This is a genomic window from Caballeronia cordobensis, assembly GCF_001544575.2.
In the GTDB taxonomy this organism is placed as follows: domain Bacteria; phylum Pseudomonadota; class Gammaproteobacteria; order Burkholderiales; family Burkholderiaceae; genus Caballeronia; species Caballeronia cordobensis.
The window spans coordinates 1-57,443 of the sequence record NZ_FCNY02000029.1 but is presented as its reverse complement, the minus strand read 5'-3'; the positions used below and the strand labels follow the sequence as shown (position 1 = coordinate 57,443).

The 57,443-nt window shown below is 63.9% G+C and carries 51 protein-coding genes; 33 read left to right on the top strand and 18 right to left on the bottom strand.

Annotation, left to right across the window (positions count from 1 at the left end):
* Positions 1-53 precede the first annotated feature (53 nt).
* Genes ileS through dut form a run of 5 tightly spaced genes read left to right on the top strand, consistent with a single transcriptional unit; the run spans position 54 to position 6,124 of the window.
* Complete coding sequence (gene ileS / locus AWB70_RS34555; protein ID WP_053567549.1) at positions 54-2,885, top strand: isoleucine--tRNA ligase; 2,832 nt, start codon at positions 54-56, stop codon at positions 2,883-2,885.
* Complete coding sequence (gene lspA, locus AWB70_RS34550; protein ID WP_053567548.1) at positions 2,885-3,400, top strand: signal peptidase II; 516 nt, start codon at positions 2,885-2,887, stop codon at positions 3,398-3,400. Before ileS ends, lspA begins: the two co-directional genes overlap by 1 nt.
* Positions 3,400-4,668, top strand: a complete 1,269-nt coding sequence (gene coaBC, locus AWB70_RS34545) for a bifunctional phosphopantothenoylcysteine decarboxylase/phosphopantothenate--cysteine ligase CoaBC (protein WP_053567547.1) — start codon at positions 3,400-3,402, stop codon at positions 4,666-4,668. Before lspA ends, coaBC begins: the two co-directional genes overlap by 1 nt.
* Complete coding sequence (locus AWB70_RS34540) at positions 4,665-5,666, top strand: LLM class flavin-dependent oxidoreductase (protein ID WP_053567546.1); 1,002 nt, start codon at positions 4,665-4,667, stop codon at positions 5,664-5,666. The genes coaBC and AWB70_RS34540 overlap by 4 nt, the downstream gene beginning before the upstream one ends.
* An 11-nt stretch (positions 5,667-5,677) precedes the next feature.
* A complete protein-coding gene (dut, locus tag AWB70_RS34535) occupies positions 5,678-6,124 on the top strand; it encodes a dUTP diphosphatase (protein ID WP_053567545.1) in 447 nt (148 codons plus the stop codon).
* An 87-nt stretch (positions 6,125-6,211) separates the two neighbouring features.
* Here dut and clpA read toward each other — a convergent pair whose 3' ends face one another.
* Positions 6,212-8,515, bottom strand: coding sequence for an ATP-dependent Clp protease ATP-binding subunit ClpA (clpA, locus tag AWB70_RS34530; protein WP_014190612.1), 2,304 nt, complete (start codon positions 8,513-8,515; stop codon positions 6,212-6,214).
* Positions 8,512-8,826, bottom strand: a complete 315-nt coding sequence (clpS, locus tag AWB70_RS34525) for an ATP-dependent Clp protease adapter ClpS (RefSeq protein ID WP_014190611.1) — start codon at positions 8,824-8,826, stop codon at positions 8,512-8,514. Before clpS ends, clpA begins: the two co-directional genes overlap by 4 nt.
* A 524-nt stretch (positions 8,827-9,350) precedes the next feature.
* Here clpS and AWB70_RS34520 point away from each other — a divergent pair.
* Entirely contained in the window at positions 9,351-9,557 is a 207-nt protein-coding gene (locus AWB70_RS34520) for a cold-shock protein (protein ID WP_041730164.1), read from the top strand.
* Positions 9,558-9,726: 169 nt separating this feature from the next.
* Here the strand turns inward: AWB70_RS34520 and icd are convergent, their stop codons facing one another.
* The gene (gene icd, locus AWB70_RS34515; protein ID WP_014190609.1) at positions 9,727-10,983 is read right to left on the bottom strand and encodes an NADP-dependent isocitrate dehydrogenase; all 1,257 of its coding nucleotides are present in this window, start codon (positions 10,981-10,983) and stop codon (positions 9,727-9,729) included.
* Positions 10,984-11,010: 27 nt separating this feature from the next.
* On the opposite strand from icd, the gene AWB70_RS39595 reads away from it, so the two are divergent.
* The 11 genes from AWB70_RS39595 to AWB70_RS34465 all read left to right on the top strand — a co-directional run bounded on the left by AWB70_RS39595 (position 11,011) and on the right by AWB70_RS34465 (position 22,120).
* Positions 11,011-11,145 carry a hypothetical protein gene (locus AWB70_RS39595; protein WP_255724144.1) on the top strand — a complete coding sequence of 45 codons (135 nt, stop codon included), beginning with the start codon at positions 11,011-11,013 and terminating at the stop codon, positions 11,143-11,145.
* Between the two features lie 34 nt (positions 11,146-11,179).
* Complete coding sequence (locus tag AWB70_RS34510; RefSeq protein ID WP_053567617.1) at positions 11,180-11,758, top strand: pseudouridine synthase; 579 nt, start codon at positions 11,180-11,182, stop codon at positions 11,756-11,758.
* Between the two features lie 379 nt (positions 11,759-12,137).
* Positions 12,138-12,344, top strand: a complete 207-nt coding sequence (locus AWB70_RS34505) for a hypothetical protein (RefSeq protein WP_075644200.1) — start codon at positions 12,138-12,140, stop codon at positions 12,342-12,344.
* A gap of 150 nt (positions 12,345-12,494) precedes the next feature.
* On the top strand, positions 12,495-13,007 hold the full coding sequence (locus AWB70_RS34500; RefSeq protein WP_014190607.1) for a DUF192 domain-containing protein: 513 nt from the start codon (positions 12,495-12,497) through the stop codon (positions 13,005-13,007).
* Positions 13,008-13,211: 204 nt separating this feature from the next.
* A complete protein-coding gene (fusA, locus tag AWB70_RS34495) occupies positions 13,212-15,317 on the top strand; it encodes an elongation factor G (protein ID WP_053567544.1) in 2,106 nt (701 codons plus the stop codon).
* An 87-nt stretch (positions 15,318-15,404) separates the two neighbouring features.
* Positions 15,405-15,887 carry a cupin domain-containing protein gene (locus tag AWB70_RS34490; RefSeq protein ID WP_014190605.1) on the top strand — a complete coding sequence of 161 codons (483 nt, stop codon included), beginning with the start codon at positions 15,405-15,407 and terminating at the stop codon, positions 15,885-15,887.
* 129 nt (positions 15,888-16,016) lie between these two features.
* Entirely contained in the window at positions 16,017-17,678 is a 1,662-nt protein-coding gene (locus tag AWB70_RS34485) for an ABC transporter substrate-binding protein (protein ID WP_053567543.1), read from the top strand.
* On the top strand, positions 17,679-18,686 hold the full coding sequence (locus tag AWB70_RS34480) for an ABC transporter permease (protein ID WP_053567542.1): 1,008 nt from the start codon (positions 17,679-17,681) through the stop codon (positions 18,684-18,686).
* Positions 18,683-19,540: an ABC transporter permease gene (locus AWB70_RS34475; protein WP_053567541.1), complete on the top strand. Its 858-nt coding sequence runs from the start codon at positions 18,683-18,685 to the stop codon at positions 19,538-19,540. The genes AWB70_RS34480 and AWB70_RS34475 overlap by 4 nt, the downstream gene beginning before the upstream one ends.
* Positions 19,537-21,606, top strand: coding sequence for an ABC transporter ATP-binding protein (locus AWB70_RS34470; protein ID WP_053567540.1), 2,070 nt, complete (start codon positions 19,537-19,539; stop codon positions 21,604-21,606). Before AWB70_RS34475 ends, AWB70_RS34470 begins: the two co-directional genes overlap by 4 nt.
* 94 nt (positions 21,607-21,700) lie before the next feature.
* A complete protein-coding gene (locus AWB70_RS34465) occupies positions 21,701-22,120 on the top strand; it encodes a hypothetical protein (protein ID WP_014190600.1) in 420 nt (139 codons plus the stop codon).
* A 12-nt stretch (positions 22,121-22,132) separates the two neighbouring features.
* On the opposite strand, the gene AWB70_RS34460 is transcribed toward AWB70_RS34465, so the two are convergent.
* Positions 22,133-22,981, bottom strand: a complete 849-nt coding sequence (locus AWB70_RS34460; protein ID WP_053567539.1) for an aldo/keto reductase — start codon at positions 22,979-22,981, stop codon at positions 22,133-22,135.
* Positions 22,982-22,992: 11 nt separating this feature from the next.
* On the opposite strand from AWB70_RS34460, the gene AWB70_RS38575 reads away from it, so the two are divergent.
* Complete coding sequence (locus AWB70_RS38575) at positions 22,993-23,415, top strand: hypothetical protein (protein WP_143281738.1); 423 nt, start codon at positions 22,993-22,995, stop codon at positions 23,413-23,415.
* A 200-nt stretch (positions 23,416-23,615) separates the two neighbouring features.
* Positions 23,616-24,671 (top strand): LysR family transcriptional regulator, encoded by a 1,056-nt coding sequence (locus tag AWB70_RS34455; RefSeq protein WP_235024413.1) that lies wholly within the window; start codon positions 23,616-23,618, stop codon positions 24,669-24,671.
* A gap of 109 nt (positions 24,672-24,780) precedes the next feature.
* On the opposite strand, the gene AWB70_RS34450 is transcribed toward AWB70_RS34455, so the two are convergent.
* Positions 24,781-25,287: a plasmid fertility inhibition factor family protein gene (locus tag AWB70_RS34450; protein WP_014190597.1), complete on the bottom strand. Its 507-nt coding sequence runs from the start codon at positions 25,285-25,287 to the stop codon at positions 24,781-24,783.
* A 212-nt stretch (positions 25,288-25,499) separates the two neighbouring features.
* Between AWB70_RS34450 and AWB70_RS34445 the strand changes: the two genes are divergently transcribed.
* From AWB70_RS34445 to pdeM, 4 genes are all read left to right on the top strand, one after another.
* Complete coding sequence (locus AWB70_RS34445) at positions 25,500-26,573, top strand: ligase-associated DNA damage response exonuclease (protein WP_374730270.1); 1,074 nt, start codon at positions 25,500-25,502, stop codon at positions 26,571-26,573.
* Entirely contained in the window at positions 26,570-28,225 is a 1,656-nt protein-coding gene (locus tag AWB70_RS34440; protein ID WP_053567536.1) for an ATP-dependent DNA ligase, read from the top strand. The genes AWB70_RS34445 and AWB70_RS34440 overlap by 4 nt, the downstream gene beginning before the upstream one ends.
* A complete protein-coding gene (locus tag AWB70_RS34435) occupies positions 28,222-30,825 on the top strand; it encodes a ligase-associated DNA damage response DEXH box helicase (protein ID WP_053567535.1) in 2,604 nt (867 codons plus the stop codon). The genes AWB70_RS34440 and AWB70_RS34435 overlap by 4 nt, the downstream gene beginning before the upstream one ends.
* A 291-nt stretch (positions 30,826-31,116) precedes the next feature.
* The gene (gene pdeM, locus AWB70_RS34430) at positions 31,117-31,812 is read left to right on the top strand and encodes a ligase-associated DNA damage response endonuclease PdeM (RefSeq protein ID WP_053567534.1); all 696 of its coding nucleotides are present in this window, start codon (positions 31,117-31,119) and stop codon (positions 31,810-31,812) included.
* Here the strand turns inward: pdeM and AWB70_RS34425 are convergent.
* Positions 31,775-32,218: a hypothetical protein gene (locus AWB70_RS34425; protein ID WP_198066050.1), complete on the bottom strand. Its 444-nt coding sequence runs from the start codon at positions 32,216-32,218 to the stop codon at positions 31,775-31,777. The two genes, pdeM and AWB70_RS34425, sit on opposite strands and share 38 nt — an antisense overlap.
* Positions 32,219-32,493: 275 nt before the next feature.
* Between AWB70_RS34425 and AWB70_RS34420 the strand changes: the two genes are divergently transcribed.
* On the top strand, positions 32,494-33,666 hold the full coding sequence (locus AWB70_RS34420; protein ID WP_053567615.1) for an MFS transporter: 1,173 nt from the start codon (positions 32,494-32,496) through the stop codon (positions 33,664-33,666).
* A gap of 22 nt (positions 33,667-33,688) precedes the next feature.
* Positions 33,689-34,834 carry an MFS transporter gene (locus AWB70_RS34415; RefSeq protein ID WP_053567533.1) on the top strand — a complete coding sequence of 382 codons (1,146 nt, stop codon included), beginning with the start codon at positions 33,689-33,691 and terminating at the stop codon, positions 34,832-34,834.
* Positions 34,835-34,837: 3 nt separating this feature from the next.
* On the opposite strand, the gene fahA is transcribed toward AWB70_RS34415, so the two are convergent.
* Together fahA and hmgA are read right to left on the bottom strand one after the other, a co-directional pair.
* Complete coding sequence (gene fahA, locus AWB70_RS34410) at positions 34,838-36,124, bottom strand: fumarylacetoacetase (protein WP_053567532.1); 1,287 nt, start codon at positions 36,122-36,124, stop codon at positions 34,838-34,840.
* Positions 36,121-37,446 (bottom strand): homogentisate 1,2-dioxygenase, encoded by a 1,326-nt coding sequence (hmgA, locus tag AWB70_RS34405; RefSeq protein WP_053567614.1) that lies wholly within the window; start codon positions 37,444-37,446, stop codon positions 36,121-36,123. Before hmgA ends, fahA begins: the two co-directional genes overlap by 4 nt.
* 255 nt (positions 37,447-37,701) lie before the next feature.
* Here hmgA and AWB70_RS34400 point away from each other — a divergent pair, with 255 nt between their 5' ends.
* Positions 37,702-38,526 carry an EAL domain-containing protein gene (locus AWB70_RS34400; RefSeq protein WP_041730162.1) on the top strand — a complete coding sequence of 275 codons (825 nt, stop codon included), beginning with the start codon at positions 37,702-37,704 and terminating at the stop codon, positions 38,524-38,526.
* Positions 38,527-38,951: 425 nt separating this feature from the next.
* Here the strand turns inward: AWB70_RS34400 and AWB70_RS34390 are convergent, their stop codons facing one another.
* The 3 genes from AWB70_RS34390 to AWB70_RS34380 all read right to left on the bottom strand — a co-directional run bounded on the left by AWB70_RS34390 (position 38,952) and on the right by AWB70_RS34380 (position 41,846).
* A complete protein-coding gene (locus AWB70_RS34390; protein WP_053567531.1) occupies positions 38,952-39,179 on the bottom strand; it encodes a hypothetical protein in 228 nt (75 codons plus the stop codon).
* Positions 39,180-39,187: 8 nt separating this feature from the next.
* On the bottom strand, positions 39,188-40,195 hold the full coding sequence (locus AWB70_RS34385; RefSeq protein WP_053567530.1) for a hypothetical protein: 1,008 nt from the start codon (positions 40,193-40,195) through the stop codon (positions 39,188-39,190).
* A 109-nt stretch (positions 40,196-40,304) separates the two neighbouring features.
* Positions 40,305-41,846, bottom strand: a complete 1,542-nt coding sequence (locus AWB70_RS34380) for an FGGY-family carbohydrate kinase (RefSeq protein ID WP_053567529.1) — start codon at positions 41,844-41,846, stop codon at positions 40,305-40,307.
* Positions 41,847-42,211: 365 nt separating this feature from the next.
* Between AWB70_RS34380 and dalD the strand changes: the two genes are divergently transcribed.
* The 3 genes from dalD (at position 42,212) to AWB70_RS34355 (ending at position 46,922) form a co-directional block, all read left to right on the top strand.
* A complete protein-coding gene (gene dalD / locus AWB70_RS34370) occupies positions 42,212-43,591 on the top strand; it encodes a D-arabinitol 4-dehydrogenase (protein ID WP_053567527.1) in 1,380 nt (459 codons plus the stop codon).
* 181 nt (positions 43,592-43,772) lie between these two features.
* On the top strand, positions 43,773-45,254 hold the full coding sequence (gene xylB, locus AWB70_RS34365; protein WP_053567526.1) for a xylulokinase: 1,482 nt from the start codon (positions 43,773-43,775) through the stop codon (positions 45,252-45,254).
* A gap of 720 nt (positions 45,255-45,974) precedes the next feature.
* The gene (locus tag AWB70_RS34355; RefSeq protein ID WP_014190583.1) at positions 45,975-46,922 is read left to right on the top strand and encodes a sugar-binding transcriptional regulator; all 948 of its coding nucleotides are present in this window, start codon (positions 45,975-45,977) and stop codon (positions 46,920-46,922) included.
* A 6-nt stretch (positions 46,923-46,928) separates the two neighbouring features.
* Here AWB70_RS34355 and AWB70_RS34350 read toward each other — a convergent pair whose 3' ends face one another.
* From AWB70_RS34350 to AWB70_RS34320, 7 genes are all read right to left on the bottom strand, one after another.
* The gene (locus AWB70_RS34350) at positions 46,929-47,780 is read right to left on the bottom strand and encodes an MOSC domain-containing protein (protein ID WP_053567525.1); all 852 of its coding nucleotides are present in this window, start codon (positions 47,778-47,780) and stop codon (positions 46,929-46,931) included.
* Between the two features lie 90 nt (positions 47,781-47,870).
* A complete protein-coding gene (locus tag AWB70_RS34345; RefSeq protein ID WP_053567524.1) occupies positions 47,871-49,007 on the bottom strand; it encodes an ABC transporter ATP-binding protein in 1,137 nt (378 codons plus the stop codon).
* The gene (locus AWB70_RS34340) at positions 49,000-49,728 is read right to left on the bottom strand and encodes an HAD family hydrolase (RefSeq protein WP_014190580.1); all 729 of its coding nucleotides are present in this window, start codon (positions 49,726-49,728) and stop codon (positions 49,000-49,002) included. Before AWB70_RS34340 ends, AWB70_RS34345 begins: the two co-directional genes overlap by 8 nt.
* 10 nt (positions 49,729-49,738) lie before the next feature.
* Positions 49,739-50,590, bottom strand: a complete 852-nt coding sequence (locus AWB70_RS34335; RefSeq protein WP_014190579.1) for a carbohydrate ABC transporter permease — start codon at positions 50,588-50,590, stop codon at positions 49,739-49,741.
* The gene (locus AWB70_RS34330) at positions 50,587-51,525 is read right to left on the bottom strand and encodes a carbohydrate ABC transporter permease (protein WP_014190578.1); all 939 of its coding nucleotides are present in this window, start codon (positions 51,523-51,525) and stop codon (positions 50,587-50,589) included. Before AWB70_RS34330 ends, AWB70_RS34335 begins: the two co-directional genes overlap by 4 nt.
* A gap of 63 nt (positions 51,526-51,588) precedes the next feature.
* Positions 51,589-52,944, bottom strand: a complete 1,356-nt coding sequence (locus AWB70_RS34325) for an ABC transporter substrate-binding protein (RefSeq protein ID WP_053567523.1) — start codon at positions 52,942-52,944, stop codon at positions 51,589-51,591.
* Between the two features lie 229 nt (positions 52,945-53,173).
* The gene (locus tag AWB70_RS34320; protein ID WP_053567522.1) at positions 53,174-53,947 is read right to left on the bottom strand and encodes an L-iditol 2-dehydrogenase; all 774 of its coding nucleotides are present in this window, start codon (positions 53,945-53,947) and stop codon (positions 53,174-53,176) included.
* A 339-nt stretch (positions 53,948-54,286) separates the two neighbouring features.
* Between AWB70_RS34320 and AWB70_RS34315 the strand changes: the two genes are divergently transcribed.
* The 4 genes from AWB70_RS34315 to AWB70_RS34300 are packed head-to-tail and all read left to right on the top strand — an operon-like array spanning position 54,287 to position 57,343.
* Entirely contained in the window at positions 54,287-54,745 is a 459-nt protein-coding gene (locus tag AWB70_RS34315) for a Fur family transcriptional regulator (protein WP_014190575.1), read from the top strand.
* Positions 54,746-54,779: 34 nt separating this feature from the next.
* Entirely contained in the window at positions 54,780-55,661 is an 882-nt protein-coding gene (locus tag AWB70_RS34310; RefSeq protein ID WP_053567521.1) for a metal ABC transporter solute-binding protein, read from the top strand.
* Entirely contained in the window at positions 55,658-56,545 is an 888-nt protein-coding gene (locus AWB70_RS34305; protein ID WP_053567520.1) for a metal ABC transporter ATP-binding protein, read from the top strand. Before AWB70_RS34310 ends, AWB70_RS34305 begins: the two co-directional genes overlap by 4 nt.
* 9 nt (positions 56,546-56,554) lie before the next feature.
* Positions 56,555-57,343, top strand: coding sequence for a metal ABC transporter permease (locus AWB70_RS34300; protein WP_014190572.1), 789 nt, complete (start codon positions 56,555-56,557; stop codon positions 57,341-57,343).
* The last annotated feature ends 100 nt before the right edge of the window (positions 57,344-57,443 follow it).

Below are 57,443 nucleotides of genomic sequence, written 5' to 3'. Positions count from 1 at the left end.
ACGAATCATCGCGCGCGCCTGAGCGCCGTCTCACCGAATTCACTGAGTCACCCATGAGCGACAAGAAAGAGAAAGCCTCCTCGAAGTACCCCGTCAACCTGCTCGACACGCCCTTCCCGATGCGCGGCGATTTGCCCAAGCGCGAGCCGGCCTGGGTCAAGGAATGGCAGGACAACAAGATCTACGAGAAGATCCGCGCGGCATCGAAGGGCCGCAAGAAGTTCATCCTGCACGACGGCCCGCCGTACGCGAACGGTGACATCCACCTCGGCCACGCGGTGAACAAGATCCTGAAGGACATGATCGTCAAGGCGCGCAATCTCGCGGGCTTCGACGCCGTGTATGTGCCGGGCTGGGACTGCCACGGCATGCCGATCGAGATCCAGATCGAAAAGCAGTTCGGCAAGACGCTGCCGGCTATCGAAGTGATGCAAAAGGCGCGTGCCTACGCGGGCGAGCAGATCGAAAAGCAGAAGGTCGGCTTCCGGCGTCTGGGCGTGCTCGGCGAGTGGGACAATCCGTACAAGACGATGAACTTCGCCAACGAAGCGGGCGAAATCCGCGCGCTCGGCAAGATCATGGAAAAGGGCTTCGTGTTCCGCGGCCTGAAGCCGGTGAACTGGTGCTTCGACTGCGGCTCGGCGCTCGCCGAAGCGGAAGTCGAGTACAAGGACAAGACCGATCCGACCATCGACGTGATGTTCGCCTTCGCGGAGCCGGAAAAGACCGCGCAGGCGTTCGGCCTGAATGCGCTGCCGAAGCAGGAAGGCGGCATCGTTATCTGGACGACGACGCCCTGGACCATTCCCGCGAACCAGGCGTTGAACGTGCATCCTGAGATCGTCTACGCGCTCGTCGACACGCCGCGCGGCGTCTTGATCCTCGCGCAGGAACGCGTCGAGGAATGCCTGAAGAACTACGGACTCACGGGCGACGTCGTCGCGACCGCGCCGGGCGAGAAGCTCGCGAACCTGCGCTTTCATCATCCGCTCGCGGCGGCGCATCCGGGCTACAAGCGCACCGCGCCCGTCTACCTCGGCGACTACGTGACGACCGAAAGCGGCACGGGTGTCGTGCATTCGTCGCCGGCATATGGCGTGGAAGACTTCGTGTCGTGCAAGGCGCACGGCATGGCGGATTCGGACATCATCAATCCGGTGATGGGCGATGGCCGCTACATCGAATCGCTGCCGCTCTTCGGCGGGCTGTCGATCTGGAAGGCGAATCCGCAGATCGTCGAGGCGCTCGAAGGCGCGGGCTCGCTGCTCAAGAGCGAAAAGTACACGCACAGCTATATGCACTGCTGGCGTCACAAGAGCCCGATCATCTATCGCGCGACCTCGCAATGGTTCGCGGGCATGGACGTGAAGCCCAGGGACGGCGGCCGCACGCTGCGCGACATCGCGCTCGAAGGCGTCGAGAATACGGCGTTCTATCCGTCGTGGGGCAAGCAGCGTCTTTACAGCATGATCGCCAATCGCCCGGACTGGACGCTCTCGCGTCAGCGTCAATGGGGCGTGCCGATGGCCTTCTTCGTGCACAAGGAAACCGGCGAGCTGCATCCGCGCACGCTGGAATTGCTGGAGGAAGTGGCGAAGCGCGTCGAGGAAGGCGGCATCGAGACGTGGCAATCGCTCGATCCGCGCGAATTGATCGGCGACGACGCCAACATGTACGAAAAGAACCGCGACACGCTCGACGTGTGGTTCGACTCGGGCACGACGCACTGGCACGTGCTGCGCGGTTCGCACAAGGATTCGCTGCAGTTTCCGGCCGATCTGTATCTCGAAGGCTCGGACCAGCATCGCGGCTGGTTCCATTCGTCGCTGTTGACGGCTTCGATGCTCGATGGCCGCCCGCCCTACGACGCGCTGCTCACGCACGGCTTCACCGTCGATGGCGAAGGCCGCAAGATGTCGAAGTCGCTCGGCAACGGTATCGATCCGCATGAGGTGTCGAACCGGCTCGGCGCGGAAATCATCCGCTTGTGGATCGCCTCGACGGATTATTCCGGCGAGCTCGCGATCTCCGAAGAGATTCTCAAGCGCGTGACGGAAACGTATCGCCGTATTCGCAACACGCTGCGCTTCCTGCTCGCGAATCTGTCCGACTTCGATTTCGACAAGAACGCCGTGCCGGTCGCGGACTGGCTCGAGATCGACCGTTATGCGGTGGCGCTCACGCGCAATCTGCAGGACGACGCGCTCGCCCATTACGAAAAGTACGAGTTCCATCCGGTCGTCGCGAAGATCGCGACGTTCTGCTCGGAAGACCTCGGCGGCTTCTATCTCGACGTGCTGAAGGATCGCCTTTACACGACGCAGGCCGATTCACGCGAGCGCCGCAGCGCGCAGACCGCGCTGTTCCACATCGCGCACGGTTTGCTGCGTCTGGTCGCGCCGTATCTGTCGTTCACTGCGGAAGAAGCGTACAAGGTGCTCAAGCCCGGTCAGGAGACGATCTTCACGGAAGTCTTCGCGGCCTATCCGGACATCGCGAACGGCGGCGACCTGCTCGACAAGTGGACGCTCATCCGCAGCGCGCGCGGCGACGTCACCAAGGCGCTCGAAGAGGCGCGCACGGCGAACCAGATCGGCTCGTCGCTGCAGGCCGAAGTCGTCGTGCGTGCGAGCGGCGCGCGCTATGACGCGCTGGCGAGCCTCGGCGACGCGCTGCGCTTCGTGCTCATCACGTCCTCGGCGCGAATCGAGCGCGTGGCGGGCGAAGCGGAAGAAGGCGTGGATGTCGCCGCGTCGAGCTACATGAAGTGCGAACGCTGCTGGCACTATTGCGCGGACGTCGGCTCGCACGCCGATCATCCGGGCCTGTGCGGCCGCTGCTTCTCCAACCTCTTCGGCGCCGGCGAAACGCGAGGCGCAGCATAATGGCTCGAACGATGGCGAAACAAACTTCCAGCAGAACAAGCGGTGTGTCACTCGCGCCGTGGCTTGGCGTCGCGCTGATCGTGATTCTGTTCGACCAGTTGACCAAGATCGCGGTGCAGCGCGTGTTCGCCTACGGCGATCCGCATGCGCTTACGTCGTTCTTCAACCTGCTGCTCGTCTACAACCGCGGCGCGGCGTTCAGCTTCCTCGCGATGGCGGGCGGCTGGCAGCGCTGGGCGTTCACGGCGCTGGGCGTCGTCGCGGCGGCCGTCATCTGCTATCTGCTGAAGAAGCATGCGGCGCAGCGGCTCTTCTGCCTCGCGCTCTCGCTCATCATGGGCGGCGCGATCGGCAATGTGATCGACCGGATCGCCTACGGCCACGTGATCGACTTTCTGGACTTTCACGTGAACGCATGGCACTGGCCCGCGTTCAACCTCGCCGACAGCGCAATCACCATCGGCGCGGTGCTGCTCGTGTTCGACGAACTGCGGCGCGTGCCCGGTTCGAAGTGATGTTCCCTGGCGCGGCTCCCACTTCGGAGCCGCGCTTTTTTTGCGACGGAGGCAAGTTGGAACTCGCGGGTAAACATCTCGTTTTGGGGCTGACCGGCGGCATCGCGTGCTACAAGATCGCCGAGCTGACGCGCCTTCTGACCAAGGCCGGCGCGACCGTGCAGATCGTGATGACCGAGGCGGCGACGCAGTTCATCACGCCCGTCACCATGCAGGCGCTTTCGGGCCGTCCCGTGTACACGTCGCAATGGGATGCGCGCATGCCGAACAACATGCCGCATATCGATTTGTCGCGCGAGGCGGATGCGATCGTCATCGCGCCCGCGTCCACGGACTTCATGGCGAAGCTCGCGCACGGCATGTGCGACGACCTGCTCTCGACCTTGTGCATCGCGCGCGATTGCCCGCTGCTCGTCGTGCCGGCGATGAACCGGCAGATGTGGCAAAACCCGGCGACGCAGCGCAATGTCGCGCAGCTTCGCGCGGACGGCGTGGAAGTGCTCGGGCCGGATTCGGGATCGCAGGCGTGCGGCGAGATCGGCGATGGCCGCATGATCGAGCCCGAAGCCGCTTTCGAAGCGATCTGCGCGTTCTTCCAGCCGAAGCTGCTGCGGGGCCGTCGCGTGCTCATCACCGCGGGTCCGACCTTCGAGCCGCTCGATCCGGTGCGCGGCATCACCAATCGCTCGTCGGGCAAGATGGGCTTTGCGCTCGCACGCGCGGCGGCGCAGGCCGGCGCGGACGTGCACCTCGTCGCCGGTCCCGTTTCGTTGCCGACGCCGTGGGGCGTGCTGCGGCAGGACGTGCAGACCGCGCAGCAGATGCACGACGCCGTCATGGCGGCCACGCCCGACGCGGATATCTTCATCGCCGTGGCGGCGGTCGCGGACTGGCGCGTCGATCACGTGAGCGAGCAGAAGATCAAGAAGACGCCGGGCGCGACGCAGCCGACCTTCAACTTCATCGAGAATCCGGACATTCTCGCGACGGTGGCGAAGCTGCCGAATCCGCCGTATTGCGTCGGCTTCGCGGCCGAAAGCGGCGATCTCGACATGCACGGCGAAGAGAAGCGCAAGCGCAAGAACGTGCCGCTTCTCATCGGCAATATCGGACAACTGACCTTCGGTCGCGACGACAACGAAGTCGTGCTGTTCGAAGCCTCCGGTTCCACGCCGCTGCCGCGCGCCGACAAGCAGACACTCGCGCGCACGCTGATCGCGGAGATCGCGAAACGCGCGCCGCGCACTGGCGGTTCATTGCTCTCATGACCCGACTTTCGGTACTCGACCAGACGCCCGTCATCCACGGCCATAGCGTGGCCGACGCCATCGCCGCGACGCTCGATCTCGCGCAACTCGCCGACGATCTCGGCTACACGCGCTACTGGTGCGCGGAGCATCACGGCCTGCACGGCGTTTCGAATCCGTGTCCCGAAGTGATGCTCGCGCGTATCGGCAGTCTGACGAAGCGCATTCGCATCGGTGCGGGCGGCGTGATGCTGCCGTATTACTCGCCGTTCAAGGTCGCCGAGCAGTTTCTGATGCTCGAAGCGCTGTTCCCGAATCGCGTCGATCTGGGCGTGGGGCGCGCGCCCGGCGGCGACATGCGCACCGCGCAGGCGGTCGCCGCGGGTTCGTACAATCGTGGCGACGTTTTTCCGCAGCAGGTCGCGGAACTCATCGCGCTATTCAGCGGCAAGGTGCCCGACGATTCCCTCGCCAAAGGCGTGCTGCTGCAACCGCAGATCGACACGCGTCCCGAACTGTGGATGCTCGGCTCCAGCGACTTCGGCGGACTGCTCGCGGCGCAACTCGGCATACGCTTCGCATTCGCGCATTTCATCAACGCGCAGTATGGGCATCGCGTGGCGGAGGCGTATCGTGAGCGCTTTGTCGCCGGTCACGAAGCGAAGCCGTATCTGGCGGCAGCCGTTTTCGTCATCTGCGCCGATACCGACGAAGAAGCCGAAGCGCTCGAAAAGGCCGTCGATCTGCGTCGCGTGCAAATGGCGTACGGCCTCAATGAACCGATTCCATCGATCGCACAAGGCGCCGCGCAGCAGTACGGCGAACGTGAGCGCGCGGTGATCGCGCATGAGAAGGCGCGCAGCATCATCGGCACGCCTGAGCGTGTGACCGAGCAAATGCACATCCTGCAACAACGCTTCAACGCCGACGAACTGATCGTGATCACGGTCGCCGGCAGCTACGCCGCGCGCACGCGGTCCTATGAACTTCTGGCCGAAGCCTTCGCACTCGGCCGCTGAATCCCGAACACATGAAACTCGACGTCAAGATTCTCGACGCGCGCATGCGCGATTTCCTGCCCGCCTACGCCACGCCCGGCAGCGCGGGCCTCGACCTGCGCGCGTGCCTCGATGCGCCGCTCGTCATCGAGCCGCATCAGACGGTGCTCGTGCCGACGGGCCTCGCCATTCACCTCGCCGACCCCGGCTATGCCGCGCTGATCCTCCCGCGCTCGGGCCTCGGTCACAAGCATGGCATCGTGCTCGGCAATCTCGTCGGGCTGATCGATTCGGATTATCAAGGTCAACTGATGGTTTCGACGTGGAACCGCGGCGACACCGCATTCACGCTCAATCCGATGGAACGCCTCGCGCAGATGGTCATCGTGCCGGTCGTGCAGGCTCAGTTCAATATCGTCGATGACTTCGATGTGAGCGAGCGCGGCGCAGGCGGCTTCGGCAGCACCGGCAAGCACTGAGTCTCTCGCTGCATAGGCGAAAAAAAACGGCGCGGTCGAAACCGCGCCGTTTTCACTTCCAAGACCCCTTCGATTAATCCCCTTCTATCAATCCACTTCGATCGCTTCCGGATTCGGATTGCGCGGCGGCGCCGAGTTCTCGTCGAACGTCAACAGCACCTTGTCGTCCGCATCGACATCCACGGTCACGCGGCCACCGTTGACCAGCTTGCCGAACAGCAGCTCGTCGGCCAGCGCACGACGGATCGTGTCCTGGATCAGGCGCTGCATCGGCCGCGCGCCCATCAGCGGATCGAAACCGTGCTTCGCGAGGTGCTTGCGCAGCGCGTCGGTCATCACTGCATCGACCTTCTTCTCGTGCAGCTGATCTTCCAGTTGCATCAGGAACTTGTCGACCACGCGCAGGATGATTTCCTCGTCCAGCGAACGGAAGCTGATGATCGCATCCAGACGGTTGCGGAACTCCGGCGTGAACATGCGCTTGATGTCGGACATCTCGTCACCGGTTTCGCGGCGCGACGTGAAACCGATCACCGACTTGCCCATCGCCTCGGCGCCCGCGTTCGTCGTCATGATGATGATGACGTTGCGGAAATCCGCCTTGCGCCCGTTGTTGTCCGTCAGCGTGCCGTGGTCCATCACCTGCAGGAGCACGTTGTAGATGTCCGGATGCGCCTTTTCGATTTCATCGAGCAACAGCACGCAATGCGGCTTCTTCGTGACGGCTTCGGTCAGCAAACCGCCCTGATCGAACCCGACATAACCCGGCGGCGCGCCGATCAGACGGCTCACCGCGTGGCGCTCCATGTATTCCGACATGTCGAAGCGCAGCAGTTCGATACCCAGCGTGAACGCGAGCTGCTTCGCGACTTCGGTCTTGCCGACGCCGGTAGGCCCGGAGAACAGGAACGCACCGATCGGCTTGTCCAGCTTGCCGAGGCCCGCGCGCGCCATCTTGATCGATGCCGACAGCGCGTCGATGGCCGGGTCCTGCCCGAACACGACAGCCTTCAGGTCGCGATCGAGCGTCTGCAGCTTGCTGCGGTCGTCCTGCGACACGCTCTGCGCCGGCACGCGCGCGATCTTCGAAATGATCTCTTCGATCTCGCTCTTGCCGATGGTCTTCTTCTGCTTCGACTTCGGCAGGATGCGTTGCGCCGCGCCCGCTTCGTCGATCACGTCGATCGCCTTGTCCGGCAAATGACGATCCGTGATGAAGCGCGCCGACAGTTCCGCCGCCGCCGACAGCGCACCCGACGAGTACTTCACGCCGTGGTGCTCTTCGAAGCGCGTCTTGAGACCGCGCAGAATGGCGACGGTCTGCTCGACGGTCGGCTCCGTGACATCGACCTTCTGGAAGCGCCGCGAGAGCGCCGCGTCCTTCTCGAAGATGCCGCGATATTCCGTGAACGTGGTCGCGCCGATGCACTTCAACTGCCCCGACGACAACGCCGGCTTCAGCAGGTTCGATGCATCCAGCGTGCCGCCCGAAGCAGCGCCCGCGCCGATCAGCGTGTGAATCTCGTCGATGAACAGAATGGCGTGCGGACGCTCCTTCAGTTCCTTCAACACCGTCTTCAGACGCTGTTCGAAATCGCCTCGATACTTCGTGCCCGCGAGCAGCGCACCCATGTCGAGCGAATACACCTGCGCGTCGGCGAGGATGTCCGGCACTTCGCCGCGCGTGATGCGCCACGCGAGGCCTTCGGCGATCGCGGTCTTGCCCACGCCGGCTTCACCGACGAGCAGCGGATTGTTCTTGCGGCGGCGGCACAGCACCTGCACCACGCGCTCGACTTCCAGTTCGCGGCCGATGAGCGGATCGATCTTGCCGTCCTTCGCGAGCTGGTTGAGGTTCTGCGTGAACTGGGCGAGCGGCGTTTCCTTTTGCGCGGCGGCGTCTTCCGATTCGGGATTCGCTTCGCTGTTCGTCTTCGCGGCGTCGCCGCTGTTCGTCTTCGCAATGCCATGCGAAATGAAATTCACGACATCCAGACGCGTCACGCCCTGCTGCTGCAGGTAGTACACCGCGTGCGAGTCCTTCTCGCCGAAGATCGCGACCAGCACGTTCGCGCCAGTCACTTCCTTCTTGCCGTTCGAAGTCGATTGCACGTGCATGATCGCGCGCTGGATCACGCGCTGGAAACCAAGCGTCGGCTGAGTATCGACGTCGTCCGTGCCGGGCACGGTCGGCGTGTTGTCATGAATGAAATTGCGCAGGTTCTGACGCAAATCTTCAATGTTGGCTGCGCAGGCGCGCAACACTTCAGCCGCGGTCGGATTGTCCAACAGGGCGAGCAACAGATGCTCGACCGTTATGAACTCATGCCGCGCCTGACGTGCTTCCATAAACGCCATGTGCAGACTGACTTCCAGTTCCTGGGCAATCATGCTTCCTCCATCACGCACTGCAGCGGATGCCCCGCTTGCCGTGCATGGCTAACGACTTGCTCAACTTTGGTCGACGCAATATCTCGCGTGTAGACCCCACAAACTCCCCTGCCTTCGCGATGAACCTTCAGCATGATCTGCGTCGCAGTCTCACGATCCTTATTGAAATATTCCTGCACGACCATCACGACGAATTCCATCGGCGTGAAGTCGTCATTCAGCAGCACCACCTTGTACATGGCCGGCTTTTTGAGCTTTTGCTCCTGCCGTTCCAGTACCGTGCCATCCTGCTTGTTGGGATTGATCGCCATACACCCATTCTAAACAACACGGACGTCCTCGCAATCGCCGCTCCAGCACCGACCGCACGGTCGGAATGAAACACTGGAAACGCCCTTGCACCATGACTGTCCATCGATTCCTGCCGCTGCCCGACATTTCGGCGCGGCCCGCTTGCACCTCGTCGAAATCAGTATCGCACAGCTTCAAAAAAAACAAACCGAGCACCTGACGCCGCGGGCCGCCGGGTAACACACAAGTGAGTCGATTATGCGACTTTTCAAGATGGCGTGCTTGGACGGCAGCGCACACGCAATGCAGGAATTACCCTACAAATGCGGTCTTTGCAACGAGCTTAACGGCTATCCCAAAAATTCCTTGACACCCGATTTAAGAGATTTAACAATCAAACTGGCACTTTTTTCCGGGGGCCAACCACGGGCGAAAAAAAGAGGCCGAGGCGAGCTTGTGAGGAGGGGGCGGTTCACGTGTGGGGTGGGCCGTCAAGCTTTTCGAGCGTGCTCAGGTTGCGACGAGAGTTAGAGGGGAAGTACGAATGTCTACTGGTACGGTCAAGTGGTTCAACGACGCGAAAGGCTACGGATTCATCACGCCCGATGAAGGCGGCGAGGATCTGTTCGCACATTTCTCGGCGATTCAAATGAACGGTTTCAAGACACTCAAGGAAGGCCAGAAGGTCAGCTTCGAGATCGTCCAGGGACCGAAGGGCAAGCAGGCTTCGAACATCCAGGACGCTGTCTGACCGTTCGATCGATACTTTGCCTCGTGAAACCCGGCCCTGGCGCCGGGTTTTTTTCATCCTGCGCCAGGCGCATCAGGCACATCGACGAGACATTCGCCCACGGCAAAAGACCCTGGAAAGCGTAGGCCTTCCAGGGTCTTTGTTTAAGACCGCGAATCGAGGTGAGTCCTCACATATTCTCGATCATCACCGCGCCGAATCCCGAGCACGAGACCTGCGTTGCGCCTTCCATCAGGCGTGCGAAGTCGTAGGTGACGCGCTTCGAAAGAATCGACTGCTCCATCGACGCAATGATGCGGTCCGCCGCCTCGAACCAGCCCAGATGGCGCAGCATCATTTCAGCCGAGAGAATCTCCGAGCCGGGATTCACGTAATCCTTGCCTGCGTATTTCGGCGCGGTGCCGTGCGTGGCTTCGAACATCGCGACGGAATCCGACAGGTTCGCCCCCGGCGCGATGCCGATGCCGCCGACCTGCGCCGCGAGCGCGTCCGAGATGTAGTCGCCGTTCAGGTTGAGCGTGGCGATGACGTCGTATTCGGCCGGGCGTAGCAGGATCTGCTGCAGGAAGGCGTCGGCGATCACGTCCTTCACGACGATGTCGTTGCCCGACTTCGGATTCTTGACCTTCATCCACGGGCCGCCGTCGATCAGTTCCGCGTTGAACTCCTTTTGCGCCAGCGCGTAGCCGTAGTCGCGGAACGCGCCTTCGGTGAACTTCATGATGTTGCCCTTGTGCACCAGCGTGACCGAGCGGCGGTCATTGTCGATGGCGTACTGGATCGCCTTGCGCACGAGCCGCTCCGTGCCTTCGCGCGACACCGGCTTGATGCCGAGCCCCGACGAATCCGGAAAGCGGATCTTCTTCACGCCCATTTCCTCGCGCAGGAACTTGATGACTTTCTTCGCTTCGGGCGACTCCGCCGGCCATTCGACACCCGCATAGATGTCTTCCGAGTTCTCGCGGAAGATCACCATGTCGATCTTCTCCGGCTCGCGCACCGGCGACGGCACGCCCTTGAAATAACGCACCGGGCGCAGACACACGTACAGATCGAGTTGCTGACGAAGCGCAACGTTGAGCGAGCGGATGCCGCCGCCGACCGGCGTCGTGAGCGGGCCTTTGATCGACACGACGTAATCCTTCACCGCGTCGAGGGTTTCGTCCGGCAGCCAGACGTCCGGGCCGTAGACGCGCGTTGCCTTTTCGCCGGCGAAGATTTCCATCCACTGGATCTTGCGCTTGCCGCCGTAGGCCTTTTCCACCGCCGCATCGACGACCTTGATCATCACCGGCGTGATGTCGACGCCCGTGCCGTCGCCCTCGATGTACGGGATGATCGGCTGATCCGAGACATTGAGCGAGAAATCCGCGTTGACGGTGATCTTGTCACCGTCCGCCGGAATCTTGATGTGCTGATACGGCATGATCGACTCCAATAAGGCCGGGCTTGAATGGAAGCAAACTGGTTGGAAAAGCGCCACGCGATACGGCGCGCGGCGGCGATGCGCACGCGTGAACCCTGCAACGTCATTCTAACCATGCTGGCCCGCGCCGGCGCGCCCGAGGCGGCCATCGGCATGCTTTAAGATGCCGGATCCGTTCACGCCGCGCGCCGCAAGCATGTCACTCATCGCCCTCAACAAGCCCTTCGGCACGATCTGCCAGTTTTCCGAGCATGAAACGCGCGCGTCGCTCGGCGACTGGGTGAAGACGCCGAATGTGTATCCGGCCGGCAGGCTCGACGCCGACAGCGAGGGCCTGCTCCTGCTCACCGACGACGGCGCGCTGCAGGCCCGGATCGCGGAGCCGCGGCACAAGCTCGTGAAGCGTTACTGGGCGCAAGTCGAAGGCGCGCCCGACGCGGCCGCTCTCGCGCGGCTGGCCAAAGGCGTCGATCTCGGCGACTACGTGACGCGCCCCTGCCGCACCGCGTTCGTCGCGGCCGAGGACAGCGAGGTGCTCTGGCCGCGCAATCCGCCGATCCGCTACCGCGCCGCCATTCCCACGACGTGGATCGAGCTTGCGATCACCGAAGGCAAGAACCGGCAAGTGCGACGCATGACCGCAGCCGTCGGTTACCCGACGTTGCGGCTCGTGCGCGTCGCGATCGGCGCGCTCGATATCTTCGCGCTGGGGCTCGCGCCGGGCGAAACCGTCGAGGTTGCGCCGCGCGCGCCGTGGCAACGCGTTGGTGAATAGCATTCAACTATTTTTGATAAAGCTGCATTGCGTCTTTTCTCGGATCGTGCTTAATGCGTTCGTCATCGAGATCGGCTAATGCATTTCGGGCTTCGAAAAAATTTTTTGCTCTGCTGCGCAAATCTCTGTAATTCGCGTCAACCGACTCTTCTCACGATGCGTTAAGGGCCTCAGATGCCGCGTAAAGCTATCCGGCATGAGCGAACAACCGATTACAACAACCTGTGTGCTCCAGGCTGTTTGAAAGGTTCAAGCGTTCACAGAAGTATCGACATTGATTTTATCGATGCGACTGTCAACCGAAAGGTAGGTGGCTCGTTTACCGACATGACTCAATGACCGGGTCTTTGGTTAATTAACTCAAGCTGAGGAATCACAGATGAACAAACTGATCGCTGCTCTCGTCGCTGGCCTGTTCGCAACGGCTGCTTTCGCACAAGAAGCTTCGGCACCGGCCGCTGCTGCTCCGGCAGCTGCTGCTTCGTCGGCTCACAAGTCGGCTCACAAGAAGGCATCGCACAAGTCGCACAAGTCGTCGCACAAGAAGGCAGCAGCTGCTCCGGAAGCCGCTTCGGCAGCTCAGTAAGTTCGTTGTAAGAGGCGGTAAAGCGAAGTCAAGAACGAGCATTACCGCCGTCTGTACGGCGTTGAAGGGCAGATGGCCGCAAGGCATCTGCCCTTTTGTTCTGTATGGGGGGCATCGAGTAACATCCGCGTAGCCGCCGCTTTCCGGCGCATCGATCGTCAAAGGAGCATCGTCGTGAATCTGCAGCACATCTTGCGCGCCGCGCGCGCAGCCGTCATCGCGTTCGCGCTGCCGTTCGCCGCCCTTCCGCTCGCGCAAGCGCAAGCCTTGCCGCCCGGTGCGAAGCAGCCGTCCGATTTCCCGCGCGCGAAGCTCACCGCCGGCATGTATGTGATCGACGCCGCCGTCGCCGCGAACGATGCCGATCGCGAGCAAGGTCTCATGTATCGCACGAAGCTCGGCGCCAACGAAGGCATGCTCTTCGTGTTCGGCGAAAACGCGGTGCATTGCTTCTGGATGAAGAACACGCTGATTCCGCTGTCGATCGCGTTCATTCGCGCGGACGGCACCATCACCGACATCGACGAGATGCAGGCCGAGACGGAGAACAATCACTGCCCGCGCAACAACGGCACCTATGCGCTCGAAATGCCCAAAGGCTGGTTCGCGGCGAAGGGCATCAAGCCCGGCACGCAGATCAAAGGTCTGCCGCGTTTGCAGTGAACGTCGCTGCATGACTCCGTGATGACGAAAGCCGGCGCGCCCTCGCCGGTTTTTTTTCGCCTGCCGCCAGCCGCCGCGCGCCTTCCCGCAAGCTGGCAGGATTCCTGCAAAGAGCCTGCCGACGCGCTATGCTAAAAAGATTCAGCGCGTCGCATTCACGGCTCTCACGCGACGCCGTGCTGACATCTTCAACAGGAGGTTCACGTGCCCCGCAAGACTCCCATCGAGCGCTATCGGAACATCGGGATTAGCGCTCACATCGACGCCGGCAAAACGACTACGACCGAGCGCATCCTTTTCTACACCGGCGTGACGCATAAGATCGGCGAGGTTCACGACGGCGCGGCCACGATGGACTGGATGGAGCAGGAGCAGGAGCGCGGCATCACGATCACGTCGGCGGCGACCACCGCCTTCTGGAAAGGCATGGCCGGCAACTATCCCGAGCATCGCATCAACATCATCGATACGCCGGGACACGTCGACTTCACGATCGAAGTGGAGCGCTCGATGCGCGTGCTCGATGGCGCGTGCATGGTGTACGACTCGGTGGGCGGCGTGCAGCCGCAGTCGGAAACCGTGTGGCGTCAGGCGAACAAATACAAGGTGCCCCGCATCGCGTTCGTCAACAAGATGGACCGCGTCGGCGCGGACTTCTTCCGCGTGCAGCGGCAGATCGGCGAGCGCCTGAAGGGCGTCGCGGTGCCGATCCAGATTCCGATCGGCGCGGAAGATCATTTTCAGGGCGTGGTCGATCTCGTGAAGATGAAGGCGATCGTCTGGGACGACGACAGCCAGGGCATCAAGTTCACGTACGAGGAGATCCCGGCGAATCTCGTCGATCTCGCGCACGAATGGCGCGACAAGATGGTCGAGGCGGCTGCCGAGGCGAGCGAGGAACTGCTCGAAAAATATCTCGAAGATCACCACAGCCTGACCGAGGACGAGATCAAGGCCGCGTTGAGAAAGCGCACGATCGCCAACGAGATCGTGCCGATGCTCTGCGGCAGCGCGTTCAAGAACAAGGGCGTGCAGGCGATGCTCGACGCGGTGATCGATTACCTGCCCTCGCCCGTCGACGTCCCCGCCATTCTCGGCCACACCGAAGACGACAAGGAAGCGGAGCGCCATCCGAGCGACGACGAGCCGTTCTCCGCGCTCGCCTTCAAGATCATGACCGACCCGTTCGTCGGCCAGTTGATCTTCTTCCGCGTGTATTCGGGCGTGGTGAATTCGGGCGACACCGTGTTCAACCCGGTGAAGGACAAGAAGGAGCGGCTCGGGCGGATCCTGCAGATGCACGCGAACGAGCGCAAGGAAATCAAGGAAGTGCGCGCGGGCGACATCGCCGCGGCCGTCGGCCTGAAGGAAGCCACGACCGGCGACACGCTCTGCGATCCGCAGAACGTCATCATCCTCGAACGGATGATTTTCCCGGAGCCCGTGATCTCGCAGGCCGTCGAGCCGAAGACGAAGGCCGACCAGGAGAAGATGGGCATCGCGCTGAATCGTCTCGCGCAGGAAGACCCGTCGTTCCGCGTGACGACCGACGAGGAATCCGGCCAGACGATCATCTCCGGCATGGGCGAGCTGCACCTCGAAATTCTCGTCGACCGGATGAAGCGCGAATTCGGTGTCGAGGCCACCGTCGGCAAGCCGCAGGTCGCGTATCGCGAGACGGTGCGCAACAAGGTCGAGGACGTGGAAGGCAAGTTCGTCAAGCAGTCGGGCGGACGCGGCCAGTACGGCCACGCGGTGATCGCGCTGGAGCCGGACCCGGGCAAGGGCTACGAATTCGTCGATCAGATCAAGGGCGGCGTGATTCCGCGCGAGTTCATCCCGGCGGTCGACAAGGGCATTCAGGAAACGCTCAAGGCCGGCGTGCTGGCGGGCTATCCGGTCGTCGACGTGAAGGTGCGGCTGACCTTCGGCTCCTACCACGATGTCGATTCGAACGAGAACGCGTTCCGCATGGCCGGTTCGATGGCCTTCAAGGAAGCAATGCGCCGCGCGAAGCCCGTGCTGCTCGAACCGATGATGGCCGTCGAAGTCGAGACGCCCGAGGATTTCATGGGCAACGTGATGGGCGATCTGTCGGGCCGGCGCGGCATCGTGCAGGGGATGGAGGACATCGCGGGCGGCGGCGGCAAGCTCGTGCGCGCGGAAGTGCCGCTCGCGGAGATGTTCGGCTATTCCACGTCGCTGCGCTCGCTGACGCAGGGACGCGCCACGTACACGATGGAGTTCAAGCATTACGCGGAGACGCCGTCGAACGTGTCGGAGGCGATCATCAACTCGAAAGCGAAATGATCGCGGCCTAAACGTGTAGTATCGGAAGTCCGTTGTGCGCTCCGTTGGTGGCGGCAACGGACTTTTCATATCCGCAGACGAAACGACATGAGCGACGCACATCAGCACATCGATTGGCGCGAACACGGCGTCAAGGTCATCAAGGGCGATCAGCTCGACACCAACACACCGCAGACGCCCGGCATGAACCGCGCCGCTGCGATCAACGCGGCGCGCGTTGGCGCCCAGAAGATCTGGGCCGGCACGGTCACGATCCATCCGAACGCGAAGACGGGCGCGCACCATCACGGCGCGCTCGAGAGCGTGATCTATGTCGTGCGCGGCCAGGCGCGCATGCGCTGGGGCGAGCACCTCGAATTCACGGCCGAGGCCGGTCCGGGCGATTTCATCTTCGTGCCGCCTTACGTGCCGCACCAGGAAATCAACGCGCGCACCGACGAGCCGCTCGAATGCGTGCTCGTGCGCAGCGACAACGAGGCGGTCGTCGTGAATCTGAACATCGATGCAGTGGAGAAGCCCGAGGAAGTCTATTGGGTCGATCCGATTCACAAGCATCCACACGACCACTGAAGCGCTCGGAGCGCGGCCGGCATGCGGCGCGTTCCTTGCTATATGCGCCTGATGCGCCGCGTTCCGGGCGCGGTCGAGCCGTTCGCGTGACGACGGCGCGCCATCACAACTACAACGGACAAACACACGATGAAGAAACATTCGACCGACGCGCATCTCCTCGATCTCGCCCGCCCGCAAGCCGGCGAACTGGGCAATCACGCGATCGACGAATTCATGGCCGGGCGACTCACGCGCCGCGAACTGTTGCGCCACGCGAGCGTGCTCGGCTTTGCGCTCTCCGCGGGCGGCCTCTTCGGCATGCCGATGGCGCGCGCGCAGGGTGCGGGCAAGCCGGGCGGCACGATCCGCGTCGCGCATCTGACGCCCGCGGGTGCCGTCGATCCGCTCACCGTGACGGACGCGGCCGGTCTCGCGCTCATCAACCAGACGGGCGAGTTCCTCATCGACGACGACAGCGAACATCTCACCTTGCGGCCCGCGCTCGCGCTGTCGTGGAAGTCGAACGACAAGGGCGACGTATGGACCTTCAAGCTGCGCCCGAACGTGAAATTCCACGACGGTCAGCCGATGACGGCGAAGGACGTCGTCGCGACGTTCAACCGCCTGTCCGATCCGGGCGCGGGCTCGGCTGCGCTCTCCGTGCTCAAGGGCGTGCTGTCGAAGGATTCCGCGAAGGCCGTCGACGATCACACCGTCGAGTTCCATCTCGACGCGCCCAACGGCAATTTCCCGTATTACGTTTCCTCGAATACGTATAACGCGGTGATTCTCCCGGCGAACTTCAGCGGCCCGTACGAGAAGTCGTTCATGGGCACGGGGGCGCTCAAGCTGGAGAAATACACGCCGAAGGTCGGCGCTTCGTTCGTGCGCAATCCGGATTACTGGGGCGAAAAGTCGCTGCCCGACCGCGTCCAGTTTTCCTTCTACGCCGATCAGCAGGCGCAGTTGCTCGCGATGCAAGGCCGCCAGGCCGACGTGATGGGCGACTTCACCGTGCAGGGCGGCCTCGCGATGCTGAGCAATCCGCAGTTCAAGGTGCTCGGCACGAAATCGAGCTCGCACCGGCAGATGCACATGCGCTGCGACATGGCGCCCTTCAAGGACAGGCGCGTGCGTCAGGCGCTCGCGCTCGCGATCGATCGCGAAGTCATCGTAAAGGGGCTGTTCCGCGGGCGCGCGCAGGTCGGCAACGACAGCCCGTTCGCGCCGGTGTTTCCGTCGAGCGATCTCGCCGTGCCGCAACGCAAGATCGACATCGCACAGGCCAAGAAGCTGATGAGCGAAGCGGGCGTCGCGAACGGCTTCGACGTCACGCTGACGACCGAGAAGTACATGGAGATTCCCGATCTCGCGGTCGTCGTGCAGAACGCGGCGAAGGCGATCGGCATTCGCATCCAGTTGAAGGTCGAGAGCCAGGACCTGTATTACGGCTCCGGCACGTTCGGCAAGTCGGACTGGCTGGATTCGCCGCTCGGCATCACCGATTACGGGCATCGCGGCGTGCCGAACGTCTTCCTCAACGCACCGCTCACGAGCGGCGGCACCTGGAACGCGGCGCACTTCAAGAATCCGGAGTACGACAAGCTCGTCGCGCAGTTCGTCGCCGCGCTGGATGTGGCGTCGCAGAAAAAGCTCTCCGGCCAGATCCAAAAGCTGCTGCTCGACGAAACGCCGGTCGTCATCCCCTACTTCTACGACCAGTTGATCGTCACGCGCGCGAACGTGTCCGGCGTGCGCTTCAACGCGATCTCGCAGATGTGGTTCGACCGCGCGACGGTAGCCGCATAAATGAGCACGATCACACCGACGGCGCGCGTAGCCGATTTCGCCAAAATGAAACGCGTCGCGCGCTTCGTCGGGGTGCGGCTCCTGCTTGCGCTCGTCACGCTGTGGCTGCTGTCGATGATCGTCTTCGCGGGCGGCCAGCTCCTGCCCGGCGATGTCGGCCGCGCGATTCTCGGCCCGCTCGCCGATGCGCGCGCGGTCGCGGCGCTGAATCATCAACTGGGCGTCGACCGGCCGCTTCTCACGCAATACACCGGCTGGATCGGCCACTTCCTGCGCGGCGACATGGGCGAGTCCTACGCGTTTCGCTCAGCCGTGGCGCCGTTCATCGGCGATGCGCTGTGGAATTCGGCCAAGCTCGGCGCGCTCGCGTTCGTCGTCGTGGTGCCGCTCGGCATCGCGGGCGGCGTGTACGCGGCGCTGCATTCGGGACGCTGGATCGACCGCGTCATCAGCATCGGCGGACTGACGGCGACGGTCGTGCCGGAGTTCGTCTCGTCGATCGTGCTGATCCTGATCTTCGGCGTGTGGCTGCAATGGCTGCCGATCGAAGCGACCGCGCCCGCCGAGGCCGGCGTCTTCACGCAACTGAAGCATCTGATCCTGCCGGTTCTGCCGCTCGTCTTCGTGTTCTTCGGCTATATCGCACGGATGGCGCGCGCGGGCACGGTCGAAGCGCTCGACGCCGATTACACCCGCACCGCGATCCTCAAGGGCCTGCCGCAGCGTGTCGTGATCGGGCGGCACGTGCTGCGCAACGCGTTGCTGCCGACCGTGACCGTCGCCGCGACGCAGCTCGGCTACATGATCGGCGGACTCGTCGTCGTGGAGACGCTGTTTCACTATCAGGGCATCGGCTCGCTCATCTACAACGCCGCGAAATCGAAGGACTTTCCGATGCTCGAAGCCGGCGTGCTGACAGTCGGCGTGATCTATACGGCTGCCAATCTGATTGCCGACGCGCTCTACGTCGTGCTCAATCCGCGCCTGCGCACGGGGGACGCGACATGAGCACCGCGGCCGCCCTGCCGACGAAACCGCGCCGCTTCGAAGCGCTCGGCGCGCTGATGCGCTCGGCCACTTTCGATATCGGCGTGCTGATGCTGCTGTTCTGGGTCGTGTGCGCACTGTTCGGACACTGGCTCGTGCCGCACGATCCCTACGCCTCCGATCCGCTCAACTCGCTGAACGCCCCGTCCGCCGATCACTGGTTCGGCACGGATCAGCTCGGCCGCGACGTGTTCGCGCGCGTGATCGTCGGCTCGCGCGACATTCTCACCATCGCGCCTCTGGCGACGCTGCTCGGCACGGCGGCGGGCACGGCGATCGGGCTCGTCGTCGGCTATTTCGACGGCTGGGTCGATGCCGTCATCGGCCGCGTGATCGACGCGCTGCTCGCGCTGCCGCTCGTGATCGTCGCGCTGCTCGCGCTGGCGGCGGTCGGCGCGAGCAACACGACGGTGATTCTCGTCATCGGCCTCACCTTCGCGCCGATCACCGCGCGCACCGTGCGCGCCGCCGTGCTGAGCGAGCGTCATCTCGACTACGTGCTCGCCGCGCAGCTACGCGGCGAGCACGCGATCTACATCATGTTCGCGGAGATCCTGCCGAACGTGCTGCCGCCGATCATCGTCGAGGCGACGGTGCGGCTCGGCTACGCGATCTTCGCCGTCGCGACGCTCTCCTTTCTCGGCTTCGGCATCCAGCCGCCGTCCGCCGACTGGGGTCTCGCGCTCTCCGAAAGCTATACGCTCATGGCGGGCGGCGCGTGGTGGACCGTCGTGTTCGACGCCGCCGCGATCGCCTCGCTGGTCGTCGCGGTGAATCTCGTCGCGGACGCCGTGCAGGGAGTGCTCGACCGATGAACGGACCGCCGCCATCGGCATTTCCAACCTTCGGCGCCGCGAAAGGCGAGCAGGCCGACGCGCTGACGGTCGTCGGCCTGACGGTCGCGTACCGTTCGCGCGGACGCGAGCGCGAAGTGCTGCAGGACGTCACCTTGCGCGTGAAGCGCGGCGAGACGTATGGGCTCGTCGGCGAATCGGGCTGCGGCAAGTCGACGGCCGCGCTCGCGGTGCTGCGCTATCTGCCGCGCAATGGCCGCGTGAAGGCGGGCCGCATTTCGATCGCCGGCCGCGACGTGGCTTCGCTCGACGCCGACGCGCTGCGCGGCATGCGCGCCAATGCCGTGTCGATGGTCTATCAGGACCCGGGGCGCGCGCTGAATCCGTCGCTGACGATCGCGCGGCAGGTGTCCGAAGCGTTCGAAGTCACGGGCGCATCCGCCGACGAAGCGCTGGCCCGCACCGCCGAGATGCTGCGGCGCGTGCGCATCGCCTCGCCGGAACGCGTGATGGAAAGCTATCCGCATCAGCTCTCGGGCGGGATGCAGCAGCGCGTCGTGATCGCGATGGCGCTCGCATGCAATCCCGAACTGCTGATTCTCGACGAACCGACCACCGGCCTCGACGCCACCGTCGAAGCCGAAGTGCTCGACCTCATCGCGCAATTGCGGGACGAGATCGGCACGGCCGTGCTCTTCATCAGCCACAACCTCGCGGTGATCGGGCGCATGTGCGACCGCGTCGGCGTGCTGTATGCGGGCAAGCTCGTCGAGGAAGGCGCGGCCGCCGATGTCTTCGCCAAGCCGCGCCATCCGTACACGGTCGGCCTCCTGCGCTGCCTGCCGCGCGAAGGTCGCGCGAAGGAAACCGGGCGGCTCGACACGATTCCGGGCTCGCTGCCGCTGCCCGGATCGATCGCGCAGGGCTGCATCTTCGCGCCGCGCTGCAAGCTCGCCGACGAGCGCTGTCTGAAGGACGCGCCGCCGCCCTATCGCATCGCATCGGCGCACGGCGATCAGATGGCGCGGTGCCACTATCACGAACGCGCGCACACGCTGCCACGTTCGGCCGATGAAACGCCCGTGCCGCTCGCGAACGGCGACGATCCGCCGCTCGCGCTGTCGGCGCGCAATCTCTCGAAGACCTTCCGCGTCGGCGATGAAGACGTGCGCGCCGTCCACGATGTCTCGCTCGATCTCGTGCAAGGCGAGACGCTCGGGCTCGTCGGCGAATCGGGCAGCGGCAAGACCACGCTCGCGAAGCTGCTGCTCGGCCTCGTCTCGCCGGACAAGGGCGCGTCGCTCGAACTCGACGGCGCGGCGCTGCCCGAGCGCGTGACCCAGCGCAGCGGCGAGCAGGTGAAGTCGCTGCAGATCGTGTTTCAGAATCCGGATTCCGCGCTGAACCGTGCGCATTCGGTGCGCCAACTCATCGCGCGTTCGCTGTCGAAGCTCGGGGCGCTGCGGGGCGAGGCGAAGGAAGCGCGTCTGCATACGCTGACTCAGGCCGTGCGCCTGCCCGAGCGCTATCTGAGCTCGCGCACGCGGCAGCTATCGGGCGGGCTCAAGCAGCGCGTGGCGATCGCGCGCGCGTTCGCGGGCGATCCGCGCGTCGTCGTCTGCGACGAGCCCACCTCCGCGCTCGATGTCTCCGTGCAGGCCGCCATCCTCAATCTGCTCGCCGATTTGCAGCGCGAACGGCGCGTGAGCTACGTGTTCATTTCGCACGATCTGCATGTGGTGCGCTATCTGTCCGATCGCATCGCGGTGCTGTATCTCGGGCGCATCATGGAGATCGGGCGTGCCGCCGCCGTGTTTGGCGGCCCGCAACATCCGTACACCGAAGCGTTGCTGTCATCGGCGCCATCGATCGATGGAACGGTCGCCAAGCGCATCCGCCTGTCGGGCGAATTGCCAAGCGCGGCGAATCCGCCCACCGGCTGCGTCTTCCATACGCGCTGCCCGCGCAAGCTCGGCGCGATTTGCGAAACCGAAACGCCGCCCTGCCGCGATGCCGGCGACGGCCACGCCATTCACTGCCACATTCCCGTCGACGAATTGCGCGCGTTGCAGCGCGACGAAAGCTGAGCGCGCGCAAAAAGCACGCGGCTTTTCATCGGAACCAAAGCGATCCTGCGCGTCTCTCATCGGTTCACCGTTCAAAACAACGAGGATTCAATCGATGAAACCCGCCCTTTCCGCCGCGCTTGGCGCACTGACTCTCGGCGTCGCGCTGGCCGCGCATGCGCAGAACGCGCCGCAATCCCCCGCGCCCGGCGCGGCCGATCCGACCTTCTCTGCCTATGCGCTCGCCCAGCAATGCGCCGCGAAGTCCGACAACGCCGCGCAAGGGCAATGCGTGGGCGCGGTGCGCGGCATCGTGCGCGGCTATCAGTACGGCGTGCTGTTCCTGTCGCAGCGCGCATCGCTGCCGGAAGGCGAAACCCGGCGCGTGTCGCTGTGCCTGACGGACACGAAGGTGTCGTCGATCGTCGACGATTTTCTCGCCGACGCGAAACAGGTCAACGAAGCCGATCTGAAGCGCACGCCCGCAGAAGTCGCCGTGCTCGGCTCGGTGCATGCCCATCACGCGTGCACCTGACCGAACGCGATATCAGAGCATTTCGAGCGAGCGCTTCGACTTCGGCGGCCTGAATTGCCGGTCGATGTCCGCGAGCTCGTCGGCGGACAAGCGCAGATCGAGCGCCGCCCGGTTCTCGCGCACATGCGCGACGTCCGCCGCCTTCGGTATGGCAAACACCTGCGGCTGTTGCAGCACCCACGCGAGCGCGACCTGAAACGCCGACACGCCGCGCGCCGCAGCGATGCTTTCCAGCGCGCCGCCGCGCGGCAGGCGCGCATGATCGACGGGGCTGTACGCCATCGCAGGCATGCGCCGCTCGCGCAACCACGGCAGGAGATCGAATTCCGCGCCGCGCCGCGCGACGTTGTAGAGAATCTGGTCGGTGGCGCAGGCGTCGCCGCCATCGAGAGCGAAGAGCTCTTCCATGTCGTCGGTGTCGAAGTTCGACACGCCCCAGTGGCGGATCTTGCCGTCGCGCTGCAAGCGCTCGAAACCCGCGACCACGCCTTGCAGATCCTCGCCGCCGCGCCAGTGCAGCAGATACAGGTCGATGCGATCGGTCTTCAGGCGCTTCAGGCTGCGCTCGCACGCGGCCTGCACGCCGCGCTCGCTGCCGTTGTGCGGATACACCTTGCTGACGATGAACAGTTCGTCGCGCCTGTCGCCGAGCGCTTCGGCGATGAGCTTTTCGCTTTCGCCGTCGCCGTACATTTCGGCAGTATCGATGAGCGTCATGCCGAGTTCGACGCCTTCACGCAGCGCGGCGATCTCGCTCTTGCGCGCGTTCGGGCGCTCGCCCATTTCCCAGGTGCCTTGACCGAGCTTTTGAATCGCTTCCCCCGATGGGAGCGTGACGGTCGCCGAATTGGATTGCGTCATAAGAAGCCTCCTTGTGTGTCCGGCGATTATGGCGCAAGCAGCACGCCCAATCGGGAGGCGCGCTCGCCACCAAAGCGCGCGATTATGCCCGCCGCTATTTCAAAATTGTGACGGACGGTGGACAAGAGGTGGAAACAACCCGCCGCAAAAAAGCCGGAAAAATCAGCGAAATTTACGGGTTTATCCCGAAGCGAAAACGCGATTTAAGTGTCGCTTATCGAATGACGCGTGTTCATCTGCCTCTTCTAATTGAAGAACGCGCGAGAACCGCGGCGGTGTTTCAACAATCCTGTCTATATCGCTTTTTCGAGGCGATTAATAAAATCTCGCCACGGACAATCGTGGCATATCCGATGCAGTTTTTTCCGCCTTTTCGAAGAAAGCATCGTGTTTTAAGAAGATCAAACATTCGTCAATATCGCGCGGCGAGTTGACACATTATTTTACATATACATCTTCTTCGAAATATTATGCGCCGCGCATTGTATCGGGCATGAGAGAGAATCATCCGGCATTATTGCGAAAGTGAGCTATCCGGAAAAAAATTCATCAACCTCAAACTTACTTATTGCAATATTTCTTAGCTATCAATATTATCAACTTCACACGTTGTTCAAAAACCGGACACTCGCATGTGAAACAGAACATCGGTCCGGTATGTGTTGGTACTACTGAGAGGGGCAACAAGATGAACCAGATCCACGCAATGCGCGTTTTTGTGCGGGTGGCGGACACGGAAAGCTTTCGCCGCGCCGCCCAGCAACTCGACGTCTCCAATGCGCTGGTCACCCGGGCAATCGCCATGCTCGAAGCGCACCTGCGCACACGACTGATCAATCGCACCACACGTAATCTTTCGCTTACCGAAGCCGGCACGCGTTATCTCGAGGGCTGCCGCGCGCTTCTGGAAGAGCTGGACCATCTGGAATCCACCGTCACGCACACCGAGGGCGAGCCAAGCGGCACGTTGCGCGTGGTCGCGTCGAGCGCGCTGTCGCTGCTCACGCTGACGCCGCTCATCGACGGCTTCCGCAAGCTGTTCCCCAGGGTCAACGTGCGCCTGACACTTGCGGAGCGCCACGTCGATCTTGTCGAGGATGGCTACGACGTGGGCATCGTCACCGCGTTCATGGTGTCGAGCACGGCGCTGATCGAGCGGCCAGTCGGCACCAGCGCGCTCGTTCCCATCGCCACGCCGGCGTTCGTCGCCGAACACGGCATGCCCTCCGGGCCGACCGACTTGCAAACATTGCCGTCCGTCGGTCTACCCAACGACATTCGCAGCCAGACCTGGCACTTCCGGCATCGGTTGGGCACCGCCGAGCAGGTCACGCTCGCGCCGGTCTATTCGGTCAACAACGGCCTGATGGTACGGCTCGCCACGCTCAAAGGAATGGGCTTCTCGATCCTGCCCGAAGGCATCGTGCGCGCCGATCTGAAAGAAGGCACACTCGTGCGCCTGCTGGACGACTACTCGATCGACGACCCCGACATGAAAGTGTCCATCGTCTATCCCGGCCGGCAATATCTGCCCGCGAAGACGCGCTATTTCATCGACTATGCGCTCGATTATTTAAGCAAGGAATTCGCGGCCAGCAGTTCCCGGCCCGACGATGTCGTCCGTCAGCCCCTTCCGCAGCAGATGATGCCCTTGCAGACGGCGATGCGCGCCTCGGCAACCGCGAACTAAAGTAGAAAGCAGCAGAAGCACTGCATGCCGGCTGAGCGCAGCCGGCCTCGGGGCCAGCACGGCGAATAACCGTCTGGCCCCGTTCATTTTCACGCGCCGCCCGGCGCGTTCAAATTTCCCCGTATTCGGAATTCGATGCATCCGGCGCCGCGCACATTTCGCGCAGAAGCGCCGCCTCGCGCTCGTGCACTTCAACCGGCATGCACAACGCGCCGGCGTAAGCCAGATAGCGCGCGCGATGCTGCCCATTGCGAAACGCGACGACCCCTTGGCGATGCACGCCTAAAAGCCCGAGCAAACCCGACGAGCGGCGCACGCTGATCGTCACGTAAGGCATTTCCGGCACGCGGGGATTATCCGGGTCGAGAAATTCGCGAATACCGCGCACCTTGCCCGCGTGCCAGTCGTCGACGGCTTTGAGCACATAATCGGTGTCGTCGCGATCCGCGCACTCGAGCAGCTTTCGCACGTCGACGAGCACGACCTGATGGCGCGAGCCGAGGTCGGTGAAGACGCGTTTCAGGCGCACGAAGTCATACTGCTGATGCCTCTGGAGCCTGACGATCCAGACCGCTTCTGCGGCGGTCGGCGCAACCATCGTGTCCATGTTCGTCATGAGTAGAAGACTGCGGCGCGCGCGCCCCGTGCGCGCGTGTTTCGCATACCTGCGACTATCGGCAAAAAGGCCGGCACTCTTGAACCGCCACCGATAATCTCGCCAACGCCAGCTAAACTTTTACACCCTAGCCGCGATTCGTGAAAGCGCCATGACGGGCACGTCGCGTGCTTTTGTTGCCGGAATCAAACAGAGCGGCATAAACCGGCAATATGCCGGTCCAACGATCAGTGGACACCTCTTCCGATCTCATCGTCGCGCGGCCAGAAGGTCTTTTCTGTGTGCCGGGCAACTTCCATATCGACCCTTGGCGGCCGGTCGAACGTGCCGTCATCACGCACGCGCACGCCGATCACGCGCGCTTCGGCCATGCGCGTTATCTCGCGGCCGAACCGGGCGTCGGCGTGCTGCTGTCGAGACTGCCGGGGATCGACGTGCAAGGCCTCGCCTACGGAGAAGCCATCGTCGTGAACGGCGTGCGCGTGTCGCTGCATCCCGCCGGGCACGTGCTCGGCTCGGCGCAGGTGCGCGTCGAATACAAGGGAAGCGTGTGGGTCGCGTCCGGCGATTACAAGGTCGAACCCGATCCGACCTGCGCGCCGTTCGAGCCGGTGCGCTGCGATACCTTCATCACGGAATCGACGTTCGGCCTGCCGATCTATCGATGGGACAGCGCGCGCGAAGTCTTCGACGGCATCGACGCATGGTGGCGGCACAACGCCGCGCAAGGACGCGCGTCCGTGCTCTTCAGCTATTCGTTCGGCAAGGCGCAGCGCATTCTCGCGGGCGTCGATGCCGCCATCGGGCCGATCTTCTGCCACGGCGCGGTCGAACCGCTCAATCGCGCCTACCGCGAAGCGGGCGTCGCGCTGCCGCCCACGCGCCTCGTCGGCGAGATCGCCGCGAAGGACAAGGCCGCGTTCAAGGGCGCGCTGATCGTGGCGCCGCCGTCCGCGCAAGGCAGCACGTGGATGCGCCGCTTCGGCGATTACAGCGACGCCTTCGCTTCCGGCTGGATGCGCCTGCGCGGCACGCGAAGGCGCAAGGGCGTCGATCGCGGCTTCGTGCTGTCGGATCACGCGGACTGGCCCGGCCTGCAACTCGCGATCGGCGCGTCGGGCGCCGAGCGCGTGATCGTCACGCACGGGCAGATCGAGCCGATGGTGCGCTGGCTCTGCGAGCAAGGACTCGACGCGGGCGCGTTCAAGACCGAATACGGTGACGATGCCGTCGAAGCGGACAGCATCGCCCAAAACGACGATAGCGCCGGGAGCGCCGCGACATGAAGCGCTTCGCGACGCTCTACACCGCGCTCGACGCGACGACATCGACCAACGAAAAACTCGAAGCGCTGATCGCGTATTTCGCGGGCGCGGCACCGGAAGACGCCGCGTGGGCGTCGTACTTTCTCGCGGGCGGCAAGCCGCGCCAGTCGGTGCCGACGCGCCTGCTCGCCGAGTTCGCGCGCGAGCGCGCGGGCTTGCCGGAATGGCTCTTCGAAGAGTCGTATCAGGCGGTCGGCGATCTCGCGGAAACCATCGCGCATGTGTTGCCGGCGGCGTCGGGCGCATCGTCGCTCGGGCTTGCGCAATGGATCGAGGAACGCGTGCTCACGCTGCGCGGCGCGTCGCCCGTCGAATTGCGCGAGCGGCTCCTGTCGTACTGGGACGAACTCGACTGGAGCGAGCGCTTCCTTTTGACCAAGCTGATCGGCGGCGGCTTTCGCGTGGGCGTCGCGCGGCAGCTCGTCGTGCGCGCGCTGGCCGAGATCGCGGGCGTCGATCACAAGCGCATTGCCCAGCGCATGGTCGGCTGGACCGATTCGCGGCAGACGCCGAGCGCCGCGCGCTATCTTCGGCTCATCGCGCCCGCGGCCGATGGCGACGATGTCGATACGCCGCACGAAAGCGATATCGGCCTGCCCTATCCGTTCTTTCTCGCGCATCCGTTGCAGACCGATCCGGCGACGCTCGGCGCGACATCCGAGTGGATCGCCGAATGGAAGTGGGACGGCATACGCGCGCAACTCGTGAAGCGCGCCGGCCGCGTGTGGATCTGGTCGCGCGGCGAAGATCTCGTCACGGAACGCTTTCCGGAACTCGCCAACCTGGGCGCGGCGTTGCCCGACGGCACCGTGATCGATGGCGAGATTCTCGCGTGGGAGCCAGGCGCCGACGCGCCCTTGCCGTTCGCGCGCCTGCAGCCGCGCATCACGCGCAAGTCGCTGACAAAGAAAGTGCTCGCCGATTCGCCCGCCGCGCTGCTCGCCTACGATCTGCTCGAAGCCGATGGCCGCGATCTGCGCACCGAACCGCTGCATGCGCGGCGCGCCCGGCTGGATACGCTCGCGGCATCGCTCGCCGTGGACGTGCTGCGCGTGTCGCCGATGGTCGCTGCGTCCGGCTGGGACGCGCTCGCCGCGTTGCGCGAGGAAAGCCGCGCGCGCGGCGTCGAAGGACTCATGCTCAAGGAACGCGCGTCGATGTACGGCGTCGGGCGCACGAAGGCGTCGGGTACGTGGTGGAAGTGGAAGATCGATCCTTATGCGATCGACGCCGTTTTGCTCTACGCGCAGCGCGGCCACGGACGGCGCGCGAGCCTCTACACCGATTTCACCTTCGCCGTCTGGGACGAAGCCGATGGCATGCGCACCCTCGTGCCCTTCGCGAAGGCGTACTCCGGTCTGACCGACGAGGAAATGCGCCAGGTCGATGCCATCGTGCGCAAGACGACGATCGAGAAGTTCGGGCCGGTGAGGAGCGTCACGCCCACGCTCGTCTTCGAGATCGGCTTCGAAGGCATACAGGCGAGCCCGCGGCACAAATCGGGCATCGCGGTGCGCTTTCCGCGCATGCTGCGCTGGCGCACCGACAAGCAGATCGAAGACGCCGATACGCTCGACATGCTCAAGGGCTTTCTCAACGAGGCCACCGCATGAACGACGCGCCCGAGTCCGCCGCGAAGGAACGACGCCGCGCGCCGCGCCCGCGCCGCGTGCCGCGAACGCGCGCCGCCCAGGCGAAGCTCGATGCCGCCGCCGAACTGTTCACGCCCGCGCCCTTCGCCTACGACGCGAACGAAGCCGCGAAGCCGATCGACGCGCGCATCGCCCGCTGGTTCGACGAACGCGGCTGGCAGCCATTCGAGTTCCAGCGCGAGGCGTGGCGTGAGATCGGGCGCGGCGCGAGCGGCCTGCTGCACGCCACGACCGGCGCGGGCAAGACGTGGGCCGTGTGGCTCGGCGCGCTCGCGGCCTATGCCGACAGAGCGCCCAAAGCGAACGCACTGCCCGCGCCGCTAACCGTCCTCTGGATCACGCCGATGCGCGCGCTCGCCGCCGATACCGCCCGCGCGCTGCAAGCCGCGGTCACGGCGCTCAACGTGCCGTGGACCGTCGGATTGCGCACCGGCGACACGACATCGACGGAACGCGCACGCCAGAGCCGCCGCATGCCGTCCGCGCTCGTGACGACGCCCGAAAGCCTCACGCTGATGCTGACGCGCGCCAACGCGCAGGAAGAACTCAAGCATCTGCGCATGATCGTCGTCGACGAATGGCACGAACTGCTCGGCAACAAGCGCGGCACGCAGACGCAACTCGCGATCGCCCGCCTTGCGCGCTGGCGGCCCGATCTGCAAATCTGGGGCTTGTCCGCGACGCTCGGCAATCTCGCGCTCGCGCACGATGCGCTGCTCTATCCCGTGCGAACGCCGCGCGTGGTCGTTCGCGGCGCGCAGCCGAAGACGCTCGTCGTCGATACGCTGATTCCCGAGACCATCGAGCGCTTTCCGTGGGGCGGCCATCTCGGCGTGCGGCAAGTCGGCCCCGTCGCCGACGAGATCGAACACGCGCAAAGCTCGCTCGTTTTCACCAACACGCGCTCGCAATCGGAGATCTGGTATCGCGCGTTGCTGGAGCTGCGTCCGGAATGGGCCGGCCTGCTCGCGCTGCATCACGGCTCGCTCGACAAGGAGGTACGCGATTGGGTCGAACTGGGCCTCAAGAACGGGCAACTGAAGGCGGTCGTCTGCACGTCGAGTCTCGATCTCGGCGTCGATTTTCTGCCCGTGGATCGCGTGTTCCAGATTGGCTCGCCGAAGGGCGTCGCGCGCCTCATGCAGCGCGCGGGACGCTCGGGCCACGCGCCGGGCCGCGTATCGCGCGTGACGATCGTGCCGACGCATGCGCTCGAACTCGTCGAAGCGGCGGCCGCGCGCTGGGCGATCGAAGAGCGGCGCATCGAGGGCCGCGACATGCCGTTGAAACCGCTCGACGTGCTCGTGCAGCATCTCGTGACGGTCGCGATCGGCGGCGGCTTCACGCCCGCGGACATGATCGACGAAGTGCGCACGGCCTACGCGTATCGCGATCTGACGCAGCGTGAGTTCGACTGGGCGCTGGCGTTCGTCGAGCGCGGCGGCGCGTCGCTCGGGGCGTATCCGGATTTTCATCGCGTCGTGAAAGACGATGACGGCGTGTATCGCGTGCCGCGCGAGGACCTTGTGCGCAGGCATCGCAACAATGTCGGGACGATCGTCGCGAACGCGACCATCAGCGTGGCGTATATGACCGGCGGGAGAATCGGCGCGATGGAGGAATCGTTCATCTCGCGTCTCAAGCCCGGCGATGTCTTCACGTTCGGCGGACGCGCGCTCGAACTCGTGCGCGTGCGTGACATGACCGCTTATGTGAAGCGCGCGACCTCATCGCGCGGCGCGATGCCGCAATGGGCGGGCAGCAAGATGCCGCTATCGTCCGAGCTCGCGGACGCCGCGCTCGTGATGCTCGCGCGCGCGAACGACGGCATCTACGACGAGCCGGAAATGCGCGCGATCAAGCCGCTGCTCGACCTGCAGGCCAAGTGGTCCGCGCTGCCGGGGCCGGGCGTGCTCGTCGTGGAGCGGGTGCGCTCGCGCGAAGGGCATCACTTCTTTTGCTATCCGTTCGCGGGACGCATGGCGCATATCGGACTGGGCTCGCTGCTCGGCTGGCGCGCCGCGCGCGATGAGCCCGGCACGTTCTCCATCTCGATGAACGACTACGGCTTCGAGTTGCTGTCGGCGCGCCCCTTCGACTGGGAGACACTCATCGAAGAAGGCCTGTTCTCGCCGGAGAATCTGGAGCATGACATTCTCGCGAGCCTGAATGCGTCAGAGCTATCGGCGCGGCGTTTTCGCGAGATCGCGCGCGTGTCGGGGCTGATTTATCAGGGGCATCCGGGACAGCAGAAAAGCGCGCGGCAATTGCAGGCATCGAGCGGACTTTTCTATGAAGTCTTCCGCAAGCACGACAGTAGCAACTTGCTGCTCGCACAGGCGGATCAGGAAGTCATGCTGCAGGAACTCGAACTTGGCCGTATTCGCGCGGCGCTGGAACGCATGAACGAAAGCCGCCTCGCGTTCCACGCCCCGAAGAAGCCGACCCCTTTCGCGTTCCCGCTGATCGTCGCGCGCTTGCGGGAGAAGGTGAGCACGGAGAAGCTATCGGATCGCGTGGAGAGGATGCTGGCGGAACTGGAGAAGGCAGCGAAGGGGTGAGCCAAAAAAACCCCTCGGCCGCGAAGCAGGCCGGAGCCATTTCGTGCTGCGCCAAAAGGTGAAGCGGTGCGATGAAACGGACCGTGCGCGATCCAAGCCCGGTTGGTCCTGCTAGGGCACTCTTTAGGCGAGAGCCATTCTCCGAGGAGAATAGTGGCCAACGTGCGTGTGACCGCGGGCGGTGACAAGCTGCTTTCTTTGGTGACTTTCTTTGCAGCAGCAAAGAAAGTTACCCCTCCGCCGGGGAGGCGGCTACTGAACAAAACGCACGACAAACCGCAGCAGCAAGACATGAAACCACCCACGGAATCCTTGAAAATCGACGTGAACGGCCACACGCTGCTGCTGTCAGCAGACCGCGCAGCCTTCGACCCTCAAGAAAAAACACTCTTCATCGCCGACGCCCACTTCGGCAAGGACGCCGTTTTCCGAGCAAGAGGCATCCCCGTGCCCGTAGGCACAACCTCCGAAAGCCTCAAACGCCTCGATGCACTCGTCGCGTCGCATCGACCGGAACAAATCGCCTTCCTCGGCGACCTGCTCCACGCACGCGAATCGCACGCAGACGAAACGCTCGACGCCCTCGCCGCCTGGCGCGCAAAGCATCGCGAATTGCGGCTGCTGCTCGTCGAGGGCAACCACGACAAACACGCAGGCGCACTCCCCGCCCTCTTCGGCGTCGATGTCGTGAAGGAACCGCATGGACTCGGGCCGTGGGCGCTGTGCCATCATCCCCAAACGGTCGATGGCGCTTACGCGCTCGCCGGTCACGAGCATCCGGTGTACCGCCTCGCGACACGCACCGACAGCGCGCGCCTGCCGTGCTTTCGCTTCGGCAGGCGCGCAGGCGTGCTGCCGGCGTTCGGCGCATTCACGGGCGGCTTCGAAGTCAACGCCGATGCGCGCGGCGAGGCGGTCTACGTGATCGCCGGCGAACGCGTGTTCGCGCTCAGTGATAGATCGTCGTCGTCGATTGCAGCTTCGTGAGCTTGCCGCGCTGATAGCCGTACCAGCCGAGATTCGACTGCATCACCACTTCCTCGCCTTGCCAGAACACGCGCTTGACGGTCATGCGCTGGCCCATGCGCTGCACGAGCGGCGGGTTGCGGCGGAAATCGTAGAGCAGCGGGCCGGTGTCGGATTGCACGACCATGCGCGTGACGCTGTCGCCCGTCGCCGACGTTTCGTCGAAATGGACGATGCGTTTGGCATCGAAGCGATCGAACGCCTGCGTGTCGATGAGCGCCGCCATGCCCGATTCGTCGCGCAGGAAATGCAGCGTGCCCGCCTTCGTGGCGATGGGTCCGGCCTCGCTGCTCTGAGCGTGAATCGACGGGGCAAGCGACATCGCGCAGGCAAATGCGGCGGTGAGGCAAAGTTGTTTCAGGGACATCGTTCTCATGTGTTTTGCTGCGTTTTTCTAACACTTCCCGGCATCTGCGATGCGCAAGGAATAAGCGTCGGCGCGTGTGTTACCGGAAACATCTGACGCTTGGGGGACGCGCGCGGGCAACAGTCCTGCGCGGTCGCGTCATCCGCAAGAATATCCGTTCTGCGCGCGGCGGCGGGCGGGCCGACGAGATTAGGGTTTATACCAGCATCAATATTGACACTTCGGTAGAATTCGAGCCTTCCTTGCGCTCGCGCGTCACTTTCCTCGTCCCCGCCATGCCCCTGCCTCTTTTCGCTCTCGCCATTGCCGCGTTCGGCATCGGCACGACCGAATTCGTCATCATGGGCTTGCTGCCCAACGTCGCGCGCGATCTCGCTGTGTCCATTCCGGCGGCGGGCATGCTCGTGTCCGGCTACGCGCTCGGCGTCACGATCGGCGCGCCGATTCTAGCCGTCGTGACCGCGAAGATGCCGCGCAAGAAGGCGCTGATGAGCCTCATCGGCGTGTTCATCGTCGGCAATCTGCTGTGCGCGCTCGCACCGAACTACTGGGTGCTGATGGGCGCGCGCATCGTCACCGCGTTCTGTCATGGCGCGTTCTTCGGCATCGGCTCGGTGGTCGCGGCGGACCTCGTCGCGCCGAACCGCCGCGCGCAGGCTATCGCGCTGATGTTCACCGGGCTCACGCTCGCCAACGTGCTCGGCGTGCCGCTCGGCACCGCGCTCGGCCAAGCGGCCGGCTGGCGCTCGACGTTCTGGGTCGTCACGCTGATCGGCCTGCTCGCGGCGGGCGCGCTGCACGTGTGCCTGCCGAAGCACATCGAGATGCAGGGCACCAGCATCCTGCGCGAATTCGACGTGCTCAAGAATCCGCAAGTGCTGATGGTGCTCGGCATCAGTGTGCTCGCCTCGGCCAGCCTGTTCTCGGTGTTCACGTACATCACGCCCATTCTGGAGGACGTGACCGGCTTCACGCCGCACGCGGTCACGTACGTGCTGCTGCTTTTCGGCCTCGGTCTCACGGTCGGCAGCACGCTCGGCGGCAAGCTCGCGGACTGGAAACTGCTGCGCTCGCTGCTCTCGTTCCTGCTGGCGATCGTCGTGATCCTGACGATCTTCGCGGGCACGATGCACGAGCCCGTCGCCGCGATGATCACGATCTTCTTCTGGGGCGTGCTCGCGTTCGCGATCGTGCCGCCGCTGCAAATGCTGATCGTGAACCGCGCGAGCGATGCGCCGAATCTCGCATCGACATTGAACCAGGGCGCGTTCAACCTCGGCAACGCCACGGGCGCGTGGCTCGGCGGCTGCGTGATCGGCGCGGGCGCACCGCTCACGTCGCTGCCGTGGGTCGGCATTCTGATGGCGGCGAGCGCGTTCGGCCTCACGCTGCTCTCGGCGACGCTCGACAAGCGCGCGCGCCGTATGTCGATCGGGCAAACTGCCTGATTTCGACGATGCGGTGCGGTGGATGAAGGGCATTCTCTCGCGGGACTTTCTGGCGCTGATCCTGAGCGTGGCGGTGGTCGGGCTGGGGCTCGGCGCGACTCTGCCGCTCACCGCGCTCGCACTCGCGCAGGCGGGTCACGGCAACGATATCGTCGGCCTGATGACGGCGATGCAGGCGGGCGGCGGCCTCGCCGTGGCGCCGTTCGCGAGCCGCGCCGCGCAGCGCCTCGGCGCGCGCGAGACGATCGTCGGCACGGTGATCGTCGCGGCGCTGTCGACCATCGCGATGCAATTCACCGCGAATCTGTGGCTGTGGGCGGTGCTGCGCTTCCTGTGCGGCGGCGCGCTGATGCTGCTGTTCACCATCGGCGAGGCGTGGGTCACGCAACTCGCCGACGATTCGACGCGCGGCCGCGTCGTCGCGATCTACGCCACCAACTTCACGCTGTTCCAGATGATGGGTCCCGTGCTCATCACGGGAATCGGCGGATTGCCGTCGATGCGCTTTGCGATCTGCGGCGCGATCTTTCTGCTGGCGCTGCCCGCGCTCGCGACGATACGCGGCGCGCCGCACGCGCTGGCAGCCGGCGAAGGCGAGCACGGCGACTGGCGCAGCGTGTTGCCGCGCATGCCCGCGCTCGTAATCGGCACGGGCTTTTTCGCGCTCTTCGACACGCTCGCGCTCTCGCTGATGCCGCTCTTCGCGATGTCGCACGGCATTGGCGAGGAAGCCGGCGTGCTGTTCGCATCGGCGATCCTGCTCGGCGACACGACGATGCAATTCCCGATCGGCTGGCTCGCCGATCGCATCGGGCGCGCGAAGGTGCACGCGGGCGCGGGCGTCGTCGCGGCGCTGCTGTTGCCGCTTCTGCCGTGGGCCGTCGCGCATCCTTGGATTTGCTGGCCGCTGCTGTTCGTCATCGGCGCGGCGGCGGGCAGCGTCTACACGCTGTCGATCGTCGCGTGCGGCGAACGCTTTCGCGGGCCGACGCTCGTTTCCGCGACGGCGATCGTCGGCGCGTCGTGGAGCGTCGCGAGCTTCGGCGGGCCGATCGTCGCGGGCACGCTGATGGAGCGCGTCGGCGCCGATGCGCTCATCGGCGTGCTGACGGCGGCGGCATGCGCGTTTCTCGTCGCGGCGTGGTGGGAAAGGCGCGCCGCCGCGTGAGCGTCAAGCGCGCGCGGGCAGAATCTCCCCGGCGCACTCGCCGAAGCCGACGCGATACCCGTCGCCCTGGCACCATCCGCGCAGGGTGATTTCATCGCCGTCCTGCAGGAACGCGCGCTCGCCACCCTCTTCCAGCCCGAGCGGCCGCTGGCCGTTCCAGGTGCTTTCGAGCAGGCTGCCGCACGAATCCGGCGTCGGTCCGCTGATCGTGCCCGAGCCCATCAGATCGCCGACGCGCGTATTGCAGCCGCCGACCGTGTGATGCGCGAGCTGCTGCGCCATCGACCAGTACATCAGCCTGAAATTGGTGCGCGAAATGGTCGTCGCCCGTCGCGCGCCCTCCGGACGCAGCGTGACTTCCAGCTCGATATCGAACGCGTGATCGCCTGCGTGACGCAGATAGGCGAGCGGCTGCGGCTCCTGCGCGGGCGTGGCGGTGCGAAACGGTTCGAGCGCGTCGAGCGTGACGATCCACGGCGAGATGGTCGTCGCGAAACCCTTCGAATTGAACGGCCCGAGCGGCACGTATTCCCATTGCTGGATATCGCGCGCGCTCCAGTCGTTCAGCAGCACCATGCCGAAGATATGCGCCTCGGCCTCTTCGCACGCGATCGGCTCGCCAAGCGCATTGCCACGCCCGACGATGAAGCCCGTCTCCAGTTCGATATCCAGCTTGCGGCATGCGCTGAAGACCGGCCGCTCGTCGTTGGGCAGCTTGATCTGGCCGTTCGGGCGGCGCACCTTCGTGCCGCTCACGACGACCGACGACGCGCGCCCGTTATAGCCGACGGGCAACTCGGACCAGTTCGGCAGCAGCGCATTCTTCGGATCGCGGAACATCGAGCCGACGTTCGTCGCGTGCTCTTTCGACGAGTAGAAATCCGTGTAGCCGGGAATCTCGACCGGCAGATGCATCGTCGCATCCGCGCGCGGCACGAGCGCGCGGCGGCGCAAGTCGGCATCGTCGCGCAGCGCTGCGTTGCCTTCCGCGAGCAACGCCGACAGCGCAATGCGCACGTCGCGCCAGCTGTTCTGACCGAGCGCGATGAAGTCGTTCAGGCGCGGCCTGTCGAACGTGCCTTGCGCATCCACGAGGCCGGCGCGTTCGAGCGCGGCGAGATCGGCGATCCAGTCACCGATGGCGACACCCGCGCGCGCTTGGCAGTTCACCGCGTCGCTGAAAATGCCGAACGGCAGGTTCTGAATCGGAAAATCGCTGGCGGGGTCGTTCGCGGATTCGATCCAGCTTTTCAAAGTGGGCGCGAGTGTGGCTTTGAGCGCGTCGTTCATCGTTGCTCCGGGTTGAAATGTTTCGCGAGGCCTTGCCAGCACTCGTAGTAATGGGCTTGCAGTTGCGCGGTTTCGAGCGCGAACTGCGTCGGTTTGATGAGCGTGCGCGTCTCGAACATGAAGGCCATCGTGGCGTCGACTTTCGCGGGCTTCGTCGTATCGATGTTCGATGCCTTCTCGAACGTCTCCGCGTCCGGCCCGTGTCCCGACATGCAGTTGTGCAGGCTCGCGCCGCCCGGCACGAAACCTTCCGCCTTCGCATCGTAGACGCCGTGCACGAGGCCCATGAACTCGCTCGCGACATTGCGATGGAACCACGGCGGGCGGAACGTATCCTCGGCGGCGAGCCAGCGCGGCGGGAAGATCACAAAGTCGATGGTGTCGACGCCCGGCGTGTCGCTCGGCGATTGCAGCACGAGAAAGATCGACGGATCGGGATGGTCGTAGCTGATCGAGCCGATGGTGTTGAAGTGGCGCAGATCGTACTTGTAGGGCGCGTAGTTGCCGTGCCACGCGACGACATCGAGCGGCGAATGGCCGATATCCGCGCGCCAGAGCACGCCGTTCATCTTCGTGACGAGCTCGAACTCGCCCTCGCGGTCTTCATACGCCGCGTTCGGCGTGAGGAAGTCGCGCGGATTCGCGAGCCCGTTCGAGCCGATCGGGCCGAGATCCGGCAGTTGCAGCAGCGCGCCAAAGTTCTCGCAGATATAGCCACGCGCTTCGCCGTCGGGCAGCGCCACCGAAAAGCGCACGCCTCGCGGAATCACGGCGATTTCGTACGGCTCGATATCGAGCTTGCCGAGTTCCGTAAAGATCGCGAGCCGGCCTTGCTGCGGCACGATCAGCAATTCGCCGTCGGCGTTGTAGAAGAAGCGGTCCTGCATCGACCGGTTCGCGGCGTAGAGATGGATCGCGCAACCGGTCATCGATTCGGCGGCGCCGTTGCCGGCCATCGTCACCCATCCGTCGATGAAATCGGTCGGCGCGGCGGGCATGGGCAGCGGGTCCCAGCGCAGTTGATTCGGCGGCGTCGGCGGCACGTCCGCGAAGTTGGCGACGAGCTTGCCGCGTCCGACTTGCGTGAACGGCTTGTGCACCGCTGCCGGCCGGATGCGATAGAGCCACGAGCGGCGATTGTGCGCGCGCGGCGCGGTGAAGGCCGAGCCCGACAATTGCTCCGCATAGAGACCGTAGGCCGCGCGCTGCGGCGAGTTGCGGCCGATCGGCAGCGCGCCCGGCAACGCCTCGGTGGCGAAGTCGTTGGCGAAGCCGGATTGATAGTGCTGATTGGCGTCCGTGTGCGTCTCGAACGTGGGCATGGTCGAAATCCTCGACGAAAAGAACGGCAGATCGGAGCGACGAAACAGCATACGGCCTCTCGTCGCGACGTTTTACGCATAGTAAAACCAATTACGATTAGTGAAATTCATCGTAAACCCTTAATCGACGGCCTCGTTCGGGCATATCAATATGTGAATTTGGTGCTGGACGCGGTGTTTCGCGCTGTTACCATCGATCCATTCCAATGAAAATTGCCCGGTACGGCATGCCCTGCGAACCCGAACGCTCCATTCATGATTTCGCCTTCCTTGCCTGAACTCGTCGCCCGCGCCGCGAAGCATCCGTTTCTTGGCGCGCATGTCGTGCTTGGAGAAAACGAGCATGCGGGGCAGGCTGTCGCGCACTACCGCGACCTGTGCATTTCGAGCGCGTACGAGCCGATCTTCGATGTCGGCACGCATAGCTTTCCGCAGACCTTGAGCGCGTCGCCGGAGAGCGCGGAGCGTTTCGGCGACGAACTCGGCGTGCAGGCGCTGACCCTCATTCAGGGCGATGCGCCGCGCGATCCGTTCGGGCAACTGGAGGATGATCGCGAGCTGGTGGTGCTCGACCGGTTATCGCGGGCGCTGCATGCGTTCAATTTCTTCGGGCCGCATCTGCCTGGGTTGTTGTTCTTGCGCGTGCACGAGCGGCTTTTGAAGAGCGTGAAGTACGACCACGGGCTGCATTTTTCTTCCGTGCTGATGGAGTTCGGCATGAGTCCGTCGCGTGTGGTGATCGAACTGCCTGCGGCGGCGGTGGCGCACAAGACGTTTCTTGGGTATCTCACCAAGAGCTATCAGCATTACGGCTTCAAGGTGGCCGGGAATCTGCCGAATGCCGGGCAAATCATGGCGGTGTCGGATATGGCGCGGCTCGATTTCATCAAGATGGATGCGGGGGCGGCTTTACGGGATTCTGTCGTGAAGCATCTCGTGGGGTATGCGCATCGGTTGAAGATCCCGCTCATTTTCTCTAATGTCTGCGACGAGGCGATGTTTAATGCGCTTCAGCAGTTTGATGTGCATTTTGTGCAGGGGCCGGTGTTTGATGCGCATCCTAGTTTGCAGGTTAGGTAGGTGGTTTTTTGTTTAGCCGGATCCCGTAATCGTGTCGGTCTATTAGCACTGCCCCTCCCCGGGGCGGGGGTAACTTTCTTTGCTGCTGCAAAGAAAGTCACCAAAGAAAGCAGCTTTGTCACCGCCCGCGGTCACACGCAGTTTGGCCATTTTTCTCCTCCGAGAACGGCCCTCGCCTAAAGAGTGCCCTCATCGGCCCAATCGGGCTTGGATCGCGCACGGTCTGACAAGCCATAACTTTTAGCGCGCTGGTTCAGCACGAAATAGCTTCGGCACAGCGCTACGCGCTGCCGTTGGGTATGCAACGGAAACCGCACGCATGCCCGTTTGACCGGTCGGACGCGAAGCGGGCTGGAACTCGAAATGGCTGTACCCGCTCGTTAAACGGCGCGGTGTAACGGACCGTGCGCGATCCACGCCATTCGTCAAGCCAAAGCCAGTATCGAATCGATCAACTCTGCGCCTCCTTCGATATCTTCGTTGCCGACAAAGCGAGATACTTCCATGTGCCCGTCGTCGAAAACGTCGATCTCAATTCGCTGCCCAACAACGGTTATCGAAACGAGCACGCTTTCTGATCGTTGTCGGCTGAGTGAATACGCAATGCTAGCGTTATCGAGTTTGTTCAGCAGGTCAAACAGTGGATGAGACATCAGAGCTCCTATTTCTTAAATCGATTGTCGTTGAGCAGCTTGAGCGCTTTTCGCGCATCTTTCACCCCTTCACGTGCGTCGCCTTGAATCTCGTTGTACGTTGAATCAAGATACTGGCTCGGGAATTCGCGCAAAACGGATCCTTTGCATTCCGTTGAGATAATGTCGCAAGCGTACATATCGCCGCGATCAATTCCGGCAAGTTCGAATGCGTCGCCGCTCAAGACGTCAGGCTGATATCCGAACGGCTGCGCGTCGCCTAGCAACGAACCGCTGTCGCCGTCGTCAGTTCCCCCGAAGCTTTTGAGCATCGAGTCGCCGCTGGCGTCATCAGAACCCGTGCCACCGAGCACGACCCCGGCCACTGCTTCAACAGCGCCGAGCCAATCGAAACCGCTGTCGCCGCCACCGGCCCCGCCGCCCGTACCGGATGCGAAATCGCGCACTGAACTGAAGCCCGATTCGCCATCGGCGCGCTTTAACGCCGTGAACTCGCGCAAGTCCAGAGCGTCGCCGCTCTTGGATTTGAAACAGACGCTGCCGCTCAGTTTCGGCCAGTATTGCGGCGCATACCACTTGTACACCTCTTGCCCGCTCCACCAGTATCGTTTGCGATTGATCGCCGGCACGAGGCGGCCATCCTGGACGGCGCGGCGCAGCACGCGCGTGATGCCGTCACCATCGACGGGTACGTCCCAACTCGATACCCGCAACTCATGACGGATGAAATGGACATACTGGCGGAATTCAGTGCTCAGGTAAGTGCTGCGCGGATCGATACGCGCCCGAAACAGCCGGTCGAAATCTCGCCGGTCTTGCGCGATCTGCCTCTGTTGCTCTTTCTCTTTAACGCTGCGCTCTTCGTAGGACAGATCTCCGTACGGGTGAGTCCGCCACATATACCAGTCAATCTGATGAAATTCACGTCGAGTCATCAACATGCATTGCCAGCCGAAGCCGCCTGACAGCGGCACATACAGCGCATTGAACGAGCGGCCCCATTTGGGAAACGACATGTCACCTCCGTCTTTAACAGGAGTGCAAATCGTATCGGCAGAAAAGCAGGTATCTGACGCGTTGTCTCAATAAACTGGAAGTCGGGCGGTCTCTTCCTCAAGAAACCCATCACCCCCTCAACCGATGCATCACCGACCTCAACGCCGGATAAACCTCAAGATAAACCGCAAACCGCTCCGCATAAACCCGTTGCCGCTCTGCATCCGGCAGAGCCCGTTCCACGAGCGTCACCCATCCTCCCTCAGCCGTCTCGGAAGAAACCAACCCAACCCCCAACGCAGCCAACAACGCCGCCCCCATCGCCGCCTCGACATCCTGCTCGATCGACAACACCGGATACCCAGTCACATCCGCGATGATCTGCATCCAGAGATCCGAATGCGCCGCGCCGCCCACGACGATCAACCGGTCATCGAGCGATTGCGCCCCGCGCCGCCCCGCCTCCATGTTGTGCTTCAACGCGAACGCGACGCCTTCGAGCACCGCGCGATAAAGCGTCGCGCGCGTATGAAACAGATTCAATCCGACGAACGTGCCCGACGCGCGCGCATCCCAGACCGGACTGCGTTCGCCCATCAGATAAGGCAGGAACACGACGCCATCCGAACCGGCCGCGACCTTCGACGCCGCCTCTTCCAGCAACCGATGCGGATCGCCATGCGGCATCGTCTTCGCCGCCGCGATCTCACCTTCGCAGAACTGATCGCGATACCACGCGACACACTGTCCCGCCGTGCTCGCGCCGCCGAACACGTAGAGATCGCGCTTGCCGTTGTAGACGTGCGGCATCGACACGAGTCCGTGACTCGCATCGACGCTCTGGTTGATGTAGCCCCAGCACATGCTCGTGCCGATCATCGCGACATGATGACCCGCCTTCGTGACGCCCGCCGCGAACGTCGCGACAGCCGCATCGACGCCGCCCGCGACCACCGGCGTGCCCGCGGCAAGTCCGAGTGCGTCGGCCCATTGCGGCAAGAGCCCGCCCACCACGTCCGATGACTCCACGAGGCGCTCCGGCATCATCGATGCGGGAATGCCGAGCATGTCGAGCGCCTCGTGCGACCAGGCGCGGTTCGCGACGTCGTACACGCCGCCCAGGTTGCCCGCCGAACTGTGATCGACGGCAAGCTCGCCCGTCAGACGTTGAATCACGAACGCATTGGGCGGCAGGAAATGACGCGTTTTCGTCCACACGTCCGGCCGGTTGTTGCGCAGCCAGAGCATCTTCGTGAAGCCGTAATAGCTGTCCACGCCATTGCCCGTGATCGCCGCGAGCCGCGTCATGTCGACGTGTGCGCGCACCCAGTCGACTTCCGCCGTCGCGCGCCGGTCCATCCAGATGAGGCACGGATAAAGCGGCTCCATGTTCTCGTCGACGGGAATGCCCGAGCCGCCGTAAAGACTGCTCACGCAAAGCGACTTCACATCGCTCGCGGCAACGCCCTTCTCGCGCGCCTTCGATACCACGCCCGCAATACACGCGGTCACGGCGTCGAACCAGACCGATGGCCATTGCTCGGCCCACAAAGGCTTCGGCGTATCGGGATGGTAGGCACTCGAATGCTGCGCGACGATCGCGCCGTTCGTATCGACGAGCAACGCCTTCGTGCTCTGCGTGCCGATGTCGATGCCGATCACGTAATCCATGTCTGTCTCCCGCGGGCTGTTTTTTGCGCCTATCGTTGAAATACTGGCCCACGCACCTTCGTTCAATGGCCGATAGCTTGCCTATTCGGGTTATTCCCGATCCGCATCGGTCGATGCAATTGGTGCGGTGCAACGCCGCTCGGTCGCGCACCTGCTTCGCAATCGGATGCCACGCGGCGCGCGAATTGCGCCGCATCGCGGGACGCCGCCCGCATCGCCGCGCCTTGACTTTCCCCGGAACGAATACGATCATTCGACCATCGAACGAGCAAATGTTCATTCATCCGCTTTGACCGCCCTCTTGCGTCGATGCGAACCGCCGTCCGCACAGAACGGGCGCACAGCCAATCAGAGGAAGAGACGACATGACTAGCGAAGCCAACGTGATCCTGCACATCGGCGCCGGGTCTTTTCATCGCGCGCATCAGGCGTGGTACCTGCATCGACTGAACGAGTCGGGCGACACGAGCTGGTCGCTCGCCGTCGGCAATATTCGCGGCGACATGAACGCCGTGCTCGACGCACTGGCCGCGCAAAACGGCGAATACACGCTCGAAACCGTCACGCCCCAAGGCGAGCGCGAGTACGAAACCATTCGCGCGATCAAGAAGGTCGTGCCGTGGTCGGCGGATCTGGCCGAGCTCATCGCCGTGGGCGCGGACCCGAAAACGAAGATCGTTTCCTTTACCGTCACGGAAGGCGGCTATTACCTCGACGAGCACGACAAGCTCGACACCGCCAACGCCGATCTCGCCGCCGATCTCAAAGGCTCGAAAAATACGATCTACGGCGCGCTCGCCGCGATCCTCGATGCGCGCATGAAAAGCGGCGCGGGCAAGGTGTCGCTGCAAAACTGCGACAACCTGCGCAGCAACGGCGACCGCTTCAAGGCGGGCATGCTCGAATTCCTGCAACGGCGCGGCGAGACGGCGCTGCGCGACTGGATGATCGCGAACACGTCGTGCCCCAACGCGATGGTCGACCGCATCACGCCGCGCCCGACGCCCGATGTCGCCGAGCGCGTGAAGGCTGCGACCGGGTTCGACGACCGCGCGCCCGTGATGGGCGAAAAGTTCATCCAGTGGGTCATCGAAGACAGTTTCATCGCCGGGCGGCCCGCGTGGGAGCGGGTCGGCGCGGAGATGGTGGAATCGGTGCATCCGTACGAAGAGGCGAAGATCCGCATCCTCAACGCGAGCCATAGCTGCATCGCGTGGGCGGGCACGCTCGTCGGCCTTCAATATATTCACGAAGGCACGCAGGACATGGAGATTCGCGCGCTCGCGGACGCCTACGTCACCGACGACGTGATTCCCTGCCTCACGCCGAGCCCGATCGATCTCGCGAAGTATCGCGACGTCGTGCTCGACCGCTTCAGCAATCCGTATATCAAGGATACGAACCAGCGCGTCGCGGCCGATGGCTTCTCGAAGCTGCCGGGCTTTATCGCGCCGACGCTCTCGGAATGTTTCGCGCGCGGCGTCGACCCCGAATCGACCGCGATCCTGCCCGCGCTCTTCTTCCGCTTCCTCGAACGATGGCACGAAGGCAAGCTGCCCTATACGTATCAGGATGGCGTGATGGACCCGGCCGTCGCGCATGGTTTTTTCACCGCGCCCGATCCGATCAAGGCGTTCACCGGCGACAAGCTCCTGTGGGGCAGCATGGCGCAGACCGAAGGGCTCGAGCGCGTGATGCGCAACGCGATCGCGAAGGTCGATGCGTGGCTCAGGAATCGGCCATAAGCACGGCATAAGCGGGCCGTTATCGCCGCGCTCAGCGTAATCGTGAACCGCAAGCCGCGCCGCTCGGGTAATGTGCTCATGGCGCGGCGCGCCGCGTGGCGTTAAATTAGCGCCTCTCGCCGCACCGGCTCACTCTGTGTTTTCGCTGGGCTTCACTCCCGCAACGACTAAAGGTTTGGTCATGTACTTAGGCATCGACCTCGGCACGTCCGAAGTGAAAGTTCTGCTGCTCGCCGGCGATGGTGCCGTGATCGGCACGGCGGGCACGCCATTCACCGTATCGCGTCCGAAGCCGCGCTGGTCCGAGCAGAATCCGCTCGACTGGTGGGAAGGCACGCGCGCGGCGCTCTTCAAGCTGCGCGAGAAGTTTCCCAACGAGTTCGCGCAAGTGCGCGGCATCGGCCTGTCAGGTCAGATGCACGGCGCGGTGCTGCTCGATTCGCACGACAACGTGCTGCGCCCCGCGATCCTCTGGAACGACATGCGCAGCGACAAGGAATGCACGGAGCTTTACGAGCGCGCGCCCAACCTGCACGCGATCGCCGGCAATCTGGCGATGCCCGGTTTCACCGCGCCGAAGCTGCTGTGGGTCGCGCACAACGAGCCTGACATCTTCAATCAGACCGCGTGCGTGCTGCTGCCGAAGGATTATCTGCGCATGCATCTGACGGGCACGAAGGTGTCGGATCCATCGGATGCCGCCGGCACGCTCTGGCTCGATGTCGCGCGCCGCGACTGGTCCGACGAGCTGCTCGCCGCGTGCGGCATGTCGCGCCAGCAGATGCCCTCGCTCGCCGAAGGCAGCGCGCCTTCGGGCACATTGCGTGCGGAGCTGGCGCGCGAGTTCGGCTTGCGCGATGGCGTGATCGTCGCGGCGGGCGGCGGCGACAATGCCGCGAGCGCGGTGGGCATCGGCGCGACGGACCCCGGCGATGGCTTCCTGTCGCTCGGGACATCGGGCGTGCTGTGCGTGATCGGCGACCGTTTCCGGCCGAATCCGGCATCCGCCGTGCATGCGTTCTGCCACGCGATTCCGGATCGCTGGCATCAGATGAGCGTGGTGTTGTCGGCGGCGAGTTGCCTGCGCTGGGTGTGCAAGCTGACATCGACCGACGAACCGACGCTGCTCGCCGAAATCGAGGCTCTGCCTCCGGATGCTTTGCCCTCCGCGCCGCTCTTTCTGCCGTATCTGAGCGGCGAGCGCACGCCGCACAACGATCCGTACGCGCAGGGCGTGTTTTTCGGCATGACGCACGCGACCGATCGCGCGCTGCTCGGTTATTCGGTGCTCGAAGGCGTGACGCTTTCGCTGACGGACGGGCTGGATGCGCTCGAATCGGCGGGCACGCAGGCGCATGCCTTGTCGATGCTCGGCGGCGGTGCGCGCAGCGCCTACTGGGCACAAATGTTCGCCGATGCTTTCGATACCCCGACACGCACGCATGGCGGCGGCGAAACGGGCGCGGCGCTGGGGGCGGCGCGGCTCGGGTGGCTCGCAGCCGGGGGCGATCCGGCGACGGTGCTCGCCAAGCCGGAGATCAAGCAGGAGTTCACGCCGGATGCGGCGCGGCATGAGGTGTTGCGGCAGCGGTTGAAGGGGTTCAGGGAGCTGTATCAGCATGTGAGGCCGTTGTTTGATTCGGCGCGGCCGAGGTTGGCTTGATTTTGTGGGTTTCGTGGGCTTCTATTAGGGGTGGGGGTTGCGTGCGCTTTTGCGTGGGGTTTGCGTGGGCTTCTATGGAACTTGTAGTCGCGTCGGTTTATTAGCATTGCCCCTCCCCGGGGCGGGGGTAACTTTCTTTGCTGCTGCAAAGAAAGTCACCAAAGAAAGCAGCTTTCCCCATCCAAAGTGCTTCACGCCGGCCCCGGCACAGGCGATTGGCTGAATGGAACCCAGAGTAGCGAGTGCCCCCATCGCCGAACCGGGCGTGGATCGCGCACGATCTGACACGCCATAGCTTTAAGCGCGCCGGTTCAGCACGAAATAGCTCCGGCACAGCGCTACGCGCTGCCGTGGGGTATGCGAGGGAAACCGAGGGAGAAGCGCGCGGACCCGCGCAAACCCGATTTACCCGTCGGCCGCGAAGCGGGCTGGAGCTTGAAATGGCTGTACCCGTTTGTTGAGTGGTGCGATGTGACGGACCGTGCGCGATCCACGCCCGATGGGTCCTTTGGGGGCGACACTTAGGCGAGTGCCGTTCCCCGAGGAGAAAAGTGGCCAACGTGCGTGTGACCGCGGGCGGTGACAAAGCTGCTTTCTTTGGTGACTTTCTTTGCAGCAGCAAAGAAAGTTACCCCCGCCCCGGGGAGGGGCAGTGCTAATAGACCAACACGAATCCGGGATCCGGCGATACAACAAGCGAAAGCAAAAAAAGCAACCACAGTGCCCAAATCCACCGAAAAACTCGACCTCGCAACCCGCGCAGCGTGGCTCTACTACGTCGCCGGCAACACCCAGAACGAGATCGCCGAAAAGCTCCAGATCTCGCGCCCGGTGGCGCAGCGCCTCGTCGCGTTCGCGGTCGAGAAGAACCTGATCCGCGTGCGCGTCGATCATCGCATCGCCGATTGTCTGTCGCTCGCGAAGGCGCTCAGCGACCGCTACGGCCTCGCGATGTGCGAAGTCGTGCCCATCGACGGCGACGCGCCGGAACAGGTCGATCGCAAGCTCGCGGTGGCCGGCGCGCAGGTAATGGAACGCTATCTCGTCGATGAAAAGCCGATCGTCGTGTCGATCGGCAGCGGGCGCACGCTCAAAGCCTGCGTCGCGCAGATCGGGCAGCTCGACCGGCCGCAGCATCGCTTCGTGTCGATGGTCGGCGCGATCGCGCAGGACGGCTCGTCGAATCGCTATGACGTCGCGCAGCAGCTATCGGAGAAAACCGGCGGCAAGCACTTCATGCTGCCCGCGCCGCTCATGGCCGACAGCGTCGCGGAGCGCGCGCAATGGGTCAATCACCGCCTGTATCGCATCGTCGATGAACTCGCGAAGCAGGCGGACGTGGCCTTCGTCGGCATCGGCAATGTGGGCGTGAACTGTCCGCTGCACGAAGACGGCTTCATCACGCGCGCGGAAGTCGACGAGCTGATGTCGGCGGGCGCGGTGGCCGAATGGCTCGGGCTGCCGATCGATGCGAACGGCCGCCGCGTGCAGTCGAAAACCGGCTCGCGCGCGACGAGCCTCGCGCTCGATTCGCCGCCCAAACGCCCCACGATCGGCTTTGCAGGCGGCGAGCGCAAGCGCGAGGCGCTGATCGCGGCGTTGAACGGGCAATGGCTGTCGGGGCTCGTCACCGACGAGTTGTGCGCGAAGGCGGCGCTCGAAGCGTAGCCCCAATCAGAAGTCGATTTCGGCTTCCACGTCCTGCCCGACTTCCAGTGCGACGCCCTCGCCTTTCACGACGATCGCGTTCTTGCCGAACGTCAGCGCGCCGTCGAACTGCTCGCTGCCGCGGTACGCCGCCATCGTGTCGATCGGTTCGTGCGGCCACGACGGATTCGGCGCGCCCGTGTCCTGATCGATCGTCGGAATCGGGCAGCGCGTGCACAGCTTCACGAGGCGCAGATGCACGTCGCCGATGCGCATCTCGCCCACATAATCTTCTTCGTAGGCATCGAGCCCGCCGATCACGAGATTCGGCCGAAAGCGATTCGCCACGATGCCCGGCGCGCCCTTCGCCGAAAGACGCGCGTTGAGATCGTCGAGCGACGACTGGCCGACCACGAGCAGCGGAAACTGATCCGCGAAACGCGTGTGCGTGGCGAGCGGCGCGGTCCATTCGTCGCTGACATCGCGGCGCGATGCCGGCGAAAAACGCGCGAGACGCGCCGGCAGGCCGAGGAACGCGGTGAACCATTGCGCGGTGTGATCGCCGGTGTCGAGCGCATCGACGGTATCGCGCCAGACGGTCGCGCGCATCGGCCTCGCATCCGCGAGCGCTTCGGCTCGCAGGGGCGTTCGCAGCGCCGGCATGCCGGGTGCATCGATCAAGAGATCATCGCCGTCGAACGCGGTTCTGATCAACGCCATGCGCGCATGCGCGCGCTGCGTGAACATGCCGCCTTGCGCGTCCGTCACCATCCAGTGACGGTCGTATTCCAGGCCGGTGTCGAAGAGCGTCGCGCGGTGCAGCCGCACGCCCGCGCAGGACTTGATCGGATAGACGAAGAGTTCGTTCAGGACGGGCATGGCGATAATCGTGTGGGAGGAGCGCCGGCCATCGCGTGTGGCCGGTCGAACCGCGATTATCGCGCTTCTGAACGAACTCGCAAAAAAGGCTCAGGCCGCCGTCGCATGCTCCCGCTGCCACGAATCGACGACCTTGCGCGTGAACGCCTGCCCTTCCGCGTTGAACAGATGGCAATGATCCGGCGCCGCGCCGAGCTTCAGCTTCTCGCCGCGCGCGTGCTTTTCGAGCGGCGGAATGCGCGAGATCAGGCCATCGGGCGCGACTTCGGTTTCGGCATACAGATACGCGGCATCGCCGAGCGTCTCGACCGTCATCGCCGATGCGGACAGGCCGTAGTCGCCCGCCTCCGTCGAATGCGGCTGCAAGTGCTCGGGACGAACGCCCACCGTCACCGCATCGCCCGGCCTGGCATTGCCCGGCAGCACGCCGACGAGTTGCGTCTCGCCCGTCGCGTACTTCACGAGCACGCCGTCGCTCTGCACCCCCGCCACCGTGCCCGACAAAAAGTTCATTTTCGGCGAACCGATGAACCCCGCCACGAACCGGTTCGCCGGCGCGTGATACAGCGTGTTCGGCGTGCCGACCTGCTCGATATTGCCCGCCGACAGCACCACGATCTTGTCCGCGAGCGTCATCGCTTCGACCTGATCGTGCGTCACGTAGATCATCGTCGTCTTGAGGTCGTCGTGCAGGCGCGCGAATTCGAGGCGCATCTTCACGCGTAATGCGGCGTCGAGGTTCGAGAGCGGCTCGTCGAAGAGAAACACCTTCGGCTTGCGCGTGATCGCGCGGCCGATCGCCACGCGCTGGCGCTGACCGCCCGAGAGCTGCTTCGGCTTGCGATCGAGCAGATGATCGATATGCAGGATCTTCGCGGCGTTCTTCACCGCGGCGTCGATCGCCGGCTTCTTTTCGCCCGCGAGCTTGAGGCCGAACGCCATGTTGTCGTAGAGCGTCATGTGCGGATAGAGCGCATACGACTGAAACACCATGGCGATGCCGCGCTTGGCCGGCGGCAATTCGTTCACGCGCGCGTTGTCGATCATCAGGTCGCCGCCGCTGATCTCTTCGAGACCCGCGATCATGCGCATCAACGTCGACTTGCCGCAGCCCGACGGGCCCACGAATACGACGAACTCGCCGTCGTCGATATCGAGGTTGATGTTGCGCATCACCTCGGTTTCCTCGTAACGCTTGGTGATGTTGCGCAGGGTCAGGCTAGCCATGATGTGTGTCTCCTGTTTCGAACGACGCGTTCTGCAGCCATTGATCGACGAGCGCAGGCAATCGCGTCATGTCATCGAATACGGTTTGCGCGCCCGCTCGCTGGAGCGCGCCGATCTGTCCTTCCGTCGCATGCCCGCCGCCGATGAAACCAAGCACCGGCATGCCCGCCGCCTTCGCCGCCGTCACGCCCGTCACGCTGTCCTCGACGACGAGACAGCGCAGCGGATCGACGCGCAGCGCGCGCGCCGCCGCGAGATAGACGTCCGGCGCGGGCTTCGGGTTTTCGACCATGTCCGCGGTAAAGCGCCGCTCGCCGAAGAAGCGTACGAGGCCGGTGCGTTGCAGGACGGCATCGACATAGGTCGAAAAGCTGTTGCTCGCGCACGCCTTGGTGAACGGCACGGCCGCGAGCGCTTCGGCGATGCCCTGCACCGTCGGCGCCTCGATCGCCGCCGCCTCGACGGCGCGCCGGATCGCGATGACCTGATCGTGCGTCAGCGTGCGGCCGACCGTATCGGCGGCGCTCGCGAGCACCGCCTCGATGCGCAGGCCGAGCAGCGGCATGACAACCGGCTCGACATCGACGCCCGGCCACACGGCTTCCAGTTCGGCGACGAGCATGCGCGCCGCCACCGCTTCGCTGTCGATGAGCACGCCGTCGCAATCGCAGATCAACAAGCGATCTTCGAGATTGGCCCGTTCCAGTGGAGTGAGATTCACGCTCGCGCCCTCACTTCACCGCGCCGAACGTAAGGCCGCGCACGAGCTGCTTCTGCGAGACCCAGCCGACGATCAAGATCGGTGCGACCGCCAGCAGCGAGGCTGCGGAGAGCTTCGCCCAGAACAAGCCCTCCGGACTCGAATACGACGCGATGAACACCGTGAGCGGCGCCGCGTTCGAGCTCGACAGATTGATGCTCCAGAACGCCTCGTTCCACGACAGGATGATGAGCAGCAGACCCGTCGACGCGAGGCCGGGCAGCGCCATCGGCATCAGCAGGTAGACGATCTCCTGCCAGGTCGTCGCGCCATCGATGCGGCCCGCTTCCAGAATGTCCTTCGGCACTTCGTTGAAGTACGTGAAGGCCATCCATACCGCAATCGGCAAGTTGATCAGCGTGTAGACGATGACGAGTCCCGACACCGTATCGAGCAGGCCCGTGTTCTTCCACAGCAGATAGATCGGCACGAGCACGCCGACCGACGGCATCATCTTCGTGGACAGCATCCACAGCAGCACCGACTGCGTTTTCTTCGTGGGAAAGAAGGCCATCGCATAGGCACACGGCACGGCGAGAATCAGGCACAGCACCGTGACGCCCACCGAGATCAGCACCGAATTCCACGCGAAGCCGAAGTAATTGCTGCGCGCGAACACTTCGCGAAAGCTATCCAGCGTCGGGGTGAAAAACAGCGACGACGAATATGCCTGCTGCTCGGTCTTGAACGCGGTGATCGTCATCCAGAAGATCGGGAAGAACAGCAGGATCGACACGATCCACGCGACGATGCCCGGCACGATGTTCTTCACGTGATCGAGCGCGGAGGTTCGCGGCGCGCCTGTGACGGATTGAGTGCTCATGACTCGTACTCCCCTTTGAGGTTCTTCGCGAGCATTCTCACGAGGAAGAACGCGACGATATTGGCGAGAATCACCGCGAGAATGCCGCCCGCCGATGCAAGACCGACATCGAATTGCTGCAGGCCCAGCGCGTAGATCAGGTACGACAGGTTCGTCGTCGCGGTGCCGGGGCCGCCGCCGGTGGTCGTATAGATTTCCGCGAAGATCGACAGCAGGAAGATGGTTTCCATCATCACGACAACAGCGATCGCGCGTTTCAGATGCGGCAGCGTGATGAAGAAGAACATCGCGAACGGACCCGCGCCGTCGATGCGCGCCGCTTCCTTCTGCTCCTGATCGAGCGACTGAATGGCCGTGAAGAGAATCAGAAACGCGAACGGCAACCATTGCCACGCGACGATCACGATGACCGCGAAGAGCGGATACTCGGCGAACCAGTCGATCGGCTGCATGCCCATCGAGCGCATGAGTCCCGCGATCAGGCCGTACACCGGATGCAGGATCATGTTCTTCCAGATCAGCGCGGAGACCGTCGGCATCACGAAGAACGGCGCGATCACGAGCAGCCGCGCGATGCCCTGCCCGAGGAACTTGCGATCGAACAACACCGCGAGCAGCGTGCCGCCCACGACCGTGATGACGAGCACCGAAATGATCAGCGTCAGCGTATGGCCAATGGATGGCCCGAACGCCGGATCGGTGACGAGGAACTCGAAGTTATCGAAGCCCGCGAAGCCTTTGACATCGGGGTTCAGCAGGTTGTAGCGCGAGAACGAAAACCAGATCGTCATCGCGAGCGGAATGGCCATCCACAGGAAAAGCAGTCCCGTCGAAGGCGAGATCAGCCAGCGCACCGACTTCGCGCGCCGCTTGTCGCGCTCGGCGGCGGACTCCTCCAGATGATGATCGGTGATGGGGGGATTCAGTTGACTCATCGTGACACCTCTCGATGATGATGCTGGCGGGCCGCATCGAACGACACGGCCCGCGTACCGGCCTTACTTCTGATAACCGGCCTGCTTGACCGCGCGATCGGCGGCGGCGTTGGCCGCCTTCAACGCCTGATCGACGCTCGTCTGGCCCGCGACGACACCCGCGATCGACTGGCCCACGACCGTGCCGAACGACTGGAACTCCGGAATGCCGACGAACTGGATGCCGGTGTAGGGCACCTTCTTGAGCGTCGCGTCGTTCGGATTCGCGCTCTCGATCGCCTTCAGCACGAAGTCGCCGAACGGCGCGGCCTGCTTGTATTCGGGGCGCGCATAGGTGGACTTGCGCGTGCCCGGCGGCACGGAGGCCCAGCCCTCATCCTTGCCGACCATCTCGATGTACTCCTTCGAGGTCGCCCACGCGGCGAACTTCTTCGCGGCTTCCTGCTGCTTCGACGTCTTCGGAATCGCGAGCGACCACGACCACAGCCAGTGCGAGCCCTTCGGCGTGACGGCGACGGGTGCGGCCGCAAAGCCGATCTTGTCGGCGACCTGCGATTGCGACTTGTTGTAGAGCATGCCCGCGGCGACCGTCGCGTCGATCCACATCGCGCATTTGCCCGATGACATCAGCGTGAGGTTTTCGTTGAAGCCGTTCGAGCTCGCTCCCGGCGGGCCGTCGTTCTTCAGGAGATCGGCGTAGAAGCCGACCGCCTTCTTCCATTCGGGCGTATCGAGCTGCGCCTGCCACTTCTCGTTGAACCACTCGCCGCCGAACGTGTTCACGACCGTCGACACAAACGCCATGTTCTCGCCCCAGCCGGCCTTGCCGCGCAGGCAGATGCCGTACTGGCCTTTGGCCTTGTCGGTGAGCTTGTCGGCGAACTGCTTGATCTGGTCGTAGGTCGGCTGGTCGGGCATCTTCAGGCCCGCGGCGTCGAACAGGTCCTTGCGGTAATACGTCATCGAGCTTTCGACGTAGAACGGCAGCGCGAACAGCGTGCCGTTGTACGAAAGGCCGTCGCGCGCGGACTTCACGACATCGTCGAGATCGTAGTTCGCGGGCAGGCCGGTCATTGGCGAGAGCCAGCCGCGCTTGCCCCATTGCGGCGCTTCATACGTGCCGATCGTGATGACGTCGAACTGGCCGCTGTTCGTGGTGATATCGGTGGTCGCGCGCTGACGCAGCACGTTCTCCTCGAGAATCACCCACTTCAACTGAATGTCCGGATTCGCCTTCTCGAACGCCGGCGCGAGCTTCTTCAACTCGATCATGTCGGGGTTGTTCAGCGTAGCGATGGTGAGCGTCGCGGCATGCGCCGAGACCGGCGCGAGCGCGGCGGCGGCCAGCGCGGCGCATAGCGCGCTTGCGGCGTGACGTGCCCGCGGTTGTGCCCGAACGATGCGTTGAGTGCGTTTCATGTTGGTTCGTCTCCGTTTTGTTGGCACGGGCACAGCGTGCTCTCTTGCTCGACCGCATGTGCCGTGTATGCCGCTGCCTGCTTTCGAGGTGCGCGCTGAAAAACGCGCGGTTGCCGTGGTTATCCTTGTGCAGCGTTTTGCGTCACGGTTGCCGCATTCATCGCGACGCCGTTTCACTATAGACGGTGCTTTCCGCGCTTCAAGCCGCATGCTGCACGCGCGCGGTGCATCAACTCATCCAGTTGCCGCCGTCGACGTTGATCGTCTGCGCGGTGATGTAGTCCGAATCCGATGACGCCAGAAAGAGCGCCGCGCCCGTCAGATCCGCGGGCACGCCCATGCGCCCGAGCGGCACCGCCTCGCCGACGAGCCGCTTCTTTTCGCCCGGCGCGCGGTTCTCGTAGCGCGCGAAGAGCGCATCGACCTGCTCCCACATGGGTGTATCGACGACGCCCGGCGCGATGCCGTTCACGTTGATGCGCTCTTTCGCGAGCGCGAGCGCCGCCGATTGCGTGTAGCTGATGACCGCCGCCTTGGTCGCGCAGTAATGCGACACGAGCGCTTCTCCGCGCCGCCCGGCCTGCGATGACATATTGATGATCTTGCCGCCGCGTCCCTGCTCGACCATGCGCTTCGCGACGGCCTGCATCAGAAAGAACATGCCTTTGACGTTGACCGCGAAGAGGCGGTCGTAGACGTCCCAGGATTCGTCGAGGATCGGGCGCATGTCGAAGAGCGCCGCGTTGTTGAAGAGAATGTCGATGCCGCCGAAACGCTCGACGGTGCGCGCCACGATGCGCTCGATGTCTTCGCGCCGCGTGACGTCCGCCTTGAGCGCGAGCACGCGCGCCGGAACGTCCGCGAAGCGCTGCGCCAGTTCGTGCTCGTCTTTCACGTCGACCACGACGACCTGCGCGCCTTCCTCCAGATAGCGCCGCGCGACGGCCTCGCCGATGCCGCTCGCCGCGCCCGTGATGATGGCGACCTTCTCTCTCTGTCTCACCGATGTCTCCGATTCTCCGCACCGTTCTCGCATAGTGAGCGAACGCTCTGCGAATGAACAATTGCTCGTTGATTGATCGAATGATCGGCGCTGCGCGTGATCGTGTCAAGGCATCGGCACAGGTTTCGATGTTGCGTCGCGCAAACTTCCGAAAACTCGGGAAAACCCGTCTGGCAAGGCTGACAGGGAGCAAGCGCCGTTCCGCGTCATCAGGAAGCGATGCCTTCGGACGTGCAACAAAGTGTGATACGTTATATCATCGCTCAATCATCCTATGAGCGGCTTCAACGCTCGTGCATAACCTCTTGCGAAGGCCGCGCCGAGCGTGGCCGACATGCCATGACCGTATCCGTCCAAACCATGCTGGCCCGCGCCGAGGCCCTCGCCGTCGAGCGCGGCGTCGCGCTCACGCCGCTGCGGCGTCAGGTGTACGAACTCGTGCTGAAGGCACACAAGCCGATTGGCGCCTATGACCTCATCGACGCGATGGAGCCGCAACGCGGCGCGCGCGTGCCCCCGACCACCGTGTATCGCGCGCTCGACTTTCTGGTCGAGAACGGCTTCGTGCATCGCATCGAATCGAAGAACGCGTTCATTGCGTGCTGCGACGCCGGCAAGCCGCACGAAAGCCAGTTCCTGATCTGCGACGAGTGCGGCAACACGCTCGAAATACAGGGCCGCGAACTCGCGTCGTCGCTGTCCGCGAGCCCGCCCGCGCATGGATTTCAGGTGCATCACCAGGTCGTCGAACTGAGCGGGCTGTGCAGCGACTGCCAGAAGAAGCATCGCAATGTCTGAATCCGTCATCCATCGGCAAAAACAAAGGAACTCAATGAAACTCGCGCACGTCCTGACCTGCTTCGCCATCGCACTGGGCATTTGCAACGCGGCATCGGCGCAGTCTGCGCGCGTGCCGGTCGTCGCGGCGGAGAATTTTTACGGCGATGTCGTGCGCCAGTTGGGCGGCGATCACGTTCAGGTGACGAGCATTCTCAGCAATCCGGACGAAGATCCGCATCTCTTCGAGGCGAGCCCGAAGACGGCGCGCGCGCTGCAGCACGCGGCGCTCGTCGTCTATAACGGCGCGGACTACGATCCGTGGATGGACAAGCTGCTCGCCGTATCGCGCAGCAACGACAAGCGCACGGTGATCGTCGCGGCGCAGCTCGTCGGCAAGAAGGCCGGCGACAATCCGCATCTCTGGTACGACCCGTCGACCATGCCCGCCGTCGCCAAAGCGGTGAGCGCGTATCTGTCGAGCGCGGACCCGTCGCACAAGGGCGATTACGACGCGCGCCTCGCGGCCTTTCTCGACACGCTCAAGCCCATCGACGCGAGCGTCGCGCGGATGAAAACGCACTACAAGGGCGTGCCGGTCACGGCGACCGAGCCGGTGTTCGGCTACATGGCCGATGCGATCGGCTTCGAGATGCGCAATCAGCGCTTCCAGTTGGCGGAGATGAACGAAACCGAGCCGAGCGCCGCCGATATCGCCGCGTTCGAAAAAGATCTGCGCGAGCGCCGCGTGCACGTGCTCATCTATAACAGCCAGGCGACGGGCGCGCTGACGAAGCGTCTGCTCGCCGTCGCGAAGGACGCTCATGTGCCGAGCGTCAGCGTGACGGAGACCTTGCCCGCCGGCAAGACGTATCAGCAATGGATGCAGTCGCAGCTCGACGCGCTCGCGGGCGCGCTGCAAGGATGGCAACGATGAACACCGCCGCAACGGCGCAAGCCGCGCTGGAAGTCGATCGCGTGACGCTCGCGCTCGGCGGGCGCGAGATTCTCAACGATGCGAGCTTCACCGTGCGCAACGGCGAGTTCATCGGCGTGCTCGGGCCGAACGGCGCGGGCAAGACCACGCTGATGCGCGCGCTGCTCGGCCTCGTGCCGCTCAAGAGCGGCTCGATACGCGTGAACGGCGAGGCGGTCGTGCGCGGCAATCCGTCGATCGGCTATATGCCGCAGATTCGCACCGGCCTTGCGAACCGCCGCGTGCTCGGGCGCGATTTCGTCGCGATGGCCGCGGACGGGCATCACTGGGGGCTGCCGCATCGCAATGCGCGCATCCGCGCCGATGTCGAGCGCGTGCTCGAACTCGTCGGCGCGCGTCAACTGGCGTCGCGTCCGCTGTCGGAACTGTCGGGGGGCGAGCGTCAGCGGCTGCTGCTCGCGCAGTGTCTGCTCGGCGATCCACGCCTGCTGTTGCTGGACGAGCCGCTCATCAGTCTCGATCCGCGGCATCAGACGGGCGTCGTCGAACTCGTGCGGCGCGTGCAGCGCGAGCTGAATATCACCGTGCTGTTCTCGGCGCACGAGCTCAATCCGTTGCTGAATTCGCTCGACCGCGTGCTGTATCTCGGCAGCGGGCGCGCGGCGCTCGGCACCGTCGACGAGGTCATTTCGAAGCCCGTGCTTTCGCGCCTGTACGGCTCGCCCATCGACGTGATGCGCGTGAACGGCCGCATCTTCGTGATGTCGGGCGATGTCGAAATCGACAAGCTCGATCACGCGCACGAGGAAGGCGACGAGCACGAGCACGAACATGACCACGGTCATGAGCACGGTCACGATCACAGTCACAGCCACGCCAAGTAGAGAAGCACAATGTTCGAATACGACTTCATGGTGAATGCATTTGCGGCGTCGGGAATCGTCGCGGTGCTTTCGGGGATCGTCGGGTACTTTCTCGTGCTGCGCGGGCAGACCTTCGCGGGTCACGCGCTTTCGCACGTCGGCTTCACGGGCGCGACCGGCGCGGTACTGCTCGGCATGCCGCCGCTCTGGGGCATGGTCGGCTTTACGCTCGCGGCGGGCGTCGGCATGGGCGCGCTGGGCGAGCGGCTATCGGGCCGCGATGTCGCGATCGGCGTGATTCTTTCGCTGTCGCTCGGGTTCGGGCTGTTGTTTCTGCACTTCTTCACCGCGTATGCGACGCAGGCCACGGCGCTGTTGTTCGGCAACGTGCTTGGCGTGAGCCATCAGACGCTCGTCGTGCTTGCGGGGCTCGCGGTCGTCAGTCTCGTCGCGCTCGCGTTCATCATGCGGCCGCTGTTGTTTGCGTCGTTGCAGCCGGAGCTGGCTGAAGCCAAGGGCGTGTCGCTGCGGCTCGTGTCGGTGCTGTTTCTTGCGATCACCGCGCTTGCGGTGGCGGCGTGTACGCAGATCGTTGGCGTGTTGCTGGTTTTTGCGTTGATGGTGGGGCCGGCGGCCGCCGCGCAGAATGTGACGACGCGGCTTTCTTCAGGGTTGGTGCTCGCGGCGTTGTTCGCGCTCGGGCAAGCTTGGGTGGGGCTTACGCTCGCTTATTACACCGACTGGCCGACTAGTTTCTGGATCACTATGCTGGCTGCGGTGGTTTATGGGGGGAGTTTGGTGGGGCGGCGGGGGCATTGAGGTTTTGGTGTTTTTTTTGCCGGATCCCGTAATCGTGGTGGTTTATTAGCACTGCCCCTCCCCGGGGCGGGGGTAACTTTCTTTGCTGCTGCAAAGAAAG

What these genes read in the sequence shown, in the direction of transcription:
- hmgA (WP_053567614.1), bottom strand. Translation starts at nt 37,446, where the DNA reads ATGCCCACGTTCGAGACGCACACGGACGCCAATCAGCACTATCAATCC.
- fahA (WP_053567532.1), bottom strand. Translation starts at nt 36,124, where the DNA reads ATGAACGACGCGCTCAAAGCCACACTCGCGCCCACTTTGAAAAGCTGG.
- ileS (WP_053567549.1), top strand. Translation starts at nt 54, where the DNA reads ATGAGCGACAAGAAAGAGAAAGCCTCCTCGAAGTACCCCGTCAACCTG.
- xylB (WP_053567526.1), top strand. Translation starts at nt 43,773, where the DNA reads ATGTACTTAGGCATCGACCTCGGCACGTCCGAAGTGAAAGTTCTGCTG.
- AWB70_RS34505 (WP_075644200.1), top strand. Translation starts at nt 12,138, where the DNA reads ATGAACAAACTGATCGCTGCTCTCGTCGCTGGCCTGTTCGCAACGGCT.
- clpA (WP_014190612.1), bottom strand. Translation starts at nt 8,515, where the DNA reads ATGATTGCCCAGGAACTGGAAGTCAGTCTGCACATGGCGTTTATGGAA.
- AWB70_RS34310 (WP_053567521.1), top strand. Translation starts at nt 54,780, where the DNA reads ATGAAACTCGCGCACGTCCTGACCTGCTTCGCCATCGCACTGGGCATT.
- AWB70_RS34435 (WP_053567535.1), top strand. Translation starts at nt 28,222, where the DNA reads ATGAACGACGCGCCCGAGTCCGCCGCGAAGGAACGACGCCGCGCGCCG.
- AWB70_RS34415 (WP_053567533.1), top strand. Translation starts at nt 33,689, where the DNA reads ATGAAGGGCATTCTCTCGCGGGACTTTCTGGCGCTGATCCTGAGCGTG.
- AWB70_RS34470 (WP_053567540.1), top strand. Translation starts at nt 19,537, where the DNA reads ATGAACGGACCGCCGCCATCGGCATTTCCAACCTTCGGCGCCGCGAAA.
- coaBC (WP_053567547.1), top strand. Translation starts at nt 3,400, where the DNA reads ATGTTCCCTGGCGCGGCTCCCACTTCGGAGCCGCGCTTTTTTTGCGAC.
- AWB70_RS34490 (WP_014190605.1), top strand. Translation starts at nt 15,405, where the DNA reads ATGAGCGACGCACATCAGCACATCGATTGGCGCGAACACGGCGTCAAG.
- AWB70_RS34425 (WP_198066050.1), bottom strand. Translation starts at nt 32,218, where the DNA reads ATGTCCCTGAAACAACTTTGCCTCACCGCCGCATTTGCCTGCGCGATG.
- AWB70_RS34335 (WP_014190579.1), bottom strand. Translation starts at nt 50,590, where the DNA reads ATGAGCACTCAATCCGTCACAGGCGCGCCGCGAACCTCCGCGCTCGAT.
- AWB70_RS34520 (WP_041730164.1), top strand. Translation starts at nt 9,351, where the DNA reads ATGTCTACTGGTACGGTCAAGTGGTTCAACGACGCGAAAGGCTACGGA.
- AWB70_RS34510 (WP_053567617.1), top strand. Translation starts at nt 11,180, where the DNA reads ATGTCACTCATCGCCCTCAACAAGCCCTTCGGCACGATCTGCCAGTTT.
- AWB70_RS34315 (WP_014190575.1), top strand. Translation starts at nt 54,287, where the DNA reads ATGACCGTATCCGTCCAAACCATGCTGGCCCGCGCCGAGGCCCTCGCC.
- dalD (WP_053567527.1), top strand. Translation starts at nt 42,212, where the DNA reads ATGACTAGCGAAGCCAACGTGATCCTGCACATCGGCGCCGGGTCTTTT.
- AWB70_RS34460 (WP_053567539.1), bottom strand. Translation starts at nt 22,981, where the DNA reads ATGACGCAATCCAATTCGGCGACCGTCACGCTCCCATCGGGGGAAGCG.
- AWB70_RS34400 (WP_041730162.1), top strand. Translation starts at nt 37,702, where the DNA reads ATGATTTCGCCTTCCTTGCCTGAACTCGTCGCCCGCGCCGCGAAGCAT.
- AWB70_RS34485 (WP_053567543.1), top strand. Translation starts at nt 16,017, where the DNA reads ATGAAGAAACATTCGACCGACGCGCATCTCCTCGATCTCGCCCGCCCG.
- pdeM (WP_053567534.1), top strand. Translation starts at nt 31,117, where the DNA reads ATGAAACCACCCACGGAATCCTTGAAAATCGACGTGAACGGCCACACG.
- AWB70_RS34465 (WP_014190600.1), top strand. Translation starts at nt 21,701, where the DNA reads ATGAAACCCGCCCTTTCCGCCGCGCTTGGCGCACTGACTCTCGGCGTC.
- AWB70_RS34325 (WP_053567523.1), bottom strand. Translation starts at nt 52,944, where the DNA reads ATGAAACGCACTCAACGCATCGTTCGGGCACAACCGCGGGCACGTCAC.
- AWB70_RS34445 (WP_374730270.1), top strand. Translation starts at nt 25,500, where the DNA reads ATGCCGGTCCAACGATCAGTGGACACCTCTTCCGATCTCATCGTCGCG.
- AWB70_RS34305 (WP_053567520.1), top strand. Translation starts at nt 55,658, where the DNA reads ATGAACACCGCCGCAACGGCGCAAGCCGCGCTGGAAGTCGATCGCGTG.
- clpS (WP_014190611.1), bottom strand. Translation starts at nt 8,826, where the DNA reads ATGGCGATCAATCCCAACAAGCAGGATGGCACGGTACTGGAACGGCAG.
- icd (WP_014190609.1), bottom strand. Translation starts at nt 10,983, where the DNA reads ATGCCGTATCAGCACATCAAGATTCCGGCGGACGGTGACAAGATCACC.
- AWB70_RS34300 (WP_014190572.1), top strand. Translation starts at nt 56,555, where the DNA reads ATGTTCGAATACGACTTCATGGTGAATGCATTTGCGGCGTCGGGAATC.
- AWB70_RS34540 (WP_053567546.1), top strand. Translation starts at nt 4,665, where the DNA reads ATGACCCGACTTTCGGTACTCGACCAGACGCCCGTCATCCACGGCCAT.
- AWB70_RS34475 (WP_053567541.1), top strand. Translation starts at nt 18,683, where the DNA reads ATGAGCACCGCGGCCGCCCTGCCGACGAAACCGCGCCGCTTCGAAGCG.
- AWB70_RS34440 (WP_053567536.1), top strand. Translation starts at nt 26,570, where the DNA reads ATGAAGCGCTTCGCGACGCTCTACACCGCGCTCGACGCGACGACATCG.
- AWB70_RS34350 (WP_053567525.1), bottom strand. Translation starts at nt 47,780, where the DNA reads ATGCCCGTCCTGAACGAACTCTTCGTCTATCCGATCAAGTCCTGCGCG.
- AWB70_RS34380 (WP_053567529.1), bottom strand. Translation starts at nt 41,846, where the DNA reads ATGGATTACGTGATCGGCATCGACATCGGCACGCAGAGCACGAAGGCG.
- AWB70_RS34385 (WP_053567530.1), bottom strand. Translation starts at nt 40,195, where the DNA reads ATGTCGTTTCCCAAATGGGGCCGCTCGTTCAATGCGCTGTATGTGCCG.
- dut (WP_053567545.1), top strand. Translation starts at nt 5,678, where the DNA reads ATGAAACTCGACGTCAAGATTCTCGACGCGCGCATGCGCGATTTCCTG.
- AWB70_RS34450 (WP_014190597.1), bottom strand. Translation starts at nt 25,287, where the DNA reads ATGACGAACATGGACACGATGGTTGCGCCGACCGCCGCAGAAGCGGTC.
- AWB70_RS34480 (WP_053567542.1), top strand. Translation starts at nt 17,679, where the DNA reads ATGAGCACGATCACACCGACGGCGCGCGTAGCCGATTTCGCCAAAATG.
- AWB70_RS34420 (WP_053567615.1), top strand. Translation starts at nt 32,494, where the DNA reads ATGCCCCTGCCTCTTTTCGCTCTCGCCATTGCCGCGTTCGGCATCGGC.
- lspA (WP_053567548.1), top strand. Translation starts at nt 2,885, where the DNA reads ATGGCTCGAACGATGGCGAAACAAACTTCCAGCAGAACAAGCGGTGTG.
- AWB70_RS34330 (WP_014190578.1), bottom strand. Translation starts at nt 51,525, where the DNA reads ATGAGTCAACTGAATCCCCCCATCACCGATCATCATCTGGAGGAGTCC.
- AWB70_RS34345 (WP_053567524.1), bottom strand. Translation starts at nt 49,007, where the DNA reads ATGGCTAGCCTGACCCTGCGCAACATCACCAAGCGTTACGAGGAAACC.
- AWB70_RS34390 (WP_053567531.1), bottom strand. Translation starts at nt 39,179, where the DNA reads ATGTCTCATCCACTGTTTGACCTGCTGAACAAACTCGATAACGCTAGC.
- AWB70_RS39595 (WP_255724144.1), top strand. Translation starts at nt 11,011, where the DNA reads ATGGAAGCAAACTGGTTGGAAAAGCGCCACGCGATACGGCGCGCGGCG.